Source organism: Streptomyces sp. NPDC107538 (genome assembly GCF_055657445.1).
In genome coordinates this window covers 114,730-170,240 of sequence record NZ_JBVKAY010000016.1, presented here as the reverse complement: position 1 = coordinate 170,240, position 55,511 = coordinate 114,730, and the positions used below count along the sequence as shown (strand labels likewise).

Sequence of the window (55,511 nt, the reverse complement as noted above, 5' to 3'; positions counted from 1 at the left end):
CCCAGTCGCTGCCGCACTCCGCGACCATGTCCCTGACCGCGGCTGCCTGGTTCCCCGTCTCGATCCAGTCGTCGACCAACAGCACCCTGTCGCCCGGCTTCAGCGCAGACCGCTGAAGCCGAAGGCGATGCCGTTGCTGCCGATAATCCGGCTCCGCCCGACGCTCGACCTTCTCGCCGGGAAACAGCCCGTTCCCCTTACGGACCGGCACGAAGCCAACCCCCATTTCCACCGCAGCGGCGGCGCCGAGAAGGAAACCCCGTGACTCGACGCCGCAGACCACGGTGACGCCGACATTCCGGAAGGGCTCCACAAGCGCCTTGACGACCGCCTTCAGTGCCTCGGCGTCTCGGAAGATCGCCCACACGTCAGCATGGCCGTCCGTCCATACGAAGTGCTGCAGGGCGAGGTCGCGCGCGGCTTTGGTCACGGACCGGAGTCTCCCCAGGAGCTCGTCGGACATCAACCGAGTATCGGCGCCTGCCTCCTGCGCAGTGCCTCAAGCCAGCTGCCCCCGAACGCAGGCGGCATGCACGTGCTCCCACAGATCGCGAAGGCCCACCCGCGCCGAAGCCATGATCCGCCTCGCGACAATCGACCTGCTCTCGACGAAAGGGCGTCAGTCCTCGTCAAAGCCGCGGAAGGTCCCTGATTCATCAGCGGCGTCGGCGAACTCCGCGAAGTTCATGTTGGCGATGCTGAGGTTGGCGGAGATGTCAGGAAACCACCTGGCGGGGACCCTGAACACCCGCCCGGGCTCGTCCGAGAGGTCCACGGCCAGGAGGGGGTGCCCCGGATCCCTCATCGTGGCCGCGTCCGCCAGAAACATGTGGACAACCTGGTCGCCTTCGTCCGCAGCCGTCTCTTCAGCCATCAAGGCCTGAACCTCCACGCCGGCGAAGCGGAACTCGCTGACAAACGTGGCATGGGGGTACTCGCCAGCCGCGTCGAGGGCGGCGCGAACCGCGTCCCAGGCTCTCTCGTCACCGAAGTCGGTACGCAGGACCAGCGAGGTCAGATCATCGGGCTGAGGCAGAGGCATCTCGCGATCCTCTCACCCGACGCTGACATCGACTGCCCGGACCAGGCACCCGCCGCACCGGACGGAGTTCCCCGCGCTTTTCAGGGGCGCGGGGAACTGCGCGATCAACCCCCACCGGGCCCGCAGACGAACGCCGTCCGCCAGTCCCGGTGGTCGCTCAGCCCAGCGGGTTCAGCAGCTCAGGGTCGTTCTCGAAGGCGAAGAGGAGCAGGTCCGTCATGGTGAACCGGCCCTTCTTGTGGGACGGGAGGCTCGGGCGCCAGCCCGGGTGCTTCACGATCGACCTGCGGCTGCCCTCGATCGCCCGGTGGAACACCTCGGCGACGAGCGTGCCGCCGACGCCCGTGAGGCTGCCGGGGCGGGCCTCGTTCACCTCGGCCTCGCGCAGGACGTAGAACCACAGTGGTGTGTGCTCCACGAGCCGCGCGCGCTCGGTGTCGGTGAGGCCCTCCAGGACGGCGCCGCCGTTGCCCCGCAGGATCTGGTCCTCCGTGAGCGGCTTGAAGCCCATCTGCGCGGCCAGCTGCGGCCCGGTGGCCAGCTCGACCATCGAGGCCCGCACGAGGTTGCGGAACGCCAGGTTGCGCTGGATCGCCGGCGGGGCCGGGCGGCCACGGCCGTCGAAGGTGCCGGTGGGCAGCGTGGACAGCGGGTCGACGAGAAGCGTGTCGAGACGCTTGGCCACGTTGAACTCGCCCTCGGGCACCACCAGGTCGTCCCGGCCGATCTCGCCGAAGTCGAACAGCCGGCGGAAGTCGACGATCCAGTTGCTCGGCAGCCGCAGGTTCTCCCCCGAGTTGGGGTCGTCGAGGTCGCTCAGGTCGTCCGGGCCCGGTGTGAGGTTGCCCGCCGTGCCGCTGAACCGGAACAGCAGCCCGAGCGAGGCGATCGGCCCGGGTCCGCCCGCGCGGAACACGCTGTTCCACTGGTAGGCCCCGCGCACCATGCTGTGCCCGAGCCGGTAGGCCGCCACCGAGAACTCGATGGGCATCGTCGGGAAGTCGCCGGGCCGGGTGTACCCGGGCCGCTCGAAGTGCTTGCGCCCTCGGGTGAAGACCCGTTCGACGATGTCCGGGTCGACGATGCGCGGCAGGAAGTCGGTGCGCAGCACCCACTGGTAGTGCTTGACGACGATGTCCCGGGCCGCCTGGAACAGCCGGTGCTCAGGCACCCCGCGCTCGGCGAGGAGGTCGATCACCCGGTTGTGGAAGCGGATGAACGCCAGGTGGAGCTGGCCGACGGCCAGGTTCTCGTCGTTGCGCGCGTCCGGGATGAGCGGGGCGCGCTTGTCGGCCCGGGTGCCACCGGCGGCCTCGCCGGCCCTCGGCAGGTCGAAGCCCGCGTGGTCGACGTTGGACGTGGACTCGGGCGGGAAGCCGACGCCGAGCGTGGTACCCATCCGCAGACGGCCGCCCGACTCGTAGAAGCGGGCGCTGCCCGCGTGGTGCGGGCCCATGCCGTAGAGCGAGTCGAGGTCGAGGGCGGGGCTGCGCCCCTGCACCAGGTCCTCGACCGGGACCGGTTCACCCAGCCCCACCTGGGTGCGGTCCAGGGTCAGGTCGTGGTCGACGAACTGACCGAGATACGTGAACCCCGCCGGGATCGACGCGCCGGGCTCCCCCGAGTCCGGGTCGGCGCCGCCCGTGCCCGTGGTCATGGCCACGGCCAGTTTGCCGAGCAGTGCCTCGTCGAGCTGGACTCCCTTCTCGCCGAACCGGGAGAAGCGGAAGGCCATCTGCTGCTCGGTCGCGCTCGGTACGCGCGCGATCGCCTCCCCCTTCTCGAACTCCAGGATCCGGCCCTCGTTGACGACGTAGTAGGTCTCGCGATGGTGTCGATGCACCATGTGTGTCCCCGTTCTGTCCCCCGGCTCCGCGAACGGTCACAACCGGACTTTCCGGTTCTCCCCGTCGGTACCGGCCCCCACCGGACGCGAAGCGATCATTCGGATAAATCCCTTTTACCGACAACGTGTCGTCCGGCACAAGGGGTTCCCGAAGGGGGAAAACTACTCATATTGACGTACCGTCAGGTTGGCGTTCCGCGTCATACGACGCACGCGACTCGGCGATATCGCCGAAGGCCCCCCGATGGTCCTCCGCCCACACCCGGTAGGTCCGGGCCCGTCGGCCCAGGATGCGTGGCACGTCCTCGGTGATCTCGGCGCCACCGCCGTCGCGTACGTAGGTGGCGCCGGCCACGACCCCTTCCACGTAGGTGTCGCCCATCCCCGCCGCGACCAGGTGGGCCCGGGTCTCGTCCGGTGCGAGGTCGGTGGTCGCGACCGGGCGGCCGAGCACCGAGGCGAGGACGGCGGCCTGGTCCGCGGTGCAGAGCGCCTCCGGACCGGTCAGGGTGTACGTCCGCCCCGCGTGCGCCGAGGTGAGCAGCGCCTCCACCGCGGCCTCCGACACATCGCGCGGGTCGACCACGCCCTGTCTGCCCGAGCCCGTCATGTTGGGTACGGGGGTGCCGGAGCGGGGACGGCGACCGTACGGCCATGGTGGTCGGTCCCCGGACCCGCGCCTCGTACCACTTGAGCGAACGGCCTGCCTCGTGTGTGCGGCTGCCTCTCGAACCGGGCACCGCCGGGCCGCTGTTGGGCGTCGCGGCGGCCCACCTCGTGGGCAGGGTGATCCGGCTCGACGACTTCCCCGCCCCCCGGGCCCGCCGTCTCGCCGATGAACTCCGTGATGTGGAGCCGGAGTTCGTCGTGGCCCGGCTCGCGGCCGTCCTGCGGGCGACGCGCCCGGCCGCCCTCACCGACGCCCGTACCGCGTTGGTGCGTTCGGCGGTCCGCTCCGTCTCGGCAGGGGGTGGCCGGCTCCCGGAGGGGGTGGGCGGACTGGCTCGGCGGTTCGCCGTCAGCGAGCGGCAGTTGCGCAATCTCTTCGCGGAGGGGGTCGGGGTGTCCCCGAAGCACTTCGCCCGCATCGCCCGTCTGCGGCACGTCCTCAGCCACAGGTCACCCACCGTCCCGTGGGCGCGACTCGCCGCCGCCACCGGGTACTACGACCAGTCGCATCTCGCGGCCGACTTCCGCGCCCTGATGGGCGTGCCTCCCACGTCGTTCTTCACCGGCCGACTGCCGGGGCCCCAGCCCTGCCAGGCGTTCGCCCGGCCCTGAAATCCGGATGCGTCGCCCACCGGTCGGGCGTCATGATCGTCGTATGTCAGAACGCAGGATCAAGCCCAGTCTCTACATCTCCGTCGATGTCGAGGCGGACGGGCCGATCCCGGGGCCCTATTCGATGGTGAGCTTCGGGGCGGCCGTCGCGGGGCGGCATGACGCGAACGGGTTCACGGCGACCGATCCCCGACGGCGCACGTTCTACCGTGAACTGCGGCCGATCAGTGAGGAGTTCGTGCCGGAGGCGCTGGCGGTGAGCGGGCTGGACCGGGAGCTGCTGGCGGACCAGGGGCATGATCCGAGGGTCGCGTTGCGGGAGTTCGGCTCCTGGGTGCGCGAGGTGAGCGGCGAGGCGCAACCCGTGATGTGCGGCTACCCCGCCTCGTACGACTGGACGTTCCTGTACTGGTATCTGATCCGCTTCACCGGGGAGAGCCCCTTCGGGCACTCGGGGTGCCTGGACATGAAGACGCTGTACGCGACGAAGGCCGGGGTCCCCCTGCGGACGGTCTCCAAGCGGTCGATGCCCCCGCATCTGCTCTCCCGGCGCCCCCACACCCACCACGCCCTGGACGACGCGATCGAGCAGGCGGAGCTGCTGGCGAACCTGATGGCCTGGGACGGCGCTCGGCAGTAGGGTCCGACGCGGCGGAAGGAGCCGTTCATGGCAGGTTCTCCCCCGTGTGGCCCTGTGTCTGTGCACAAGTGTGGTTTCGGCGGGTATTCCTCCCACTCCGTACCCCCACCGCACCCCGGAGACACGATGCCGCTCCCCCGCCGTGCCCTGCTCGCCGCGTTCGCCGCGGGTCCCGCCGTCGCCGCCTGTACGTCGGCCCGCGCGATCCCCTCGGACGACGCGCCCCGCACCGACAAGGCACGGCGCACGGCCTCGGTCACGGCCCGGCGGCTGCTGCCGGACCACTGGCGGCAGATCACCTTCACGGAGGGCGGGGACCGGGACACCTTCCGGGTCTCGGGGACCACCGGGCGCATCACCGTCGTCGGGGACACGCCCGCCACCCAACTCACCGGACTCAACTGGTACTTGAGGAATATCGCGCACGCCGAGATCAACTGGGCCGGCGAACAGACGAACCTCCTGCCGCGTGAGCTGCCCGGCCTCGACGGGACCGTAAGCCGCGAGGCCAACGTCACCCACCGCTTCGCCCTCAACGACACCAACGACGGCTACACGGGCGCGTACCTCGACTGGACGTACTGGGAGCGCGAGCTGGACGTGCTGGCGCTGCACGGCTACAACGAGGTTCTTGTCTACGCGGGCGCGGACGCGCTGTACCACCGGGTGTTCCAGGAGTTCGGGTACGGCGAGGAGGAGCTGCGGGAGTGGGTGCCGGGCCCGGCGCACCAGCCGTGGTGGCTGCTGCAGAACCTGTCCGCCTTCCCCTCCCCCGTCTCCCGGCAGCTCCTGGACGCGCGGGCCGTCCTCGGCCGCCGGATCGCCGACCGGGCCCGTGAGCTGGGGATGACGCCGGTGTTCCCCGGCTACTTCGGGACGGTCCCGGCCGGGTTCGCCGAGAAGGTGCCGGGGGCCCGGACCGTGCCGCAGGGCGACTGGATGGGCTTCGCACGCCCCGACTGGCTGGACCCGCGCACGGACGAGTTCGCCCGGGTGGCGGCGGCCTTCTACCGGGTGCAGGACGAGATGTTCGGCCCGTCGACCCTGTACAAGATGGACCTGCTGCACGAGGGCGGCGACCCGGGTGACGTGCCGGTCGCCGACGCGGCGAAGGGTGTCGAGCGGGCGCTCCAGCGGTCCCACCCGGGGGCCACCTGGGTGATCCTCGGCTGGCAGCACAACCCGCCGCGCGCGATCGTCGACGCCGTCGACAAGGAGCGGATGCTCGTCGTGGACGGCCTCTCCGACCGCTTCCCCACGGTCGTCGACCGCGAGGCCGACTGGGGCGACACCCCCTACGCCTTCGGTTCGATCTGGAACTTCGGCGGCCACACCGCGCTCGGCGCCAACACCCCCGACTGGGCCGCGCTGTACGAGAAGTGGCGCACCAAGGCCGGCAGCAAACTGCACGGGATCGCCCTCATGCCGGAGGCGGCGGACAACAACCCGGCCGCCTTCGCACTCTTCTCCGAACTCGCCTGGCGAGAAGGCGAGTTGGACCTCAAGACCTGGTTCGCGGAGTGGGCGCACGCCCGCTACGGCGCCCTCGACCCGCACGCCGAGGCCGCCTGGGACATCCTGCGCCGGACCGCGTACGGCACCACCCGCGCCGACTCGTGGAGCGAGGGCGCCGACGGCCTCTTCGCCGCCCGTCCGGCACTGAACGTCGTACGGGCCGGCCGCTGGTCCCCGAAGCAACTCCGCTACAGCGCGGTCGACTTCGAGCCCGCGCTCGGCGAACTGCTGAAGGTGCGGGCCGAGTTGCGGGCGTCCTCGGCATACCGTCGCGATCTCCTCGACGTGGCCCGCCAGGCCCTGTCCAACCGCAGCCGGGTCATGCTGCCGCAACTCAAGGCCGCGTACGACGCCGGTGACAGGGCCCGCTTCGACCGGCTGAGCGGTGACTGGCTCTCGCTCATGGATCTGCTGGACCGGCTGGTGGCCACCGACTCCCGTCATCTGCTGGGGCGTTGGGTCGCCGATGCCCGTTCCTGGGGTGCGAGCGCCGCCGAGCGGACGGAGCTGGCGTACGACAATCTGTCGCTGCTCACCGTGTGGGGCACCCGCGAAGGTGCCGACGCGGGGCTGCGGGACTACGCCAACCGGGAGTGGGCGGGGCTGGTCGGCGGGCTGTACCGGCTGCGCTGGTCGACGTACTTCGAGGAGCTGAGGGCCGCGCTGGCGGCGGGCCGGGCGCCGAAGAAGATCGACTGGTTCGCCCTGGAGGACCGCTGGGCGCGGAACCCGGGGACACTCGCGACCGAGCCGACCGGGGACACGTACGCGGTCGCCACACAGGTCCGGGACCGGCTCACAGCGCTCTCCTGACGGATCACAGCCCACTGCCACGGCACCCTCACGGGTTTCCCAGTCGCGCGCGCGACCCTCGACTACCGCCAACTCCCTTGACAGCGCGCTTACTTGGAGATCACCCGTGTCGTTGCCGCCCACCAGAGCCGCATCCCGCCGTCTGCTGCTGACCGCCCTCGGCGCCACCCTCCTCGCCCTCCCCGCCCTGGCACACCAGGCGGCGGACGCGGCCACCACCACGGACACCGGGCTCGACGATCCGGCGAAGAAGGACCTCGCCATGCGGCTGGTGTCCAGTGCGGAGAACTCCTCGCTGGACTGGGAGGAGCAGTACGACTACATCGAGGACATCGCCGACGGCCGGGGCTACACGGGCGGCATCATCGGTTTCTGCTCCGGTACGAGCGACATGCTCGCCCTGGTCGAGCTGTACACCGAGCGGGTCGCGGACAATCCGCTGGCCGCCTATCTGCCGGCGCTGCGCGCGGTGGACGGCACCGACTCCCACGAGGGCCTGGACCCGGGCTTCCCGGACGCCTGGCGCGAGGCCGCGGCGACCACCGCGTTCCGCACGGCGCAGCGCGACGAGCGCGACCGCGTCTACTTCGACCCGGCGGTGGCGCGGGCCGAGGAGGACGGTCTCGGCACCCTGGGGCAGTTCGTCTACTACGACGCCATGGTCATGCACGGTCCCGGCACCGACGCCGTCAGCTTCGGCGGCATCCGCGACCGGGCCCTCCGCCAGGCGGCCGCCCCGGCCGAGGGCGGCGACGAGACGGCGTATCTGCACGCCTTCCTCGACGCCCGGGTGTGGGCGATGGAACAGGAGGAGGCCCACAGCGACGTCAGCCGGGTCGAGACCGCCCAGCGGGTCTTCCTGACGGCGGGCAACCTCGGTCTGGCGCTGCCGCTCAACTGGCAGGTGTACGGGGACAGTTACTCACTGAGCTGACCCGGCCGGACACCTGGCCCGGACACCGTTCCGGGGCGCGCACGCTCATGCGCGCCCCGGAGACGGCTGCCGCGGACCCGCTTCCGGGTCCACGGCTCTGGCCGAGGGCCGTCCCCCTCGACCAGAGTTCAACGAGTCACGCCTCGGCGGCGATCCGGGCGAGCCGCCGGGCCTCGTCCCTGGTGGAGCGGGCGATCGCGTCCTCGTCGGCGTGCAGCAGACGGCCGTTCTCGACGATCTGCCGGCCGTTCACGAACGACGCCGTCACCGGGGCCGCCGCGCCGAAGACCAGGGCGGTCACCGGGTCGGCGATCGACGCGTGGGCGAGGGTGTCGAGCTTCCAGAGGACCAGGTCGGCGAGCTTGCCGGGCTCCAGGGAGCCGATCTCCCCTGCCCTGCCCAGGACTTGGGCGCCGCCGAAGGTGCCGAGCCGCAGCGCCTGGCGGGCGTTGAGCGCGGCCTCGCGGTGGGTGCCGAGGCGGTTGATGAGGAGCGCGTTGCGCAGTTCGGTGTGGAGTTCGCCGGACTCGTTGGAGGCGGTGCCGTCGACGCCGAGGCCGACCGGGACACCGGCGGCCAGCATGTCCGGGACGCGGGCGATCCCCGCCGCCAGCCGGGCGTTGGACGAGGGGCAGTGGGCGACCCCCGTCCTCGTACGGGCGAAGGCGTCGATGTCGGAGTCGTTCATATGGACGCAGTGGGCCATCCACACGTCCTCGCCGAGCCAGCCCGTGGACTCGAAGTAGTCGGTGGGGCCCATGCCGAAGAGTTCGTGGCAGAACTTCTCCTCCTCGACCGTCTCCGAGCCGTGGGTGTGCAGCCGCACCCCGAGGCGGCGGGCCAACTCGGCGCCCTCGCGGAGGAGTTCGGTGGAGACGGAGAAGGGGGAGCAGGGGGCGACGGCGACCTGGGTCATGGCGCCGAAGGACGCGTCGTGGTGCCGTTTGACCGTCTCCTCGGTGGCGGCGAGCGCGCCGTCCAGGGTCTCGACGGCGAAGTCCGGCGGCAGACCGCCGTCCTTCTCGCTGCGGTCCATCGAGCCACGGGCGAGGGTGAAGCGGACGCCCATCTCGCGGGCCGCCCGGATGATCGAGCCGGACAGGTCGCCGGAGCCCTTGGGGAAGACGTAGTGATGGTCCATGGCCGTGGTCACCCCACCGCGGGCCATCATCGCGAGCGAGCCCTGGGCCGCCGCGTACACCATCGGCTCGTCGATGCGCGCCCACGTCGGGTACAGGGCGACGAGCCAGTTGAAGAGGTTGTGGTCGGTGGCCAGGCCCCGGGTGATCCACTGGTAGTAGTGGTGATGGGTGTTGACCAGGCCGGGGGTGACGAGATGACCGGTCGCGTCGATACGGCGTACGACGTCCGGCAGTCCCTCGGGAGCCTTGCCCGGGCCGAGCGACTCGATGCGGTTGCCGGCGATGACGAGGTGTCCGGTGGGGTGTTCGGTGTCGTGGGCGTCGACCGTCGCGAGGGAACAGTTCTCGATGACGATGCGCTGTACGGCTGCCATGGTGGGTGCGTCCTTCGGAGGATCGATCCTTCAGAGGTTGGTGAGGTCGGCCGGGATCTTCGCCTCGCACCCGTCCCGCAGGACGGTGGCCTCGATCAGGCCGTAGGGGCGGTCGGCGGCGAAGTACACCTCGTTGTCGTTCTTCAGGCCGAACGGGGCCAGGTCCACCAGGAAGTGGTGCTTGTTCGGGAGGGAGAAGCGGACCTCGTCGATCTCGTCGCGGTGCTCGATGATCCGTACGCCCATCTGGTACAGGGTCTGCTGGAGCGAGAGCGAGTACGTCTCGGCGAAGGCGCGGAGCAGGTGCCGCTTCACCTGCCCGTAGGACGCCTCCCAGTCGGGCATCTCCTGGGTGTCGTCGGTCCAGTTGAAGCGCCAGCGGGCGGAGACCTCGGTGGCGAGGATGCGGTCGTGGGCCTCGGGCAGGGTCGTGTACTTGTCCTTGACGTAGCCCCAGAACTCGGAGTCGGTCGAGTTCATGACGGTGAGGTCCTTGAGGCCGGAGACGACCTCCCACGCCGAGCCGTCGTACGTGACCTGCGTCAGCCGGGTCTCCTGGCCCGTGCGGACGAAGGAGTGCGCGCCCTCGTTGCCGTGCTCGACGCGCTCCCAGGAGTACTCCTCGATACGTATGCGGGCCCGGTGGATGGCCGGCTGGGAGGTCACGAAGTGGCGGGCGAGATGGATGCCGAACTGCTCGGCGGACTCGATGCCGTGCTCCTTGGCGAAGGCGTACACCGTGTTCTTGGTGGTGTCCGTCGGCAGGACGTTCGCGTTCGAGCCGGAGAGGTGGACCTCGTCCATGTCGCCGGAGAGCGCCACGGAGACGTTCAGGTCCTTGATGTGGTGGGTGGCGCCGTCCCGCGTGATCCTGACGACTCGGTTCTCGGCCTTGCCGTACTGGTTCTGTCCCAGGATGGGCATAGCTAGCTCCCTCGGTATACGGAGTAGCCGAACGGGTTGAGCAGCAGCGGTACGTGGTAGTGCTCGCCCGGCGTCACCGCGAAGGTGATGACGACCTCGGGGAAGAACACGGCACCGCTGTCCCGGTTCGCGGGGGCGTCCTGCTGCGCATCGGCTTGCGTGATCGCGGACTTCTCGAGGTACGGCTCGACCTCGAAGTCGAGCCGTACATGGGTGGTGCCCTCCGGCGGTGCCGGGAGGTCCTTGCAGCGGCCGTCGGCGTCGGTCGCCGAGCCGCCGAGCGCCCGCCACTCGGCGTCGCGCCCGGAGCGGGCGGCGAGGCGGACGGCGACGCCCTCGGCGGGGCGGCCGAAGGAGGTGTCCAGGATGTGCGTGGACACCGAGGCGGTCGTGCTCGTGCTCATGGGCGGGCTTCCTCTTCGGCTTCGGCTTCGGCATCGACTGCGGCGGCGGCTGCGGCTGCGGTGGCGGCTGCGGCCGGCCCCGCGACATCGATTTCGACTTCGGCTTCGGCTTCGGCTTCGACGAGTCGGGCCAGGCGGATGCGGTTGATCTTGCCCAGTTCGGTGCGGACGATCTCGCGCTCCCGCTCCGGCGCGTTGCCGATCCGCTCTCTGACCGCGTCGCGCATCTGCTCCCCGGTACGGCCGGTGGCGCAGATCAGGAAGACGTGGCCGAACTTCTCCTGGTAGGCCAGGTTCAGTTCGAGCATCTCCGCCTTGAGCGTGTCGGAGGCGCCGGCCATCCCGCGCTGTTCACGGGCCGAGGTCGGGTCGCCCGGCTTCGGGCGGCCGATCGGGGGGTGTCCGGCCATCGCCTCCGCGAGGTCCCCCTCGGTCAGCTCGGCCATGGCGGCGTCGCTGGCGGTGAAGAGGTCCTCGGGGGTGGCGTAGGGGCGGCCGGCGAGCAGCCTGCGCCCCCATTCCGCCGAGGCGCACGCCTCATGGAGCGCGGCGGCTGCCGCGTGCTGCTCCAGGGCGTTGAAGCGGGCGAGGCCCGGTGTCGAGGAACGCGAAGAACGCGAAGTCACGGGTGCCTCCGTCGCCGTGGTGCTGGACTGACTGGCTACGGCAAGCTAACGCCTCACGACACCCTCACGTCAACAGTTTGTTGAAAAACGCGGCGGCGGGGGCGCGGAGGTACGGGCCGGGACGACGGCGAGACCCCGGCTCTCAGGCCTCTTTCTCGCGGTTGAGGTAGTTGTAGACGGTGAAGCGGCTGACGCCGAGCGCGCTCGCGACGGTCTCCACGCCGTGGCGCACGGAGAAGGCGCCGCGCGCCTCCAGTATCCGTACGACCTCCTGCTTGGCCCTGCGGTCGAGGTCGGCGAGCGGCTTGCCCCGCTGCCGTTCCATCGCGGCCAGGATGTGGTCCAGCGACTCGGCGAGCTGCGGCAGCCGTACGGCGACGACGTCGGCGCCCTGCCAGGAGAGGACGACGTCGTCGGGGCCGGCCTCGCCGGGCGGCAGCATGACCCCGCCCATGGCGTCGACCAGCGGCTTGACGGCCGCGACGAAGGGCTCGTCACCGGGGGCGGTCACGCGCCGCCCTCCCCGATCACATTGACCTGGAGCGAGATCCGGGTGGCACCGGAGGCCAGGGTCCGGCGCAGCAGCGTGTCCACGGCGGTGAGCACGGCGTCGGCACCGCCCTCCGCCGTGTTCCCGAACGGGCCGACGTCGACCGCGTCCAGCTCTGCCGCCTCCACGACCTCACGGGCCACGAGCGCGTGCGCCGGGGCCTCGTCCAGATCGAAGGGCTCGGTCGTGAACTCCACTCTCAATCGCACTGCGCCCCCAAGGCATCCACTCTGACCTGCACGTCCCCGCAACCCTCCGTTGGAGAGGGCACATCGGGGGCACATTCTCCCGCCACCGCACGGAGAGCTCTGTCCACCGCCGCCCGTGTCCGCTCCTCCGACGCAGGGAGGAGGTGACTGGAGACGTTCAAGGTCATCGCGGTGTTGGTGTGCCCCAGCCACTCCGACACGACCTTAACGGACTCCGCAATGGCCAACCGCGGTTAAACGATCGCGGTGCTCCTTGAGGATTTAGTGACGCAGCGCGCCTAACAGCAGTTGTCGCAGGCTCTGTCCCAGAGCAGCCCCTCGGTCCGGGTGTTGCCGACCCAGCCGCGCTCGGACTCGAATCGCGGCCGACACGTCATGCCGGGCATGAGGCCCGTCCGTCGCGCGCACGTCGAACAGCCCGGCATAGCCGTCGCCGGGTTCGCGGCCGCCGGCGAAGGCGGCCCGCCTTCGCTCTCTTCTGGTCAGGGCCCGGACTCGGCGGTCAGCGCAGAGACCGCATCCAGCTGTTCCCGGGTGAGTGCGACATCAGCGGCCGAGGCGTTGGCACGGAGTTCCTCGACCGTTTCCGCTCCGATGATCACCGACGTCACGGCAGGGCGGGACAGCAGCCAGGCCAGTGAAACCTGCTGCATCCCCAGCCCCCACTCACGGGCCAGGCGGTCGAGCTCGCGGGCGATCGTGATCTCGGACTCCGAGAATCCGGAACCGCCGAAGCGCTTGTTCCCGGAGATCGGGCGGTCCAGCACGGACAGGCCGGCCAACAGGCCGCCGTGCAATGGCGCGTAGGGGATGATCGACAGTCCGAACCTCACGCACGCGGCGGCCAGCTCCCGCTCGGCGCTTCGGTCCAGCAGGCTGTACTGCACCTGCGCGGCCACCGGAGCGGACACCAACCGTCGGTCGTCGGCGATCCACAGAGCCTCGGTCATCTGCCAGGCCGGGTGATTGGACAGGGCGACGTACCGCAGCTTCCCCTGCCGGATCAGGTCGTCGTACACCGCGAGAGTCTGCTCCAGCGGCGTGTCCGGATCCGGGAAGTGCGCGTAGTAGAGGTCGATGCGGTCGGTGCGCATCCGGCGCAGGCTCTGCTCGACCCGCTGGATGACGTACCGGCGCGACAGACCCGCATCCGGGTCGAACCGGCGCTCCCCCGACTTCGTCGCCAGCACCACCTCATCCCGGCGCCCGGCGAGGGCACGGCCGAGGATCTCCTCAGCGGACTCGCGCTCCGAGGCCGGAGGAACACCGGGACGGTCGAACGTCGAGGTCGAGCCGTAGACGTCGGCGGTGTCGAAGAAGTTGATCCCCAGATCCAGCGCCGCCCCCACGACACCATCGGCGTCCTGGGAACTCGGTGCCACCCCGAAAGTCGCCGTGCCCACACAGATGCGGGATACGCGCACACCGGCCGGACCAAGGATCGAGTACTCCATCTGGTGGGTTTCCCTTCCGGGGGCTTCAGCGCGGGTTGAAACGTGCACGCGATCAGAGGAGCCCCGCCCCAGGCGGCCGCACACCGTATCGGCCTCAACGCTAACCGACCGGTTATATTTCGGCAACGGCCGTGAGAGATTGGCGGCATGCCAGACAGTGCTCAGACCAGAACACGGGGCCCCTACCGCACAGGGATCCGCCGACGCGAGCAGCTCATCGGCATCGCCATGGACGTCTTCGGCGAACACGGCTTCGCCGGCGGGTCCCTCCGTACGATCGCCGAGCAGGCCGGCGTCACCCACGCCACCCTGATCCAGCACTTCGGGAGCAAGGAAGGCCTGCTCACGGCCGTGCTGGAGGAGTGGGACCGACGGACCGTGGCCAACAGCCTCACCGACGTCAGCGGCCTGGACTACTTCCGGCGGCTGCCCGAGGTCATGGTCGCCCACCAGGACAACCGAGGGCTGCTCGAGTTGTTCACCACCATCGCAGCCGAGGCCTCGAGTCCGACCCATCCGGCCCACGCGTTCATCACCCGGCGCTACACCACCAACCTGGCCACCCTCGCCGCGCACCTGCGCGAAGCCGCCGAAGCCGGCGAGATCGCCCCCCTCTCCCCCGCGCAGATCGAGATCGAGGTGCGGTTGGTCACCGCCGTGCTGGACGGCATCGGTCTGCAATGGCTCCTCGACCCCGAAACCGACATGCACGCCGGCGTCTCGTCCTACGTCGAACGAGCCATCACCGCCTGGGGAGGCCGGTGATATCCGGATTCAGTCGCTGACCAGTCGAGTTCGCCGAGGCGGCGGAGGGATCCGGGTTCGCATCGCTGACCGAGAATCCTGAGGATTTCCCGGTCAGTCGTTCCCGTGTGTGTCCGTGTGGGTTGTGGGCTCGGGCAGGGGTTCGGTGTTGCGGCTGCTGAGGCCGTCGAGGGAGATGCGCAGAAGGCGGCGCCACTGACCCGGGTGGCTGTCACCGGTCGTCAGGACGGCCTGGCTCAGGGAGCCGCTGAGCAGGACCAGGTCGTCGGTGGTGACGTCGGGGCGCAGCAGGCCGACGTTCATGCAGCGGGTGCGGAGCTCGTCGATGAACGTGTAGCACCGCTGGGCGCATGAGCTGCTGGGGCCGCCGTTGGTGGTGTAGCTCTCCACGACGGCGCGGTTGCGGGCCTGCGTGGTGAGCATCTGCTCGAAGAACCCGGTCAGGGCCTGCCAGGGGTCCTCGGTGGCGGTGGCCTGCTCGTGGGCGTCGGTGAGCCAGGCGGTGAACTGCTGTTCCAGGACGGTGGTGAGCAGGTCGTCCTTGGTCGGGAAGTGGCGGTACAGGGTGCCCATGCCGACGCCACTGCGCCGGGCGATCTCCCGGACGTCTACCGCGCCGCCCTGCTCCGCGAAGACGGCGCCGGCCGCCTCCATGATCGCGGCACGGTTGCGCTCGGCGTCGGCGCGGCGGCCGCGCTTGGCGGGCTGCCCGGGTGCGGGGGTGGGCGCGGGGGTGGGCTGGTCGGCGAGGGTCACGGCCTCAGGGTACAGGGCACCGGAACATTGCGGAGCAAGTGCTCCGGTTGTGCTACGTTCAAGGGGAGCAGTTGCTCCGGTTCAGCGGTGCGAGCGGCCCCCGGCCTTCGCCTGCGCGTTTTCCGCCTGAGCCCTGCTCGCCCACAACACACCGACGGACCGCACGGTCTGCACGATCGGCACGGACCACACGGCCCGCACGGTCGGGACGGCCCGCACGGTCGGCACAGACCGCACGGTCGGCACGGACCGCACGGTCCGCGAGACGAGGAGATCCCTTCCATGGCAACACTCGGCATCATCGGCAGCGGCAAAATCGGCACGAAGGTCGCCCGGCTCGCGATCGCGGCGGGCATCGACGTCGTCCTGTCCAACTCCCGCGGCCCCGAGAGCCTGGCCGAGACAGTGGCAGAGCTCGGCGAGCGGGCCCGCGCCGCGACCCCCGAGGAGGCGGCCCGAGCGGGCGACTGGGTGGTGGTGAGCATTCCGCTGGCCGCCTACCAGAAGCTTCCCGTCTCCGAGCTGGCGGGCAAGGTCGTGCTCGACACGATCAACTACTACCCGTTCCGCGACGGAGGCATCGAGGCCCTCGACTCGGGCAGGACCACCACCAGCGAACTCGTCCAGGAACACCTGGCCGGCGCGAAGCTCGTCAAGGCGTTCAACAACATCAGCGACCACCACATCCCCGAACTGGCCCGCCCCGCAGGCGCCGCCGACCGCACCGCCCTGCCCATCGCCGGCGACGACCCCCAGGCCAAGACCAGTGCCGCCGACCTGATCAGCCGACTGGGCTTCGACACCGTCGACGCCGGCCCCCTGACCGAGAGCTGGCGCTTCGAGCCGGAGACCGACCCGTACGCGGCGCCGTACTTCGTCGACCCCGACGTCCTGAGGGCATTCATGGCACAGGTGGGCGAGGACCTCCGCTCCGGCACTCTCCCGCAGACGCCGTACCCGCTCGACCCGGGCGTCCCGCTGCCCGCGGCACGGCTGCGCACCCTCCTCGCCGAGACCCCCCGCAAGCTCACCGCCGACCGCGTGGTCGCCTGACCCCCGGACGAGCCCTCGCCGGTCCGGCGCACCCACTCTGCCCGGGAGAGATCCCGGACGAGCACGGACCCGGACGGGAGGGACTCGGACTCGATATTCATCCCTGTGCCACGAGGAGATCCCACCATGCCGTTCACCGTCACTGACGTGCCGCACCTGCCCGCCGGGTTCGCCGACACGTTCACCAGCCACACCGTCCAGACAAGTGATCTGACCCTGCACGCCGTGGTCGGCGGCGACGGGCCGCCGCTGCTGCTCCTGCCCGCCTGGCCCCAGTTCTGGTACCACTGGCGCCTGGTCATGCCCGCCCTCGCCGAGCACTTCACCGTCGTCGCCGCCGACGTCCGCGGCCTGGGCGGCAGCGACAAGCCCGCCACCGGCTACACCCCAGTCACGTTGGCCGCCGACATGGCCGACCTGATGACCGCTCTGGGCCACGAACGCTTCGCCGTCGCCGGCTACGACCTGGGCATGAACATCGCTCATGGCCTCGCCGCCAGCCACCGCGACCGTGTCACCCGCCTCGTCGTCGGCGAGTCCGTCCTCCCCGGCCTCTCCCCGTCCCCGCCGCTGATCTCGGACGCGGCCACCAACGCGTTCCTGTGGCACTTCGCCTTCAACCGCCTGCAGGACATCAACGAACGCATGGTCGCCGGACGCGAGGAGATCTACTTCGGCCACCAGTTCACCTCCAAGGCCGCCCGGCCCGACGCCATCCCACAGCACGCCGTGGACGTCTACGTCGACCTGCTGCGCGACCCGGCCGCCCTGCACGCCGTGTTCGAGTACTACCGCACCCTCGACGAATGGCCCGAGCAGGTCCAGCGCTGGCGCGACGAGGGCCCGCTGAGCATCCCGGTCCTGGCCATCGGCGGCGAGTACGCCACCGGCACCGGCCCGGAGGCAGACATGCGCCGGCTCGCCACGGACGTCACCGGACTGGTGATTCCCGGAATCGGTCACTTCCTGGCCGAAGAGGCCCCGGAAGCCCTGACGAAGGCACTGCTGGACTTCCTGCTCTGACCGGGCAGGGCACCGACCCAACCGAGCCGGCACGGGTGGTGGCCGCAGCCACGACCGGTCCCACCGGCCGTCACGTCGTCGACCGGGGCCTCGCGGCCGGCGACACGGTCACCGTCCTGGCCCGCCGCCACCTCACGCGAGGACGTCGCGAAGGCCATGATCGGCCAGGACGCCGTCATCTCGGCCCTCGGCAGAAGCACCTCCGTGCGCGCCGACGACCTCTTCACCCGCGCCGCTACGGCCGTGATCGCCGCGGCCGAGGAACAGGGCGTGTCGCGTCTGGTGTGGATGTCCTCGTTCGGCGTGGGCGACACCTACAAGTCGGCGACCGCCGTGCAGAAGCAGCCCCGAGTGGATCCGCCGCGACACCGTGATCACGGACTGCGCGGTGCCGTTTTCCGCCGAGCCCTCTTGACAAGGCCTGACCATCGACGGCAATCTTCCATTAGGCAGAAACAAACTTCCGCAATATGGAATTACTGAGCCGGTATCGAAGGGAGCGTCTGGGACCCCATGGGATTCGCGGAGCAGCGCTTCAACGTCAACCTGTCGATCCTCTTCACGGAACTCCCGCTCCTGGAGCGCCCCGCGGCCGCCGCCGCGGCGGGCTTCACCGCGGTCGAGCTGTGGTGGCCCTGGGTCGACTCCCCCACCCCCGCGCGGTCCGAACTGGACGCCCTGCGGGGCGCGTTGGAGGACGCGGGCGTCCAGCTGACCGGGCTGAACTTCTACTCCGGAGTGCTTCCGGGACCCGACCGGGGCGCCCTGTCGATCCCGGGTGAGGAGGCGGAGCGGTTCCGCGCCAACATCGACGTGGCCGCGGAGTTCGCCGGGTCCGTCGGCTGTACGGCGCTCAACGCCCTGTACGGCAACCGCGTCGACAGCGTGGACCCTGCCGAGCAGGACGCGCTGGCCCTGGACAACCTGGTCCTGGCGGCCCGCGCCGCCGACCGGATCGGCGCGATCCTGCTGATCGAGGCCCTCAACAAGGTGGAGTCACCGCTGTATCCGCTGGTGTCGGCCCCGGCCGCCGTCGGCGTCGTGGACCGGGTCAACGAGGCGTCGGGCCTCGGCAACGCGCGCTTCCTGATGGACCTCTACCACCTGTCCATGAACGGCGAGGACCTGCCGAAGGTGATCGCCGAGCACACCGCGAAGACCGGCCATGTGCAGATCGCCGACAACCCCGGCCGCGGTGCCCCCGGCACCGGGAGCGTCCCGCTGGAGGACCTCCTCGACCAGTTGGGCAAGGCCGGGTACGAGGGGCTGGTCGGCCTGGAGTACAAGCCGGGCGACCGGCCGAGCGCCGAGGCCTTCGCGTGGCTCCCCCGCGAGGCCCGCGCGGCGCGCTGAGCGCCACCCCGGCACCGAGCGCCACGCCGACGCCGAGCGCGACCTCACCGCCGCGCCGACGCGGAGCGCGACCTCACCGCCGTGCGCCCACCCCACCGCCGTAGCAGAGCAGTCAGAGAGGCACCCTCACCATGAGCAAGCTCCCCAAGATCGCGTGGATAGGCCTCGGCATCATGGGCTCCCCCATGTCCGAGAACCTGATCAAGGCGGGTTACGACGTCACGGGCTTCACACTGGAGCAGGACAAGCTCGACCGGCTGACCGCCGCCGGCGGGACCGCGGCGGCCTCCGTCGCCGAGGCCGTCCGCGGTGCCGACGTGGTCGTCACGATGGTGCCCGCCTCCCCGCAGGTCGAGGCCGTCGCGTACGGCCCCGACGGCATCCTGGAGAACGCGAGGCCGGGCACCCTGCTGATCGACATGTCGTCCATCACCCCGCGGACCTCGATCGACCTCGCGCACGCCGCGAGGGAGAGGGGGGTCCGGGTGCTCGACGCCCCGGTGTCCGGCGGTGAGGCGGGCGCGATCGAGGCCGTGCTCTCCATCATGGTCGGCGGCGAACAGGCCGACTTCGACGAGGCGTCCCCCGTCTTCGAGGCGCTCGGAAAGACCATCGTGCTGTGCGGGCCGCACGGCGCCGGGCAGACCGTGAAGGCCGCCAACCAGCTGATCGTCGCCGTGAACATCCAGGCGTGCGCGGAGGCCGTGGTCTTCCTGGAGAAGTCGGGCGTGGACCTGACGGCCGCGCTCGACGTGCTGAACGGCGGGCTCGCGGGCTCGACCGTGCTGACCCGCAAGAAGGACAACTTCCTGAACCGGGACTTCAAACCGGGCTTCCGCATCGACCTGCACCACAAGGACATGGGCATCGTCACCGACGCCGCCCGCACCGTGGGCGCGGCCCTGCCCGTCGGCGCCGTGGTGGCCCAGCTGGTCGCCTCGCTGCGCGCCCAGGGCGACGGCGGTCTCGACCACTCGGCGCTGCTGCGGGCCGTGGAGCGTCTCTCCGGCGCGCAGGGCTGAGGCGGCACCACCCCGAACTTCCGGTCCGTGGCGGCGCCGACATCTGTCCTGTCGCGCCCAGGTGCCGCCGCGGACCGGAACCGCCGTTCACCGTTCCGGGTACGCCGACTTCCTGAGGTGTGTCGGCGGGCGCCTCGCGATGTTCGTACGACTCCCGACGGTGCGTGAGGGTCTGGCCGATGCCGCCGGGTGTGCGGACGGCCCGCCCCCGCGATCAACTTCGTCCATCGACTTCCATCCTCTTCCATCCCCCGATCGGCGTCCGGCCCCTGGTGGACACCCATCAGCCACCGGACGCACCGCCCGCGACCGTTTCCGACCGACCCGGATGAGGGGTGCGGGTCGGACACCCGCGGGCAGGGCACGGACCGCGGCGGCCCCGCGCGCCAGTGCGGTGGTGAAGGCTCCGGCCCGCGTCTCGACGTGAGGGACGCGGAACCGGCGCCGCGCGACCGCCGCGGTCCGAGCCGCCCTGACCCACCGAGACCCAGCCGGACCCGGGAGCCCTGAGGCTCCCGGGTCCAGCGGTTTCTCGTACGCCGGCACCTCCACGCGGCCATGGCCTCCTGCCTACGCAACGGTGCGTAGACCGTCTACGGAACCCTCAAATCAACCTCTGAACCCGGGTGTAAGGGCTTCAACTCCCCCTGCTTCAGGGCACATTCTCGAAGCACGAGGCCCGCCGGCACGGGGGCGGCGGGCCTCGACGGGGGAAAGGCCCCACGGGGGAAAACGGGGGGCACGGGGGAAAACGGGGGAAAGCCCCACGGGGGATCGGGGGAAACGGGGGCCCGGGGATCGGGGGTGAACCGGGAAACGGGGGAGGCCGAGTGCGGCGGCGCGACAGAGCGGCTCGCGTCGAGCGAGGTCGCGCTGCCGCGAGGCTTCCCCTCCACCCCCGTCAAGAACGGCGCGCGTACACCTCCGAGCACGCCCGTGGGAGCGGATCACGGGCGCGGGACGGGGCGGCCCACCCCCCGGATGAGCCGCCCCTGACGTCCGTACTCAGTACTCCGCACTCCGTACTCCACACTCCGCCTCCGGCCGTCGCCGAAGGCGTCCGCCTCAGACCCGCAGCGCCTTGATCGACGTGGGCGCATGCCCCGGTTCCGTCGCGGTCTCCTCGAACTCGACGACGTTGCCGATGTCGTTCGTCGTGGACATCGCGATGTTGGTGACGCGCTCCAGGATCGCCTCGACGACGACCGGCACCCGGTACTCCGCCGCGAGCTTCTTCGCCTGTTCGAAGGCGGCGCCCAGTTCGGCCGGGTCGGTCACCCGGATCGCCTTGCAGCCGAGGCCCTCGGCGACCTTGACGTGGTCGACGCCGTAGACGCCCAGCTCGGGCGAGTTGACGTTCTCGAACTCCAGGTTGACCTGGAAGTCGATGTCGAAGGCGCGCTGGGCCTGCCGGATGAGGCCCAGGTAGGAGTTGTTGACGAGGACGTGGACGTACGGGATGCGGTGCTGCGCCCCGACCGCCAGCTCCTCGATCATGAACTGGAAGTCGTAGTCGCCGGACAGGGCGACGACGGACGCCTCCGGGTCGGCCTTGGCGACGCCGAGCGCGGCCGGGACCGTCCAGCCGAGGGGGCCCGCCTGGCCGCAGTTGATCCAGTGGCGCGGGTGGTAGACGTGCAGCATCTGGGCGCCTGCGATCTGCGAGAGGCCGATGGTGGAGACGTACCGGGTCTCGGGGCCGAAGGCCTTGTTCATCTCCTCGTAGACGCGCTGCGGCTTGATGGGGATGTCGTCGAAGTGCGTACGGCGCTGGAGGCGGGCCCTGCGGTCCTGCGCGTCGGCCGCCCAGGCCGAGCGGTCCGGCAGTCGGCCCTCGGCCTTCAACTCCCGTGCCACGGCGACGAACAGCTCCAGCGCGGCCTTGGCGTCGGAGGCGATGCCGTAGTCGGGGGCGAAGATCCGGCCGATCTGGGTGGGCTCGATGTCGACGTGGACGAACTTCCGTCCGGCCGTGTAGACATCCAGCTTTCCGGTGTGCCGGTTGGCCCAGCGGTTGCCGATGCCGAGGACGAAGTCGGACTCCAGGAAGGTCGCGTTGCCGTAGCGGTGCGAGGTCTGCAGGCCGACCATGCCGGCGTTCAGGTCGTGGTCGTCGGGCAGGACGCCCCAGCCCATGAGGGTGGGGACGACCGGGACACCGGTCAACTCGGCGAATTCCCTCAGCAGTTCGCTCGCGTCCGCGTTGATGATCCCGCCGCCCGCGACGATCAGCGGGCGCTCCGAGGCGTTCAGCAGCCCGAGCGCCTTCTCGATCTGGGCGCGGGTGGCGGCCGGTTTGTAGACCGGGAGCGGTTCGTAGGTGTCCGGGTCGAACTCGATCTCGGTGAGCTGGACGTCGATGGGCAGGTCGACGAGGACGGGCCCGGGGCGGCCGGAGCGCATCAGATGGAAGGCCTGCTGGAAGACGCCGGGGACCTGCGCGGCCTCCAGCACGGTGACGGCCATCTTGGTGACCGGCCCGGCGATGGAGGCGATGTCGACCGCCTGGAAGTCCTCCTTGTGGATCACGGCCGTGGGTGCCTGGCCGGTGACGCAGAGGATCGGGATGGAGTCACCGATGGCCGAGTACAGGCCGGTGATCATGTCGGTGCCGGCGGGCCCGGAGGTGCCGATACACACGCCGATGTTGCCGGGGTGGGTGCGGGTGTAGCCCTCGGCCATGTGCGAGGCGCCCTCCACATGCCGGGCGAGGGTGTGCTGGATGCCGCCGGAGGCCTTCAGGGCCGCGTAGAAGGGGTTGATCGCGGCGCCGGGGACACCGAACGCGTCGCGGACACCCTCGCGCTTGAGGATCTCGACTGCCGCGCGGGCAGCGGTCATACGAGCCATTGCGTACTCCTGTTTCGGCTGCCGGACTCGCGCTCCCGTCGCGCCCCGCCGCGAGCACTTCCGTAATGTGGAAATTGTTTTCTGCTATCTGGAAGCAATGTAGGGGGCGGGGTAAGGGGCGTCAAGGGCGCGGGCAGCGGAATCCACCTGGGCGTCTCAGGGTGTTTCCCTGCCGGGGCAGCACGTGCTGGAGGACGATGAGGGGGCGTTTTCGATGTGACTCGGCGGTGGGGTGGGGAGCATGAGCGAGAGCATGGCGGTGCGGTGCCCGGACTGCGGGCGCGAACATCAGTACGCCGCACCGGCCTATCCCTGCGCGTGCGGCGCCCCGGTCGCCCCGACCCTGAACCACCGCGCCGCCGCCACCTCCGTCACCCACCACACCTGGGACGAGGACTGGGTCACCGTGCGCTGCGGGAGCTGTGGCCGCGCCGACCAGTGGCCCCATCCGGAGCTGGGCTGCTCCTGCGGGACGGTGCTGCGGGTGCCGGTGGCCGGGGCGCTCCGTCCGCTGAGCACCGACGGCGCTCTGGAGCCGGCCGGGGTGCCCGGCGGTCCCCGGGCGACCTTCCGGCCCGTCACCATCCGCACGGCCCGCGACGCGGTCACCGCCGTCGCGCTCTATCTGCGCTGGCTGGGCTACCGGGACATCCGCCGCGCCGACCAGCGCCAGCCGTCCGGGATCGGGCTGGCCGCGCGGGGCGTCCTGGCCCAGGTGGACCCCTCGATCGGTCCGGCCTCGCTGCGCGACGTCGAGTGCCTATGGCTGACCGCCATGACCGAGTCCACCGACTGCGTCTACTTCTCCCTCGCCGGATACAGCAACGACGCCCGCGACCGCGCCGACGGCCTGGGCGTCTCCCTCTTCGTCCTGGACCTCACGGGCACCCCACAGCCGGTGAACGGCGCGGCGACGGAGCTGGTGGCGACGGGCGTGAAGAGCTGAGGGACGTGCGCACGCGCGCGGCTAGCCCGCCGCGTACCGCTCCCGCAGTTCGATCTTCCGTACCTTCCCCGAGACCGTCATCGGGAAGGCGTCCAGCAGGCGCAGCGCGCTCGGGATCTTGTAGTGGGCCAACCGCCCGTCGCAGTAGGCCCGCAGCTCCTGAAGCGTGAGCGGTTCGGCGGCCTCGTGCGGGATGACGCAGGCGAGGACCTCCTCGCCGTACCGCTCGTGCGGCACGCCGACCACCTGGACGTCGGCGATCTTCGGGTGGCCGTACAGGAACTCCTCGATCTCGCGCGGGTAGATGTTCTCCCCACCCCGGATGATCATGTCCTTGATGCGGCCGACGATCTCGACGTACCCGTCCTCACGCATGACCGCCAGATCCCCGGTGTGCATCCACCGTCCGGCGTCCACGGCCTCGGCGGTCTTCTCGGGCTCCTCCCAGTAGCCGAGCATCACGCTGTAGCCACGGGTGCACAACTCCCCTGCGGTGCCGCGTGGTTGGGTCACCCCGGTCGCCGGGTCGACGACCTTCACCTCGATGTGGGGGAGCACACGGCCGACGGTGCCGGTGCGGTGTTCCAGGTCGTCGTCGCGCCGGGTCTGGGTGGAGACGGGCGAGGTCTCCGTCATGCCGTAGCAGATCGAGACCTCGGTCATGTGCATCTCGGCGACCACCCGTTTCATCACCTCCACCGGGCAGGGCGAACCCGCCATGATGCCGGTGCGCAGGGAGGAGAGGTCGTACGCGGCGAAGCCGGGGAGGTTCAACTCCGCGATGAACATCGTCGGTACGCCGTACAGCGAGGTGCAGCGCTCCTGCTGGACGGCGTCCAGGGTGGCCTTCGGGTCGAAGGACGGGGCCGGGATGACGACGCAGGCGCCGTGCGAGGTGGCGGCCAGGTTGCCCATCACCATGCCGAAGCAGTGGTAGAAGGGGACCGGTACGCAGATCCGGTCCTTCTCCGTGTACGCGATCAACTCCCCCACGAAGTAACCGTTGTTGAGGATGTTGTGATGGGAGAGCGTGGCCCCCTTGGGGAAGCCGGTGGTGCCCGAGGTGTACTGGATGTTGATCGGGTCGTCGCAGGACAGCTCCGGAAACGGCACCGGGGTGCCGCGCGCGACCAGCGTGTCCCAGCTCGGGTCGCCGATGTAGACGGCCTCGCGCAACCGCGGGCAGCGGGGCCGGACTTCCTCGACCATCGCCCGGTAGTCGCTGGTCTTGTGGCCGAGCGAGGCGAAGAGCAGCGAGACGCCGGCCTGGTTGAGGACGTACTCGACCTCGTGGGTGCGGTAGGCCGGGTTGATGTTCACCATGACCGCGCCGATGCGGGCGGTGGCGTACTGGACGAGCACCCACTCCGGGCAGTTGACCGCCCAGATGCCGACCCGGTCGCCCTTGACGACACCGCTCGCGAGCAGCGCGTACGCCAACTGGTCGACGTCGGCGGTGAATTGCGCATACGTCCAGCGCCGCCCGGACGGGACGTCGACGAGGGCCTCGCGGTCGGGCCAGGCCGTGACCGCCCGGTCGAGGTCGGCGCCGATGGTGTCGCCGAGGAGCGGGGTCGCGCCGGTGCCGTGGGTGTAGGAGAGGAGGCTCATCGGTGGTCCTCCTCGCGGTACTCGGCGTCCGAGCCGGCGGCGGTGGCCTCGCGCAGCTCGATACGGCGGATCTTGCCCGACACGGTCTTCGGCAGGTCCCCGAACTCCAGTCGGCGCAGGCGTTTGTAGGGCGCGAGGACGGTCCGGGAGTGCTCGAAGAGCACCTTCGCGGTGTCCGGGCCGGGCTCCCAGCCCGCCGCCAGCACGATGTACGCCTTGGGCACGGCGAGCCGCAGCTCGTCCGGGGCGGGCACCACGGCCGCCTCGGCGACCGCCTCGTGCTCCAGCAGGGCGCTCTCCAGCTCGAACGGGCTGATCTTGTAGTCGCTGGCCTTGAACACGTCGTCCGCGCGGCCCACATAGGTGAGGTAGCCGTCCGCGTCGCGGGAGCCGATGTCGCCGGTGCGGTAGTAGCCGCCCGCCATGGCCTCGGCCGTACGGTCCGGGTCGCCGTGGTAGCCGGTCATCAGGCCCACGGGGCGGTTGGAGAGGTCGAGGGCGATCTCTCCCTCGTCGGCGTCGGGGGCGCCCGAGACGGGGTCGAGGAGGACGACCTTGAAGCCGGGGCCGGGCCGTCCCATCGAGCCGGTCTTCAGCTTCTGGCCGGGACTGTTGGAGACCTGGACGGCGGTCTCGGTCTGGCCGAAGCCGTCCCGGATGTCGACGCCCCAGGCCCGGCGCACCTGCTCGATGACCTCGGGGTTGAGGGGCTCACCGGCGGCGACCACCTCACGGGGCGGGGTGCGCAGCTGGGTCAGATCGGCCTGGATGAGCATCCGCCACACGGTGGGCGGGGCGCAGAAGGTGGTGACGCCCGCGCGTTCCATCTCCGCGAGCAGCCGGCCCGCGTCGAAGCGGGCGTAGTTGTGGATGAAGACGGTCGCCTCCGCGTTCCACGGGGCGAAGAGGTTGGACCAGGCGTGCTTGGCCCAGCCGGGCGAGGAGATGTTGAGATGGACGTCGCCGGGTTGCAGACCGATCCAGTACATGGTCGCCAAGTGGCCGACGGGGTACGACACATGGGTGTGCTCGACCAGTTTCGGCTGGGCCGTGGTGCCCGAGGTGAAGTACAGCATCAGCGGGTCGCCGGCGTTGGTCGGGCCGTTCGGCTCGAAGCGGGCGGGGGCCGCGTAGGCCTCCTCGTACGGCCGCCAGCCGTCCACCGTGCCGCCGACCGTGGTGCGGGTGTAACGGCCGGGCACGTCCGCGAACTTGGGCGCGTCCTCGGCCCGGACGATCACATGCCTGACCCGGCCGCGCTCCACCCGGTCGCGCAGATCGGCGGGGCCGAGCAGCGGGGTCGCGGGGATGACGACGGCGCGCAGCTTCATCGCGGCGAGCGCGGTCTCCCACAACTCCGCCTGGTTGCCCAGCATGACGAGGATCCGGTCGTCGGCGCGGACACCCCGGTCCCGCAGCCGGTTGGCGACCCGGGACGAACGCTCGGACATCTCGGCGAAGGAGATCCGGGTCTCGGTGCCGTTCTCCTCGACGATGTGCAGCGCGGTGCGGTCGTTCCCACGTGCGATCACGTCGAACCAGTCGAGCGCCCAGTTGAAGTACTCCGGGCGCGGCCAGGTGAAACCCTCGTAGGCCGTGACGTAGTCCTCACGATGGGCCAGCAGGAAGTCCCGGGCGGCCCGGAACTCGTCCGTGGCGCTCGTCCTCGCCGACATGTGTCCTCCTCATTGCCGGACCGTTGCCTGACATCGTGTAATGCGTGATACACGTCTCACCACCCCCGAACGGGGGTGCGCCGCGCGGAAGGGGCGAGTTCATGGGTGGGGATCCCTCGGATTCCGTCGGACCGGCCGGCTCCGGCCGGGCGGACATGCGGGGCGCGCTGCACCGGCTGCGCCGGGTCACCGGGCTGCCGCTCGCCTTCGCGGGGCTGGTCGAGCCCGGCCCCGGGCAACTGCGCATCAGCGAACTCCAGGGCAACCGGACCACCGCGCTCCAGGGCCTCGCCGTGCACTCCGGGAACGGCCTCGGTGGCAAGACGGTGGCCCTGGCCCGCCCCTGCTGGGTGACCGACTACTCCGTCTCCCGCCAGATCAGCCACGAGTACGACGCCGCGGTCGCCGCCGAGGGCATCCGCTCCGTCCTCGCGGTCCCCGTCGTCGTACGGCGTCAGGTGCGCGGGGTGCTGTACGGCGCCCTCCGCGCGGCCCGGCCGCTGGGGGACCGCACGGTCGGGGCGGCGCTGGAGGCGGCGCGGGACATGGAGCAGGCGCTGGTGGTGCGGGACGAGGCGCGGAGTCTGCTGGCCGCGACACGGGCGCCCGAGGGGGGCTCGGCCGGGGCGTGGGAGGAGGTCCGGGAGGCGCATGGCGCGCTGCGCGCGCTCGCGCCGCGGATCGGTGATCCGGAGCTGCGGGCGGAGCTGTTGCGGGTGTGCGGGCGCCTTGCCGGTGTGGCGGGCGGGGAGGGCTCCGACGGGACGGGCGGTGCCTCGCGGGTGGCGCTCACGCCGCGTGAGACGGATGTGCTGGCGTGTATCGCGACGGGGGCGACCAACGCGGTGGCCGGGGAGCGGTTGGGGCTGCGGCCGGAGACGGTGAAGGCGTATCTTCGGTCGGCCATGCGGAAGCTGGGGGCGCACACGCGGTGGGAGGCGGTGGTGGCTGCCCGCCGGGCCGGGGCGTTGCCGTAGCGCTCCGCTGGGCTTGGCCGGGTCGCGCCGTAGGGGTGCCTGTCCGGTTCGGCCTGCGGGTCCGTCGTGGCTGATCGCGCAGTTCCCCGCGCCCCTTACGGGCGCGATGCCCTCGGGGCCATTCATGTAACCGGCATGTGAATTTTCCTATGCCGTACCCTTCCTGTTATTTCCCACACTGGGCCTACGTTCCGAAATTCAAAGACTGGACGCCTAATATTGGCCCGGACACGACACTTGAGGGGAGCGGTGGCCCGTGCGACGGGAGTTCAAGGAGCCTGGGAGACCCCGCCCCGACCTGGTCATAGGCAGGGAGGAGCTGTTCGCGGGGGCCCGTGAGCAGCTGTCTCGGGGCGGCAGCGTGCTGGTGCACGGGTCCGCGGGAATCGGGAAATCGACCGTCCTGCGCGCCCTGGCCGCCGAATACGACGAATCGGCACGGACGGTGCTGCGCTGCTCGGCCACCGAGTCCGAGTCGCATCTGCCGTTCCTCGCGCTGACCGATCTGCTCGGCCTGGTCATGGACGAGGTGTCCGAGCAGCTGCCCGCGCCGCAGCGCACCGCGCTGGAGTCCGCGCTCACCGGCCGTGGCGAGTCCACGCTCCAGCGTGACGGGCTCGCGCTCCGGCTGGCCGTGCTGTCGACGCTGCGCGCGCTGGCCGCCAAGGGCCCGGTGCTGATCGTCGCGGACGACCTCCAGTGGCTGGATCCGGCCAGTGTCGAGCTGCTCGGGTTCGCCGCGCGGCGGCTCGGCGAGATGCCGGTGCGCATGCTGTGCGCCGTACGTACGTCGACGGACCCCCACGGTCACGAGCAGGACAGGTATCTACGCGCGTCCCCGCCGGACACCCTCGCCCTGCGGGTCGCCCCGCTGTCCCGGACGCATGTCGCGGAGCTGCTGGAGAACCGCGGCTACACCGGTCTGCCGCGCTCGACCGTGCGGGACATCCACCGCACCAGCGGCGGCAACCCGCTGTTCGCGCTGGAGCTGGGCCGCGCCCTCGCCGACAGTCCGACGCCGCCGCGTCCGGGCGAGGCGCTGCCCGTGCCGACCTCACTGCGGACCCTGGTGCTGAACCGGCTGGACATGCTCTCGGCCGAGGCCCGCCGCACCCTGCTGGTGGCCAGCGCCGGTGCCCGGCCCACGGTGGCGCTGCTGCGCGCCGCCGGGCGGGAGAACGCCGAGGCGGAGACCGCGCAGGCCGTAGAGCTGGGGCTGCTCGCGCCGGAGCGGGAGGGGCCCGGCGTGCGGTTCGCGCACCCGTTGGTGTCGGCCGCGCTGTACGCCGAGGCGACCGCCCAGGAGCGGCGGGCCGCCCACGCGGCGCTGTCCACGGCGGCCGTCGACCCCATCGAGCGGGCCCGGCATCTGGCGCTGGCCACCCATGGCACCGATCCGCAGGTCGCCGGGCAGCTGGGCGAGGCCGCGGCCGTGGCCCGGGACCGGGGCGCGCCCTCGGTCGCCGCCGAGCTGGGGCTGCTGTCGGCCCGGCACACCCCGGCCGACGCGGTGCCGGGTCCGGACGAGCGGCGGTTGCAGGCCGCCGAGGACGCGCTGACCGCCGGGGAGAACGACCTCGGCCGGGACATCGCCCGTGAGGTGCTGAGCCGGGCCACCGAACCGGCCGAGCGGGTCCGGGCCTGGATGGTGGTGATCGACGCGGCCGGGCAGTCGCTCGCCGAGGTCGACGCCGTCTATCCGCAGGTCCTCGCCGACGCGGGCGACGATCCGCGGCTGCTCGGCCTGGTCCGCTACCAGCTGGCCTGGCGGGCGCTCGTCCTGGAGGGCGACTTCGCCCAGAGCCGCGAGGAGGCCGCGCGGGCGGCGGAACTCGCCGGGCGGGCCGAGGACCGGCGCACCGAGCTGCTCGCGCTCGCCTTCCAGGCGCAGGCCGAGATACTCATGGGCCACCCGGACGCGCCCATGACGATCAAACGGGCGCTGAAGGAGCCGCAGGATCCGCAGCTCGCCTGCCATCACAACGGGGCGGGCGCGACCCGCTTCCGCTGGCTGATGATGAGCGACCAGCTCGGCGAGGCCCGCGCCACGATCACCTCGCTGCTGCGTGAGGTGCGCCGGCGCGGCATGGTCGAGAGCGAGGTGCACTATGTGCGCTTCCTCGCCGAGACCGAGCTGCGCTCCGGGCACTGCGGCCGGGCCCTGGACCTGGCCCGCGAGGGCTATGTGCTGGCCCGGGACTCCGGTATCGGCGAGGGCGCGTCCGCGATGCTCACCTCGCTCGCGGAGGCCGCCGGCGGTGACGTCGAGCGGGCCCAGGCGCTCGCCCGCGAGGCCGCCGAGCGCGCCGAGCAGGACGGCGACCTGATGTACCTCTCCCGCGCCCTGGGCGCCCTCGGGCATGCCCGGCTGGTGGCGGGGGACGCGCCGGGGACGGTTCAATCCCTGCGGCGCGTCAGGGAGTTGGAGGACGGGCTGGGGGTCAACGACCCGGCGCGCGGGCGCTGGCACGGGGATCTCGCCGAAGCGCTGGTGCGGGTGGGCGAGTTGGCCGAGGCGCAGGACGTCATCGACGTCACCCGGCAGCAGGCGCTGCGGCTCGGACGGGAGAGCGTGCTCGCCGTACTGGACCGGGCCGAGGCGCTGGTGCGCGCGGCGCGGGGTGAACAGGACGCCGCCGTACGGCAGTTGACGTCGGCTCAGGACCGGCTCGCCAAGTTGGGCTACGGCCTGGAGGAGGCGCGGGCCGCCTTCGCCCTGGCGGGGCTGCGTACCCTGCCGGGGGCCCTCGGTCACGCTCGACCAGGGGGGACGCCCGTGTCCGGGCCCGGCTCGTACGACGAGGCGTCCCGGCTGTTCCGGCGCTGCCGCGCCCTGCCGTGGCTGCGGCAGGTGGAGGAGGCCACCGTCGCCCCGGCGCCTGTGCAGCAGCCCGCGATCGCCCCGTCGGCACTGGACGCCCTCGCCGTGCTCGCGGCGACGGAACGCCAGGTCGCGGAGCTGGTCATGGAGGGCGCGACCAACCGGGAGATCGCCGGCCGGCTGTACATCAGCGTGAAGACGGTCGAGGCGACACTCACGCGGGTCTACCGGAAGCTGGGCATCCGGTCGCGTGTGGACATCGTGCGACTGGCGGCGGGACACCGTACGAACTGACCTCCCCGGACCGGCTGACGAGCCCCTCCAGGGGACAGGTGCGCGCAGCGAGCTTGGGGGGACGGGTGCGCGCAGCCACCTTGCGGCTCCAGCCTAGGCTCAAACCCCGGCCGGGGTCATCGAGGGTTTTCCCTCCCCAACTCCCCTAGGGGGATCCCCCCTTGGGAGGAGATCACTGCGGCTCCTATTTTTTGTGACGTGCCGCACGCCAGGGCACACAGACCGGCCCACCGCCCCCGCTCGGCTCCCCCGAGCGGGGGCGGTACCGCAGGCTCTGTGCACTCCCCCCCCCACCCGCGCGTCCCCCACCGGCAACCCCCCATGAGGAGAACCATGTTCGGGTTCAACCGCGCCAAGAAGACGATGATCGCCGCCGCGGCCACGGCAGCCGCCGGCGCCGCCGCCGCGCTGCTCACCGCTCCCGGCGCCGTCGCCGCTCCCCAGCCCATCGTCGGCGGTACGACCACCACCGCCAGCGCGTACCCGTACGTCATGCAGATCACGGACTCCTCGCAGAACCAGTTCTGCGGCGGCACCCTGGTCTCGGCCACCAAGGTCGTCACGGCCGCGCACTGTCTGGTCGACGAGACCGCCAGCAGCATCCGCGTCGTCGGTGGCCGCACCTACCGCAACGGCACGAACGGCACGGTGGCCCGCGCCAGCAAGATCTGGATCCACCCGAGCTACAACAGCTCCACCATGACCAGCGATGTCGCCGTGATCACCCTGGCGACGTCGATGCCGTACACCAGCACCTCGTACGTCTCCGCCTCGCAGACCGGCGTCTACGCGGCCGGCACCACCGCCCGCATCATCGGCTGGGGCACCACGTCGTCCGGTGGCTCCTCCTCCAACCAGCTGCGCACCGCGACCGTGCCGATCGTGGCCAACTCGGTCTGCGGCAGCTCCAGCTCCTACGGCTCGGAGTTCGTCGCCAGCTCCATGGTCTGCGCCGGATACTCCTCCGGCGGCGTCGACACCTGCCAGGGCGACAGCGGCGGTCCCCTGATGATCGGGGGCGTCCTGGCAGGCATAGTTTCCTGGGGTTACGGCTGCGCCGACGCGCAGTACCCCGGTATCTACACCCGGCTGACCACCTTCTCCAACACGGTGGCCGCGCAGATCGCCTCGTGATCGAGGCCTCGCGCCGGGCCATGGACTCCTGAGGTACTGCCTCAGGACCCAGCAGGGGGCGCCGCGAACCTGCCACGAGCGGTTCGCGGCGCCCCCTCTCCAATGTCCGGGCGGGCTACGGGTGTTACGCGGCGCGGGCCCCGGACCGACGCGGGCCGGTATTACGGGCTTACGCGGCCGGGGCCACGGTGCCGAAGCGGATGTCGTACGGGCCGGCGTCGTCCGCGTCGCCGTGCAGGGTGGTGAGTGTGCGCTCCGCCTCCGTGACGAGTCCGGACCGCTGTTCCTTGGTGAGGCGACCGAAGGGTTCGAGGGTGAGGACGCCGGCGTCGAGCTTCCAGATACCGGCGAGGAACCCGTCGACGAGGAAGGTCCGGTGGGCCTGGTTCCCTTGCCAGGTACGGCCCTTGAGGTCCTGCGGGACCACGCGGGAGCGGTCCGCGTGGGACAGGAGCAGGTTGTCGAACTCGGGGAGCAGCCGGGGCGGGGCCGGGGTCTCCGGGTCGGGGCGGGGCGCGTCCGGCAGATCGAAGAGTTCGGTGCCGCGGTCGTCCCGGAAGGTGACCAGCTCGGGGCGCAGCCGCTCGAACGCCTCGCGCAGCCGGGTCAGTCCGGCCCAGGTCTGCATGTCCTTCACGGAGGCGGGCCCGAAGGCGGCGAGATAGCGCCGGACGACGGTCTCCGGCGCCGGGGCCTCCCCGGCGGGCCGGCCGAGCCAGTGCTCGGCGGTGGTCAGCGCGACCTGGCCGCTCCTCCCCCACAGACCGCGCGGGGTGACCTGGACCAGCGGCAGCCGGCACCGCGCGGCGACACCGAGGGCCTGCGGGTCGGCGTCGGGCCACTCCACGAGCAGGGCCTCGCGCAACTGCTTCAGGGTGCGCGGCTCCTCCTCGACGAGTTCCCGCGCGATCACCGCGAGCCGGTCGAGATCGACCCCGGCCAGCCCCTTCCGGAACAGCTGCAGCTCCCGCTCCCGGGCCGGCTGCACCAAGGGCCGCAGGGTCAGGCAGTCCTCGGCGGTGTGCGTGTGGATCGTGGACCGCATGGTGACGATACGGACGACCTCGCGGTCGGCCATGAGCGTCGACAGCCGCTCGGGCGCGAAGCCGTCCAGGCGGGCGGCGAGCGCGTAGTAGGGCGGCCGGACGTTCTGCGCCTGCAGCCCGAGCAGGTGTGTGATGGCGTCCTGGGCCGACAGGGGCGCCCGGTGCAGCAGCAACTGCCGGGCCAGGGTCGCGCGGTTGAGCGCGTCGGTGCCGAGCCGGGGAGCGGGGGCGGTCTGGGGCGCCTTGTTCGTCATGCTGTGCACGGTAGCGAGCGTTGCGGACAGTTTCTGTCCTCGACGTCCGCGACGGTCCTGTTCCCGTCCGCGTCTCCGCAGCCCGGTGGTCGAAGACCCCTCCTCTCCCCTCTCTCCTCCTCTCCCCCTCTCTCCCTCTCTCCCCCCTCCCCCACCGCTCTCGCGCCGTTTGCCCCGTATATCCTGCTCGGTGATCACACAGTCGTACGTGTACGCGCTATTCGGGAGGCATCCGCGATGGCCGATCGACGCGCCCGCCCGGCCGCGAAGAGCACCGGCCCGGCTCCGAGGGGCGGCCGGAAGTCCGGCTGGCGCCGCGCCCTGCCCCCTCCGTCGGCACCACCGGCCGACCCTCCGGCACCCCGTAAGGACGCGACGTCGGCGGCCACGGCCGAGCGGGCGGACAGCGTCGTCGAGGCGGCGCTGTACCAGGACGGCGTACGCGTCTCCTCCCCCGCCACGCTCGCGGACACGTACCGGGAGCTGCGGGAGGAACCGGCGGGCATGGCGTGGATCGGGCTGGCCCGCCCGACCGAGGGTGAACTCCTCTCCCTGGCCGCCGAGTTCGACCTGCACCCGCTCGCCGTCGAGGACGCGATGGAGGCGCATCAACGCCCCAAGCTGGAGCGGTACGGCGACACCCTCTTCGTCGTGCTGCGCGCCGCCCGCTACCTCGACGCGCCCGAGGAGGTCGACTTCGGCGAGCTGCACGTGTTCGTGGGGCCGGACTTCGTCATCACGGTCCGGCACGGCGCGGCACCCGACCTGTCGGCGGTGCGCCGCCGGATGGAGGAGACGCCGGAGCTGCTGAAGCTCGGCCCCGAGGCGGTGCTCTACGCGATCCTGGACGCGGTGGTCGACGGCTACGCGCCCGTGGTGGCCGGGGTCCAGAACGACGTCGACGAGATCGAGACGGAGGTCTTCCGCGGCGACCCGGAGGTCTCCCGCCGTATCTACGAACTCTCCCGCGAGATGGTCGAGTTCCAGCGCGCCACGCGTCCCCTCGTCGGCATGCTCCACGGCCTGATGGCCGGCTTCATCAAGTACGAGACGGACGACGAACTCCAGCGCTACCTCCGCGACGTCGCCGACCACGTCACCCACACCAGCGAACGCGTCGACGGCTTCCGCCAGGCCCTCACCGAGATCCTCACAGTCAACGCCACCCTCGTCACCCAGCAACAGAACGCGGAGATGCGGGCCTTGGCCGAGGCCGGCTTCGAACAGAACGAGGAGATCAAGAAAATCTCGTCGTGGGCGGCGATTCTCTTCGCTCCCACACTCGTAGGAACCATCTACGGCATGAACTTTGACCACATGCCCGAGTTGGGCTGGAGCTTCGGATACCCCTTCGCGATCGGCTTGATGGGGGTAGTTTGCGTAAGCCTGTACCTGATTTTCAAGCGGCGGGACTGGCTCTAAGCTCAGGCGATCGCGCCTCCAGCCGCTGCCCCTACCTGACCAGGGGTTTTGGCATCCATCGCGGCAGCGCACCGGGCCGCCATAGTGCGCGGTGGGGAATTGCCGGTGGTCCTGCGCTACTCCTCGACGACCGCGACCGGCGCCGTGGCCGTGGAGGCGTCGAGCATGGCGGGCATCGGGTGGCCGGGATGTTCGGCACGGATCAGCGCAACGCCTTCCGTTGGTATCGCAGGCGACGCCGTCACCGTCTGGGTCAAGGGTGCAGATCCTCGGGGCCGACCCACACGGGACCGGGAAAGTCCGAGCAATCCACATCTGGGGACGCCGGCAGGAGGCCCATCGGGCAGATCGGGACGTGCGGACGTGTCCGGTGCGGGGGCTCGATTGTCTCCGGGCAGGCCGCCCACAGGCTGGCGACGGATGGGCGGGCGGCGTCCCCGACTCGGGAGATCACCGGCCAGCCCGCCTCAGCGGAAGGTGCCCCGCCGAACCAGTAGACGTACGTGGCGCGCCGGACCAACGGGGCACTGAGCTCTTTCCAACCTGCGGAGGGAGCCGATCGGTAAATGTGTCGCACGTCGTTGCAAGGCGCCGGGATACTTCCTCGGTGACTCTCACCGCACTGCCCCGGCCCTCCCAACTGCTGCGGCCTCGGGCCCTCGTGCCCGGAGACCTTGTCGTCGTCGCGGCGCTGTCCGGGCCGCTCGATGCCAGATACGCGCCCGATCTCGCACGGGCCGTGGCCGAGATCGAACGGATGGGATTCCGTGTGCGGCTCGCGCCGCTTCTCGAAGCTGCACGGCACCACTGGTGGAGCGCGGCGCGGCCGGACGAGATCGCCAAGGAGTTCAACAGTCTGCTGCGTGACCCCGAGGTGCGCGCGATCGTCGCGCACGACGGTGGCCAGACAGTATTCGGGTACCTCGACCTGATCGACTTCGACGCGATCAGGGCCGACCCCAAACCGATCCTCGGCTACAGCGACATCTCCCTGCTTCACTTGGTGCTCTACGCGCGCACGGGCCTGGTCGGTGTCCATGCCGACGTGGCCACGTCCGGTCTCGGCGGGCACTGGCAAAGAGCGTCCGCGGCCCGCCGGACGGAGCTGGGGAAGCTGTACGCGACGCTGCTGACGGACACGGAGCCGATCGGTGCGCTGCCTGCCAGTCCGTCGTGGGAATGCTGGCGTGCCGGGCGTGCCGAAGGTCCGCTGATCGGCGGCGTCATCAACCGCCTGGTGCTGGCGCAGGCGACGCCCTTCGCGCTGCCGCTCGAATGCTTCGACGGCGCGGTCCTGTTCTGGGAGGAGGCGGGCGGCCAGGCATCGTACGTGTGGAACTACCTCCAGGTATTGCGCCACAGCGGCATCCTCGATCGGATAGCCGGCATGGTCGTGGGAGTTCCGGAGGCGATCGACGGGCTCGACTCACCAGACGGCTCCCCGAGCCTGGCTGAGATCGTCCTCGACGTCCTCGGGGACCGCGACATCCCCATCCTGGGCAACTTCGATGTCGGCCACGCGGGCCCGAATCTGCCGATGCCGGTCGGCGTCCGCGTCGCCCTCGACGCGGAGGAAAGGACGTTGTCGCTGCTCGAACCGGTAGTACGTGCTCGTGGCGACGCGACCGGTCGGTTGAGCAACGCGGATCAGTGAGGATGGAACCGCCAGGTCTTGAGGGTCGCCATGGCTTGCTCGCCGAGCGCGCGGATCTTTGCGTGAGCGCGATTGACGGCCTTCTGGCCTGCGGAGAGCTTGTCCCAGCGGCGGCGGAGAGATGGCGCCTTCGATCTCATCGAGAGCATCGCGTGCTTCGGAGCGTCGCTCCAGAAGGAGGCGCCTCAACTCTGAGCCTGCGGTCTTGGTCTGCTGCCCCTCCGTGACAAGGTGGCGCTGCAGATGTCTCGGTACAGCTTCGAGCAGCTCAGACAACAGCACCGGAACTTGCAGAGGGCGGACATACGTGACTCGCAACTGCTTCACCGAGTCTGCCGCCTTGCGGCCGCGCACGCACTTGCCTACGTACTTGACCTCGTAGCGTCCATACCTGTCTTGCGCTGCGATCAGGACCAAGTGGCGTCCCTTGAAGAGCTCTTCCTTGCGTATGAGTGTCCACTCGTACTCGAGACGGCGGGACCGATAGATCTCCTCGAGGGCCCTGACGTCTTCGTACTCGAAGCCCTCGCACTTGATGATCGCAACCATGGCTGCATTCTGACCCAAGCCGCCTATCGACGGGCCGGCTTCAGCACCGGCCTGCCGCTCTCTGAGGCCCCCCTGCATGAGTCCTCCCGCGGTTGCCAGGCGTGCTGCCCGAGACACAATGCCCGCGCAGGACCAAGACACGCACCGCTCGCGATCGGTCTCATGGGGGGCCGGGACTGGCTGTGCGTCACCGCTGGTGATCGGCGGCTTCGTGGGCGATCTGGGCGAACTGGGCGGCCATGGCCTCGGACAGGGCCTGGGCGGCGGAGAGGGGGCGGACCATCACCGTGAACTCGTCGATCTTGCCGCTCTCGTCGAAGTGGAGGAAGTCGCAGCCCTGGAGCTGCTTGCCGGCGACGGTGGCGGTGAAGACGAGAGCGTGGTCGCGGCCGTCCGGGTTGGCGATCTCGCGGATGTAGGTGAAGTCCTCGAAGACGCGGGACACGGCACGCAGGATCGCCGCGGTGATCGCCTTGCCCGGGTACGGCTTGAAGGCGACCGGGCTGGTGAAGACGACGTCGTCGGACAGCAGTGCGGCCACGGCGTCCATGTCGCCGCCCTCGACAGCCTTGCGGAACGGATGCATGAGCCACCTCCATAGGTAAAAAATTGAGTAGGTGAAGGGGAGAGTAGAAGGGAACGCGCGCCTTGTCCATGGGCGGTGCTAGCGTGCCGCTCATGGCTTTGCGGAACGCGGTGATGGCCGCACTGCTGGAGGGCGAGGCGTCCGGGTACGACCTCGCGAAGGGGTTCGACGCGACGGTCGCCAACTTCTGGATGTCGACGCCCCAGCAGCTCTACCGCGAGCTGGAGCGCATGGAGGCCGAAGGACTGGTCACGGCCCGCGTCGTCGAGCAGGAGCGCCGCCCCAACAAGCGGCTGTTCTCCCTGACGGCGGCCGGGCGGGAGGCCGTCCACGCGTACACCGCCGAGCCGTTGGGCAAACCGGCCGTGATCCGGGACGAGTTGCTGGTCAAGGTGCAGTGCGTGGACGCGGGCGACATCGACGCGGTCCGCAGGTCCGTCTCCGAGCGCATGGAGTGGGCGACCGCCAAGCTCGCCCGTTACGAGCGGCTCCGGCAGCGTCTGCTCGACGGGCGCTCCGAGGAGGCGTACTTCGCCGAGGCCGAGCGCGTCGGCCCGTATCTCACCCTTCTGCGCGGGATGTCGTTCGAGCGGGAGAACCTTCAGTGGGGGGACATCGCGCTTCGCAGGCTCGCGCAGCGTTCGGCTGCCACCGAAGCCGACGGCCGGGTCGGCGGCCGGGTCGGCGGCACATCCGGCTGACCGTCCCCATAGTCAACTACGCACCTATCCGCATCGAGCCAAAGTGATCCGAGCCTCGTCGGGCGCCTTCCGGGATCAGGGAGGTGCTCATATCCTCGTGCGCCTACTGTTACCGATGGTAAGGGGTAGGGGATGGGCGGCACCACGCGCAGAGGGTTCCTGGGTACGGCCGCGGTCGCCGGGGGTGGGGCGGCGCTCGGGGTTCCGCAGCGGGCCGCGGCCCGCGGTGGCGCCGCCGCGCAGAGCGTGGCCGTGCTGGGCGGGGGTGTCGCCGGGCTCACGGCCGCGCACGAACTCGCCGAGCGCGGCTTCCGGGTGACGGTCTACGAACGCAAGGCGCTCGGCGGCAAGGCCCGCAGCATGGACGTACCGGACAGCGCCACGGGCGGCCGGGCCCCCCTGCCCGGGGAGCACGGCTTCCGCTTCATCCCCGGCATCTATCACAACCTGCCCGACACCATGCGGCGCATCCCCTTCCCCGGCAACCCGGGCGGTGTCCACGACAACCTCGTCGCGCCCAAGGAGATGCTCTTCGCCCGGGCGGGTGGCCGCGAGGACATCCGGATCCCGCTGCCCTGGCCCGGTGCCACCCCGGCCGAACTCACCCCCGACGAGATCCGCCGCGCCCTCACCTCCGTCCTGGACACCGCCTTCAACCTCCCGCTCCACGAAGCCCTCTACTTCGCCAACCGCTTCCTGGTCTTCCTCACCAGCTGCGACGAACGCCGCGACGAGGTGTGGGAGCGGACACCGTGGTGGGAGTTCGTACGGGCCGGGCGGATGTCGTACGACTACCAGCGCATCCTGGCCGTCGGCATCACCCGCAACATCGTGGCCACCAAGGCCGAGGAGGCCAGCACCCGTACGGTGGCGACCCTGTTGGAGGCCTTCGCCTTCAACCTCCTCGGCCGGGGTGCGGACGGGCCGCTCGACCGGATCCTCGACGGGCCCACCAACGAGGCCTGGATCGACCCCTGGGTGGCCCATCTGCGGTCGCTCGGGGTCGAGTTCCGGGTCGGCTGGACCGTACGGGATCTGGCGCTGGACGCGGGCCGGATCGCCGGGGCCGTCCTGGAGGACCCGGAGGGCGCCCGCCGGACCGTCACCGCCGACCACTACATCTCCGCCATGCCGGTCGAGCACGCCCGCCGCACCTGGAACTCCGCCGTGCGGGCCGCCGACCCCCAACTGGCCGCGTGCGACCGGCTGGAGACGGACTGGATGACCGGCATCCAGTTCTATCTGACCGAACGGACGCCGATCCTGCACGGCCATCTCGACCTCATCGACTCCCCCTGGTCACTGACCGCGATCGCCCAGGCCCAGCACTGGCCGCGCCACGACTTCCCGGCGGACTTCGGTGACGGCACGGTCGCGGACTGCCTGTCCGTGGACGTCTCCGAGTGGGACAGGCCGGGCATCCTGTACGGGAAGACGGCCAAGCAGTGCACCCGCACCGAGGTCGCCCGCGAGGTGTGGGCGCAGTTGAAGGCGTCGCTCAACGACAGCGGCCGTACGGTCCTGAAGGACTCCGTGCTGCACTCCTGGTTCCTCGACCCGGCCGTGGACGGACTCGGCACCCCGAACCCGGTCAACGACGAGCAGTTGCTCATCCATCCGACGGGCACCTTCCACCACCGTCCGCGGTCGGCGACCCGGATCCCCAACCTCTTCCTCTCCGGCGACTACGTGGCCGTCCCCATCGACCTGGCCACCATGGAGGGCGCCAACACCTCGGCGCGGCAGGCCGTCAACGCCCTGCTGGACGAGGTCGGTTCGGCCGCCGAGCGCTGCACCGTCACCCCGCTGTACCGGGCCCCCGAGTTCGAACCGCTCAAACGCCACGACCGCACCCGATACCTCCTCGGGCTGCCGAATCTCTTCGACATCGGCTGACCGCGTCGCCCTCGCCCTGAGACCGGCAGGGCGCGTAGCCGGCGGTGAGGGGGGAACCCGGCGTGCCATGCGTCCGAATCATGACGAGGCGCCCGTCCTCGATGCGCTGGCCCGGTACCGGAACACCGACGAGCTGGGGTTCACTCCCCCTGGTCACAAGCAGGCGCGGGGCGCGGATCCACGCGCCCGTGCGGTCCTGGGTGATGCCGTCTTCCACGGTGACGTACTCGCGGGCGGCGGCCTCGACGACCGGCTCACCCGGGGCGGGGTCCTGGCGCGGGCCGAGGAACTCATGGCCGACGCCGTGCACGCGGACCACACGTACTTCTCGACGTGCGGGAGTTCCCTGTCGGTGAAGGCGGCGATGCTGGCGGTGACCCGCCCGGAGCACCGGCTCCTCGTCGGGCGCGACGCGCACAAGTCGGTGATCGCCGGGCTCATCCTGTCGGGCGTCGAGCCGGTCTGGGTGGAGCCGCAGTGGGACGCCACCCGGCACCTGGCCCACCCGCCGTCCGCCGCCGCGTACGAGAAGGCGTTCGGTGAACATCCCGACGCCGACGGCGCGTTGGTCACCAGCCCCACGCCGTACGGCGCCGCCGCCGATCTCGGCGGGATCGCCGAGGTCTGCCACCGCCGGGGGAAGCCTCTCGTCGTGGACGAGGCGTGGGGAGCGCATCTGCCGTTCCACGAGGACCTGCCGTCCTGGGCCATGGACGCGGGCGCCGACATCTGTGTGACCAGCATCCACAAGATGGGCAGCGGTCTGGAGCAGGGCTCGGTGTTCCACCTCCGGGGCGACCTCGTCGATCCCGCCGAACTGGCCTCGCGGGCCGACCTCCTCGGCACGACCAGCCCCAACGTCCTGCTGTACGCGGGTATCGACGCCTGGCGCCGGCAGATGGTCGAGCACGGTCACGAACTCATGGGCCGGGCCCTGAAGCTGGCCGCACGCACCCGCACGGCCATCGAGGCGATCGACGGTTTCCACGTCAACGACGCGCACGACTTCTGCGGCCCCGGCCTGGCCCATGACTTCGATCCCCTGCCGGTCGTCATGGACATCGGCGACCTGGGCACCAGCGGCTACCGCGCCGCCGACTGGCTGCGCGCGCACCATCACCTCGACACCCATCTCTTCGACCACCGGCGGGTCAGCGCGCAGTTCACCCACGCCGACGACGAGGAGACCGCCGAGCGGCTCCTCACCGCCCTGGGCGATCTGGCCGACCACGCCGACGAGCTGCGGGACGCCCCTCAGGTCGCCGTCCCGTCCCCGGCCGAGCTGCGCATGGACCAGGCCCGGCTGCCCCGGGACGCCTATTTCGCGCGGCACGCGAAGGTTCCCGTCGCCGAGGCCGCCGGCCGCGTCGCCGCCGAGATGATCACGCCGTATCCGCCGGGCATCCCCGTCGTCCTGCCCGGCGAGCGGCTGACCGAGCCCGTGCTGCGGTACCTGGTGACCGGGGTCGAGGCGGGGATGTTCCTGCCGGACGCGGCCGACCGGCGCCTGGAGACCGTACGGGTCGTCGCCGAGGACCGTTAGGCCCCGGACCACGGGGTACTCGACGGCACGATCCCGGAACCACCGCCCCACGCTCCACCTGGAGAGACGATGCCCGCGTTCGGATACTTCCTGTCGTGCGAGGAGCACACCCCCGCAGAACTCGTCGAGCAGGCCAGGATGGCCGAGCAGGCCGGCTTCGACTCGCTCTGGATCTCCGACCACTACCACCCGTGGAACGACCACCAGGGTCAGAGTCCGTTCGTGTGGACGGTGATCGGCGCCCTGTCGCAGGCCGTCTCGCTGCCCGTCGAGACGGCGGTGACCTGCCCCCTCGTACGCACGCATCCGGCCGTGATCGCCCAGGCGGCGGCGACCAGCGCCGCGCTGCTGGGCGGGCGCTTCCGGCTCGGGGTGGGCACCGGCGAGGCCCTCAACGAGCACATCCTCGGTACCCCCTGGCCCGAGGCGTCCGTACGGCTGGAGATGCTGGAGGAGTCGCTGCAGATCATCCGGAAGCTGTTCACCGGGGAGCAGACGAGCCATCGCGGCAAGCACTACACGGTGGAGAACGCCCGTCTGTACACGCTGCCCGACGAGCCGGTGCCCATCGACGTCTCCGCCTTCGGGCCGCAGGCCGCCGAGGTCGCCGCCCGCGTCGGCGACGGGCTGATCACGATGACGCCCGACGCCGCCCTGGTCGAACGCTTCCGCCGCGGCGGCGGGGGCGCCGACCCGGTGCAGGGCGGGCTCAAGGTGTGCTGGGGCCCGGACCGGGAGGAGGCGCTCCGCACCGCGCACCGGCTGTGGCCCAACGAGCGGCTGCCCGGGGAGCTCCCGCAGATCCTGCCGACCCCACGCCACTTCGAGCAGGCGTCCGAGCTGGTCACCGAGGACCAGGTGGCCGCCGCCGTACCGTGCGGCGACGACCCGGACGCGCATGTCGAGGCGCTGGCCGCGTTCGTCGACGCGGGCTTCGACACCGTGTACGTCAATCAGATCGGCAAGGACCAGCAGGGCTTCTTCGACTTCTACCGCACGAAGATCCTGCCGCGGCTGCGGGCCTGAGCGCGATCGGCGGATGGACGGGAAGGACCGGGCGGCTGTGCACAGCCGCCCGGTCCTTCCCGTCGGTGGTTCGGATCAGATGGGCGAGCCGGGGTTCTCGGGGCGGATCCGGCCGCGCCAGGCGCCCGTCTCTCCCCCGCGGCCCTCGATGTAGTCCTTGAAGCGGTGCAGGTCTCCCTTCACCCGGCGGTCGATCATGCCGAGCATGTCCGCGCCCTTCTCGGCCATACCGGTGGGCTCGACGTCCATGGTCAGCTCCACCCGGGTGTGGGTGTCGTCCAGGCGTTCGAACCGGACCGATCCCCGCTGCCGGGTGTCGCCGTCGACGACCCGCCAGGTGATCCGGTCGTCCGGCATCTGGTCGACGATCTCGGTGTCGAACTCGCGCCGGACCCCGCCGATGCTGGTCGTCCAGTGGTTGTGCCGTTCGTCGAGCTGCCGCACCTCCTCGACGCCCTCCATGAAGTGCGGGAACTCCTCGAACTGCGTCCACTGGTTGTAGGCGGTGTGGACGGGGACCTCGACGTCCACCGCTTCCTTCACCGTGCTCATCGTTCCTCCTCACTGTCGGTCGTACCGCCGGCGGCGGGTACCGCGGTCGTTCCGCATGACGCCGGGTACCCGGACCGCACGGAATGAAGACCCGCATATCGGGGCGTATCGCGAATCAGCGGGGGCACTCGGGCCCCATGGACACCGAGACCGGGCTTCAGGGCTCGTACTGGCTGCAGACCGCACCGCCCGGCGAACCCGCTCCCCCGCCCACCGGTGACCTCGAGGTCGAGGTCGCGGTGATCGGTGGTGGTGTCGCCGGACTCAGTACGGCCTGGGAGCTGGTCCGGCAGGGGCGGGAGGTGGCGGTGCTGGAGGCCGACCGGATCGCCGCCGGGGTCACCGGCCACACGACCGCCAAGCTGACCGCGCTGCACACGCTGGTCTACGACCGGCTGCGCCGCACCCGCGGCCCCGAGGGCGCACGGCTGTACGCGGCCTCGCAGAGCGCGGCGATCCGGCACGCCCACGAGATCGTCGGCGAACTCGGCATCGACTGCGACTGGGAGGAGGCCGCGGCCTGCACCTACGCGGAGGACCCACGGCAGGTGGGCGCCCTGCGGGCGGAGGCCGCCGCCGCGCGGGAGGCGGGGCTGCCGGCCGAGTTCGTGACCGGGACGGAGCTGCCGTTCGCGGTCGCCGGGGCGGTCCGGGTGAGCGGGCAGGCCCAGTTCCATCCCCGTAAGTACCTGCTGGCGCTCGCCGACGATCTGCGCCGCCGCGGCGGCACGGTGTACGAGGGAACACGTGTCGTCGGCCTCACCGAGGGCGAGCCGTGCACCCTGCGGACGGATTCCGGTGTCGCGATCCGCGCCGCCGACGTCGTGATCGCCACCCACTACCCCGTCTTCGACCGGGCCCTGCTGTTCACCCGTCTCAGCTCACGCCGGGAACTCGTGGTGGCCGCGCCCGTCGCCGAGGACCGCGCCCCGCGCGACATGTACATCACGCCGGAACTGTCCACCCGCTCCGTGCGCAGCGCCCCGTACCGCGACGGCGAACGGCTGCTGATCGTCACCGGGGAGCACTTCACCCCCGGCACCGCCGATGTCGAGGAGCGGTTCGCCCGGCTGTCCGGCTGGGCCGAGGACCGCTTCGGCGGGCTCACCTTCACCCACCGCTGGGCCACCCAGGACAACGACTCCACCGACTCCGTACCGCTGGTCGGCCCGCTGCGTCCCGGCAGCCGGCACGCCTATGTGGCCACCGGCTTCGGCGGCTGGGGCCTGAGCGGCGGCATCATGGCGGGCGGTCTGCTCAGCGATCTGATCAACGGCAGCCCGCCCGCCTGGCACCGTCTCTACGACCCGCGCCGTCTGGCGTCCGTGGTCCGTGAGGGGACGTCGTTCCTGAAGCACCAGGCCCAGGTGGCCCGGCACTTCGTCGGCGACCGGCTGCCGTCCGTGACGGCACCCGCGCCGGACGACATCCCGCCGGGCCACGGCGCGGTGGTGCGCCGGGGCGGACGGCACTACGCCCTCCACCGGGACGAGAACGGAACGCTCCGCGCGCTCTCGGCACGCTGCACCCACCTCGGCTGCCTCGTGGCCTTCAACGACGCGGAGCAGGCCTGGGAGTGCCCGTGCCACGGCTCCCGCTTCGCCCCGGACGGACGGATCCTCCAGGGCCCCGCCGCACACCCCCTGGAGGAACACGACATCCCCGACTAGCAACGAACCACCCCACGGCGACGCGCACGCGCCGCCCTCGCCGAAAGCAGGTCGCCCCATGACGAAGAAGCCGCACACGTCCGAACCGTCGCACGGTCGGGGCCCCAGCCGTCACCAGGGCACCGAACAGCACGGCTGGTCTCCCGACGTGGACGAGACCCGACAGCAGGACAACCCGAGCGCCCGCAGGTCCTTCCACACCGCCGAGCACGGCGGCGGGAAGGGACCGGGCCGGACCAAGTCCAAGGAGGAGTCGAGGTCCGTACCGGGTGACACGGTGAAGAGCACCAGTACCCGGGGCGAGGAGTACGCCGACGAGGAGGAGAAGGGCCGGCGCGACACCGGGCCCAAGGGCCGCTCCCGGCGCCCCAGCGGCACCAGGGACGCCTCCTCCGGGACCGGCGTCGACCCCCAGGACCCGCCGCCCGGGCGGCACTCGGGCTGACGAGCCCGTGCGTGACCGGCCGGACGGGCCGGCGGCGCGGGGCGAGGACATGGACCGGTCCACGGACCCGGCGGGGCTCGCGCTCGTCGTGATCGACATGATCAACACCTATGACCACGAGGACGCCGAGCTGCTGGTGCCGTCCGTCCGGGAGGTCGTTCCCGTGCTCGCGGAGCTGATCGGCCGGGCCCGCCGGGCGGACGTACCGGTGATCTACGCGAACGACAACTTCGGATCGTGGCGCTCCCACCACGGCGAACTCGTGAACCTCGCGCTGTCCCGCCCGCACGCGGACCTGATCGAGCCGATACGGCCCGACGACGAGTCGCTCTTCGTGGTCAAGGCCCGCCACTCCGCGTTCTACGAGACGCCCCTGGCCTACCTCCTGTGGCGGTGGGGCGTCGGACACGTGGTGCTCACCGGACAGGTCACCGAGCAGTGTGTCCTCTACTCCGCCCTGGACGCGCACATCCGCCATCTGGAGGTCACGGTGCCCCGGGACGCCGTCGCCTCCATCCACCCTCGTCTGGAGTCCGCCGCCCTGGAGATGATGGAACGCAACATGAACGCCCGGATCGTCACGGCGAAGGAGATCGACTTCGCTACGGACCACTGACCCGCTCCGGCACGAGCTGGTCCGCGAGGCGGTGCGCCTGGGCCAGCAGCGTGCCGTAGACCACCAGCGCGTCGGGGTCGTCGGCCACGGCTCCCGGCAGCGGGCGGCGGAACGCGTCCAGCGTGCGGTGGAGCCCCTCGACCGCCTCGCGGAGTTCCCGCGCGGCGGCGTCGTCGTGGCCGCTCGGGGCGAACCGGGTGCGGCTGTACAGCCCGATGGCGTCCGCCGTGTCGCGCAGGAAGTCCGCGTAGGCGTGGGTGATCGCCCCGGCGGGGCGGGCCGCCTTCGTGCCGGTCGTCGCGTTCTCCCACACCGTCCGGGTCACGCCCGAGGTGTGGACGGCCACGTGGTCGAGCACGACCAGCGCGTCGGCGTAGCCGTCGCCGGGCGGGGACAGGGTCCGCCCCCGGCGGCCCCGCGGATTGACGCGCATGCTCTCGTGGCTCCAGCCGATCGCCGAACGGGCCTGGTCGACCAGGCGGTCCAGATGCAGGGCGCGCTCGTGCCAGTGTCCGGCGGCCTGGCCGTCCCAGTCCTCGCCGGCCAGTCCGTCGGCCACCGCGTCGAGGATCTCCCGCGCCTCGCGGGCCGCGTCCTGAAGCGCGGAGCGGGCGTCGCGCAGATACACCGGGGGCCTGATCAGCGCGTTGACCGCGACGCCCACCACCGCTCCGAAGACCGCCTCCGCGATCCGCGCGGCCGACCCGGTGACGGTGACCTGACCGCCGGTCAGCACGAAGAGGGCGCCGGTGGCGGCGTAGACGCCCTGGCTGCCCAGCCGCTGCCACTGCCCCAGCAGCAGTACCGTCGGCAGGACCAGGGCCATCGTGACCATCGTGCTGTCCAGCGCCAGCGCCACCCCGGTCGCCACCACCGTGCCCACCGCGATCGCGCCGAGCTGCTGCAGCCCGTGCGCGACGGACCGGTACACCGTCGACTCCACCAGGACGACCGCGACCCAGGGCGCCACGAACGCCATCGGGGCCGCGAGCCACCAGCCCGCGACCGCCCACGCCACCCAGGCGGCGAGGGCCGCCTTGCCGGCCTGTGCCACCAGATCCCGCTCCCGGCCCGGCGCCGCCCACGCCCGCCGCACCGTCGTCACGGCCGTCCCGGCACCGCCCCGGGCGGCCCGGACCGCCCTCCGCGTCCACTCCATGGCACAGCAGGTGCCACGTCAGGAGCGAGTTGCACTCACCGACCACGATTTCCTCCACACCTTTCACCCCTTTTATTGGAGTTAGTCGGATTAGTTGGATTAGTCGGATTCAAGGAATGGGTGGTGCGGGGGCGGATACCCGGGGCGCATGGTTCGGACAGTGAAAAGGCATGGACAGCACGGCGGGCGCACCGCGGCCGACCGTGAGGACGGGAACGGGAGCGGACAGGGGCCGGTGACCGCCGGGCCGGACGAGCGGGTCGAACGGCAGGCGCCGGACAGCCCCACCGACCTGTCCAGGCGCTCCTGGGGAGCGGTGCTGAAGCGCACCTTGAAGGAGTTCAAGAAGGACGAGCTGACCGACCGGGCGGCGGCCCTGACCTACTACGGGATCCTGGCCCTGTTCCCCGCTCTGCTGGCGCTCGTGTCCCTGCTCGGGATCGTCGGACGGTCGGCGACCCAGCAGGTGCTGGACAACATCCAGCAACTCGCCCCGGGCGCCGCGCGGGACGTCCTGACCAACGCCGTCCAGCAGATGCAGGGCAAGGCCGGGCTCGGCTCGGTCATGGCCGTCGTGGGCCTGGTGCTCGCGGTGTGGTCGGCGTCCGGCTATGTCGCCGCGTTCATCCGCAGCGCGAACGCGGTGTACGACATCCCCGAGGGCCGCCCGGTGTGGAAGGTGCTGCCGGTCCGGGTCGGCGTGACGGTGGTGCTGATGGTGATGGCCGTGATCAGTGCCCTGATCGTGGTGTTCACCGGCGCGCTCGCCAAGGAGGTGGGCGCCACGCTCGGCGTCGGCGACACGGCGCTCACGGTGTGGTCGATCGCGAAGTGGCCGGTGCTGGTGCTCCTGGTCACGATGATGATCGCGCTCCTCTACTGGGCCACCCCGAACGCGAAGGTCCGCGGCTTCCGCTGGATCACCCCGGGCAGCTTCCTAGCCCTGGTGATCTGGATGGTCGCCTCGGCCGGCTTCGCCTTCTACGTGGCCAACTTCGGCTCGTACAACCGGACCTACGGCACCCTCGCCGGCGTGATCATCTTCCTGGTCTGGCTGTGGATCACCAACCTGGCGATTCTGCTCGGCCTGGAGTTCGACGCGGAACTGGCACGTCAGCGTGCCCTCGCGGGTGGCCATCCGCCCGAGGAGGAGCCGTACGTCGAACCGCGCGACACGCGTGCGTGGGACGAGGAGGACCGCCGCCGTCTCGGGTCCTGAGGGGTGTCCCGTCCGGCGGCCCGAGGGCTCACCTCCGGCGGCCGGCGGGATCGCCGCCGGGCGGGTCGGCCAGGGCGAGGCGGGCCGTGACGCGCTTGCCGACCGGCTCCTGTTCGATGAAGAGCTTCTGCGCGACCGCCTTGACGATCTCCAGCCCGTGCTGGCCCACCCGGTCGGGGTCGGCGGCCCGCGCCGCGGGCACCGTGGGGTCACTGTCCCAGACGACGATGTCCACGCTGTCGGCGGTGATGCGCAGTTCCAGCAGCACGGGGCCGGGGGCGTACTTGCGGGCGTTGGTGACCAGTTCGCTGACCACGAGCTGGGTGAGGTCCCTGGCCCGCACGGGAACGGGCACGCGATGCCCGGTGCGCGCCCGGTCGAGAAACGCGCCGGCGTGCCGGCGCGCGTCCGCGATGCAACCGCTGTCCCCGTCCAGGGCGTACCCGGCGCGCATCACGTACTCGTCCTGCGCGGTACGGCCGTCACCTTCGGCATCCGATCCCACGTGTCCCGTCCTCATTCCCCCGGCATCTGCGCGCGTACCCGCGATGAGGTCGCGCATGCCCACGGTCCCGGGAGGTGCGTGAGCGGTGCATGAGCGGGTCTGGGCCGCGCACCGCCCGTCCCCTATCCTCGAACGGACCGCAAGGTGCTGGAATCCCCCGTCGGAGGTCGCCTGTGGACCCGCTCGCACCGGAGCTTTTGATGGCCCTCGCCGGCGGTACCGCGGGAGCGGCCGGTCAGCAGATCTGGGCCTCGCTGCGCGACCTGGTCTCCCGTCGGCCCCAAGGACAGGAACCCCGTGGGGAAGGCGAGTTGAACGCGCTGGCGCGGACGGGGGACGACCCCGCCCGCGCCGGACAGCTCGCCGACGTACTGGCGCTGCGCGCCGCCCGGGACACCGCCTTCGCCGCGGCGCTCGACGCCTGGCGCGCCCAGGCCGAAGCCCTCACCCTGCCCTCGGCCACCGGCACGGGGGACGTGCACAACGAGGTCGGCGGCACGGTCCACGGCCCCCTGATCCAGGCGCGGGACATCCATGGGTCCATCAATCTGGGGTCGGGGTCCCCGGGACCGTCCTGAACCGTCAGCTCGTGAGGCGGAAGGTGGCGTCGCTGCGCCCGGTCGCGTTGGTGATCGTCTCCAGCTTCAGCTGGTAGGCGTAGTGGCGGATGTAGCGGTCGGGGTGGTTGTACGACTGGAAGGAGGACCAGGTCGAGTCGGCGAGGCCGGCGACCTGGCGGAAGGAGGCGTCCGCGGCGAACTGGGCGGTGCCGTCGTCGTACACGAGCTGGAAGTCGGCGCCGTCGTGCCGCAGATAGTGGCCGGGGAAGTTCACCGACTCGAAGGAGACGGTGCCGGTGCCGGCCAGACCGGGCCGCGTACGGAACCGGGCGTCGTCGTTGGTGACGTTCTGGTCGATCCGTACGTCGAAGTTGGCGTGGCGGACATAGCGGTCCTGGAAGTTGAAGGACTGCAGGCGCCTGCCCGGGACATTGGCCCAGCGCGCCTGGATCCGGGCGTCCTCGGCGGCCGTCAGGGTCAGGATCGAACCGTGGCGCTTCTTCGTTCCGCCCAGGTTGTAGGTGCCGGCGGCGGGGATGCGGTAGGAGCCGGAGGTGGCGGGGGTGGACGGGCTGGTCGTCAGGACCGGCATGTATCCCTTGCCGGCCGCGTACTGGTCGAGGTACAGAGCCCACTCGCCACGGTCCCTGAACTTCAGCCACATCGGGCCCTCCACCTGCGCGCCGGTGAGGCCGATGCCGGAGAGGTTGCCGAGGGTGGTCCAGGTGCCGAGGATCGAGTTGCTGCCCTCGATGGTGATCTGGCCGTCACCGGAGGCGCGGACATAGCGGTAGGCGCCGTTGCCGGCCGGGACCTCGACGATCTGGGTGTCGATGATCTCCTGGTTGCCGGCGCGCTCGATGTAGGTCTGCGGAGTGGTGATCGTGCGGAAGTCGGTGGTGCGTGCGTAGTAGATGCGGTGCTTCGTCACGCCGTTGAGGGGCTTGTTGGTCGCCCAGTACAGGACGTAGCTGTTGGTGGCCGTGTCCCAGATCGCCTCCGGCGCCCACGCGTTGCGCCCGTCGGGGATGGCGCCGGCCACGTTCAGCAGCCACGGCCTGGACCAGGTGACCAGGTCCGTCGACTCCCACACCACGAGGCTGCGGCTGCCGTTGTTGATGGCGTCGCTCCAGGACTGGCCGCAGTCGATGCACAGGTCGGTGGCGATGATCCAGTACTTGCTGCCGTCGGGTGAGCGCACGAGCGCGGGGTCGCGTACGCCGCGGGTGCCCACGGTGGAGCGCAGGGTCATTCCGCCGCCGTTGAGATCCGTCCAGTTCAGACCGTCCGCGCTGTACGAGAAGTACATCTGCTGGCCGGTCGCCCCCTCCCCGATGAAGTGGGTCATCAGATAGCCCGGATCGGCCGCGGCGGCGCGGTCCGGGGTGGTCAGGGCCTGGCCGGTGAGGAGCAGACAGGCGGCGATCAGGACCGCCGTGAGTCTGGAGAGAACCGCGGACATGCGCATCTCCTGTCGCCGTCACGTTGTTCGATTTTTCGGACAACGTTCGGAAAGTCGGGCAGACGCTAGACCTGGGCAATCTGGCGCGTCAAGGGCCCTGACACGCACGGCCAGAGGCCAGGATTTCGAACACGCGACGCTGTTCCGGTTGAGGTACTGGTGAGGCTTATTTATCTTTTTGTCGGGAACTCGGGCGGCGCAGGGTCCCCGCGGGTCCTCGGACCGGCGGGGGATCTCGGGTAACGGATGAGGGAGAGGCCGTGACCGTTCGTGTGGGCGTAGAGGAAGAGTTCCATGTTCTGGACGCGGAGAGCGGGCGGCTGGTACCGGGAGCCGGGACGGTCCTCGGCCGACTGCCCGGGGCCGAGTTCAAGCCGGAACTGCAGCGCTCGGCGGTGGAGTGGAACAGCCTGGTGCACGACTCCCTGGAGTCCCTGCACACCGATCTCGCCGGGGCACGGCGGCGGCTGGACGGCGCGGCCTCCGGGCTCGGACTGGCCGTCGTCGCGGCCGGGACCGTCCCCTTCGCCCGGCTGACACCCGGTGACGCCACCCCCGACTTCCGCTACCGGCAGATGGTCGACGAGTACCGCCGCGTCGCCGACGAGCATCTCGTGTGCAGCGCGCAGGTCCATGTCGACGTCCCCGACCGGGACACGGCCGTGCGGCTCATGTGCGCGGCCTCGCCGTGGCTGCCGCCGCTGCTGGCCCTGTCGGCCAGCTCGCCGTTCTGGCTCGGCACGGACACGGGGTACGCGAGCTGGCGGACGATGCTGTGGCAGCGCTGGCCCACCGCCGGGCCCGTCGGCTGCTTCGCCGGGGCCGCCGACTACGACGCCGCAATCGAGGGCCTGATCCGCTCCGGCGTGATCAAGGACCCGGGAATGGTCTACTACGACCTCCGCCCGAGCGATCACCAGAGGACCCTGGAGCTTCGCGTCTGCGACGCCAGCCCGCGCATCGAGACCGTGGTGCTCATCGCCGGGCTGTACCGCGCGCTGGTCGAGGACGCGCGGGTCCGGCTGGAGGGGCCGGGGCCGGTCTGCGACGGCCGGCACGAATGGCTTCGTGCCGCGGTCTGGCGTGCGGCCCAGTCGGGGCTGGAGGGTGAGCTGGTCGACCCGGTGACCCGGCTCGCCGCGCCCGCCCCGACCGTTCTGCGCGACATGCTCCGCCGGTTGCGTCCGGCCCTGGAGGCCCTGGGCGACTGGGACACCGTACGCGTCCTCCTGGACGAGGCCCTCGCGCGCGGCAGCGCGGCCCACCGGCTGCGCGGGGTCGCCGAGGAGGAGGGTCTGTCCGCCTGTGTCGGAACGCTGGCCGCCGAGACCCGGGGGGAGCGCGGGCGGAGCGGCGGTACCGCGGCACCCGTACGCCGGCGGCCCGTCGCGGCGGCCGGGGCGGGGCCTGCGGAGGCGTCGGCGGCGTACTCGGTGGAGTCCGTCGGCGGGTGATGTCCGCGCGGCGGTGTGCAGTGGAGAGACCGGCACCGGCCGTCGTCCACGACACGCCACGGCGTGGAGCACCTGACGGAGAAACCCGTCGTCCGCCCGTGGTGCCCGGTGCCCCGGTGATCAAGGAGTGGCTCGCATGCCCAGCAGCAAGAGCGCCAGCAACGACAACAGCGATACGCGCGCACGTCGGGCCTCGCGAGGGGGTGTGGGCTGATGTGTGGGCTGTGTGGTGAGGTCCGGTTCGACGGTGGGCGGCCCGACCTCGCGGCCGTCGAGCGCATGACCGACCGCCTGGCGCCCCGGGGACCGGACGGCCGTGGTGTGTGGTCGCAGGGCGCCGTCGCCCTGGGGCACCGCCGGCTGAAGATCATCGACCTGTCCGAGTGCGGGGCCCAGCCGATGACCGACCCCGCCGGGCGGATCGCCGGTGTCTTCAACGGCTGCGTCTACAACTACAAGGAACTCCGCGCGGAGCTGCGCGCCCTCGGGCACCGCTTCTTCTCCGGCTCCGACACCGAGGTGGTGCTCAAGGCGTACCAGCAGTGGGGCACCGCCTGCGTCGAACGCTTCTACGGCATGTTCGCGTTCGCGATCGCCGAGCAGACCACCGGTCGGGTGGTACTGGCCCGTGACCGGCTGGGCATCAAGCCGATGTATCTGGCGCACGCGCCGGGGCGGTTGCGGTTCGCGTCCTCGCTGCCGGCCCTGCTGGCGGGCGGCGGTGTCGACACCTCGCTCGACCCGGTCGCGTTGCACCAGTACATGAGCTGGCACGCCACCGTGGCCGCCCCGCGCACGGTCCTCGCCGGGGTGCGCAAGCTGCCCGCGGCCACCGTGCGCGTCGTGGAGCCGGACGGCCGCCATCACGACACCCGCTACTGGCAGCCGTCGTACTCCCGGCGCCCCGAGGACGCGGGGCTGAGCGCGGACGACTGGCGGGACGCGGTGCTCGACGCGCTGCGCACCGCCGTACGCCGGCGCATGGTGGCCGACGTCCCCGTGGGTGTGCTGCTGTCGGGCGGCCTCGACTCCAGTCTGATCGTGGCGCTGCTGGCCGACGAGGGGCAGCGGGATCTCGCGACGTTCAGCGTGGGGTTCGAGTCCGAGGGCGGTGAGGAGGGCGACGAGTTCCGCTGGTCCGATCTGGTCGCCCGGCACTTCGGTACGGAGCACCACCAGCTGATGGTGCCCTCGGACCGGGTGTCGACGGCGCTGGACGCGGCGATCGAGGCGATGAGCGAGCCGATGATCAGCCATGACGTGGTGGCCTTCCATCTGCTGGCCGAGCAGGTGGCGAAGGAGGTGAAGGTCGTCCAGAGCGGGCAGGGCGCGGACGAGGTCTTCGCCGGGTACCACTGGTATCCGGACATGGCCGCCGTACCAAGGGAGCGTGCGCACGAGGCGTACGCCGCGACGTACTTCGACCGGGCGCACGCCGACCTCGCGGGGGTTCTACGGCCGTCCGTGCTGGCCGATCACGATGTGTCCGGCCGTTTTGTACGGGAGCACATGGCGCGGCCGGGGGCCGAGAGCGCGCTCGACGCGGCGCTGCGGCTCGACGCGGAGGTGATGCTCGTCGACGATCCGGTCAAGCGGGTGGACAACATGACGATGGACTGGGGCCTGGAGGCGCGGGTGCCGTTCCTCGACCACGAGCTGGTGGAGCTGGCCGCCGTCTGTCCGCCGGAGCTGAAGCTCGCCGACGGGGGGAAGGGGGTCCTGAAGGCCGCCGGGCGGCGGGTCCTCCCGGCCGCGGTCGTCGACCGGCCCAAGGGCTACTTCCCGGTCCCCGCCGTCAAACACATGGCCGGCCCCGTGCTGGGGCGCGTCCGCGAGGCCCTGTCCGCGCCCGAGGCCCGGTCGCGCGGTGTCTTCCAGGACGCGTACGTCGCCGAGCTGCTCTCCGCACCGGACGAGCACCGGACCCGGCGCGGGGCGAACGCGCTGTGGCAGATCGCCTTGCTGGAGATATGGCTGCAAACCCACGGGATCAGGTGACCGGGGAAGAGGGGGCGCGTGCGCCCGGGGCCCATGAGCGGGACGCTCTTGGGCGGGCGGCTCATGGGCAGGGGGTACGTGGGCAGGGGGCTCATGAGCAGGCGGCTCACGGGCGGGGGGTACGTGGGAGGGGGGTACGTGGGCAAGAGGACCCCATGCACGAGGACCATGGGCCGGGGCCGCGCGGACGGCACGACCCGTACGAGCGGCAGGACCGTCAGGAGCGGCAGGACCGTCAGGACCGGGAGGAGCAGGTGGGCGGGCAGGGGGCCCCCGCGCCGGAGGGACGCGGCCCGCGCACGGAGACCGGGAGCGGGACTGGGACCACAACCAAAACTGGGGCTGGGACGGGGTCTGGGGCTGGGACCGGGTCTGGGGCTGGGACCGGGTCTGGGGCTGCGGCCGGGACTGGGGCTGCGGCCGGGACTGGGGCCTCGTCGGCCTCGTGGGCTCCGTCGGCCCCGGGCGCCTCCGCGCCTTCGCCTGCGGGGCCCGGTGGGCGGACCGCCGCCGGTGAGGACGTCGTGGACGGGATGCCGTGGCGGTACGCGGACCACGACCACCACCACGCCCCCGCTCACGCCTCTCCCTCCTCCGCCTCCGCCTCCGCCTCCGTGGGGACGCCCGGTACGGCCACCACGCTGACGTCGGCCTCCACCGCTCCCGTGCCGGTGCCGCTGCCGGAGACCGCCGGGCCGCTGGACACGCCGCAGCCGCTGCGGTCCCACGGCTGCTGGTACCCGTCGGTGGACCCGAGCGGCCGGTACGTCGCGTTCATCTGCGACCGGGGTGGGGTGCCCCAGCTGTGGACCGGGCCGGTCGACGGACACGAGGTCCATCTGCTGGACTCCGATCCGCACCCGGTGAAGGAGGTGGCCTGGTCGCCCGACGGCCGCTGGATCGCCTACACGACCGCCCCCGGTGGCGGTGAACACACCCGGGTGCTGTGCGTCCGCCCCGACGGCACCGGCCGCCGCGTCCTCGCCGGTGCCGAGCCCGGCAGCTCCGCGTACCTCGGCTGCTGGCAGCACGACGGCTCGGCGGTGGCCGTCACCGTCGCCGAGCCGGTCCTCGCGCAGGGCGGGACCGAGACGGAGGAGGGCCCCGTCCCCGCGGAACCGGGTCTCGCCGACCCGTACACCTACACCGCCCCCCGGCC

Annotated in this window: 49 protein-coding genes and 2 pseudogenes (2 of these 51 only partly in view); 28 read left to right on the top strand and 23 right to left on the bottom strand. The window is 71.2% G+C overall.

Going from position 1 to position 55,511, the window contains the following annotated elements:
- The 4 genes from ACZ7MG_RS37190 to ACZ7MG_RS37175 all read right to left on the bottom strand — a co-directional run.
- On the bottom strand, positions 1-430 hold the 5' portion of the coding sequence (locus ACZ7MG_RS37190; protein ID WP_471383608.1) for a phosphoribosyltransferase family protein. 125 nt of this gene lie to the left of the window's left edge; 430 of the gene's 555 nt are visible here — the first part of the coding sequence; the start codon lies at positions 428-430; its stop codon lies off the left edge, out of view.
- Between the two features lie 189 nt (positions 431-619).
- Positions 620-1,042 (bottom strand): DUF6924 domain-containing protein, encoded by a 423-nt coding sequence (locus ACZ7MG_RS37185; protein WP_471383611.1) that lies wholly within the window; start codon positions 1,040-1,042, stop codon positions 620-622.
- A 157-nt stretch (positions 1,043-1,199) separates the two neighbouring features.
- Complete coding sequence (locus ACZ7MG_RS37180; protein ID WP_471383613.1) at positions 1,200-2,888, bottom strand: peroxidase family protein; 1,689 nt, start codon at positions 2,886-2,888, stop codon at positions 1,200-1,202.
- Between the two features lie 166 nt (positions 2,889-3,054).
- On the bottom strand, positions 3,055-3,498 hold the full coding sequence (locus ACZ7MG_RS37175; protein ID WP_471383616.1) for a Rossmann-fold NAD(P)-binding domain-containing protein: 444 nt from the start codon (positions 3,496-3,498) through the stop codon (positions 3,055-3,057).
- A gap of 44 nt (positions 3,499-3,542) precedes the next feature.
- Between ACZ7MG_RS37175 and ACZ7MG_RS37170 the strand changes: the two genes are divergently transcribed.
- The 4 genes from ACZ7MG_RS37170 to ACZ7MG_RS37155 all read left to right on the top strand — a co-directional run bounded on the left by ACZ7MG_RS37170 (position 3,543) and on the right by ACZ7MG_RS37155 (position 8,071).
- A complete protein-coding gene (locus ACZ7MG_RS37170) occupies positions 3,543-4,169 on the top strand; it encodes an AraC family transcriptional regulator (protein WP_471383618.1) in 627 nt (208 codons plus the stop codon).
- Between the two features lie 43 nt (positions 4,170-4,212).
- Complete coding sequence (locus ACZ7MG_RS37165) at positions 4,213-4,809, top strand: 3'-5' exonuclease (protein ID WP_471383621.1); 597 nt, start codon at positions 4,213-4,215, stop codon at positions 4,807-4,809.
- 126 nt (positions 4,810-4,935) lie between these two features.
- Complete coding sequence (locus ACZ7MG_RS37160; protein WP_471383622.1) at positions 4,936-7,137, top strand: alpha-N-acetylglucosaminidase; 2,202 nt, start codon at positions 4,936-4,938, stop codon at positions 7,135-7,137.
- A gap of 106 nt (positions 7,138-7,243) precedes the next feature.
- On the top strand, positions 7,244-8,071 hold the full coding sequence (locus tag ACZ7MG_RS37155; protein WP_471383625.1) for a chitosanase: 828 nt from the start codon (positions 7,244-7,246) through the stop codon (positions 8,069-8,071).
- A 136-nt stretch (positions 8,072-8,207) separates the two neighbouring features.
- Here the strand turns inward: ACZ7MG_RS37155 and ACZ7MG_RS37150 are convergent, their stop codons facing one another.
- From ACZ7MG_RS37150 to ACZ7MG_RS37120, 7 genes and pseudogenes are all read right to left on the bottom strand, one after another.
- Entirely contained in the window at positions 8,208-9,587 is a 1,380-nt protein-coding gene (locus ACZ7MG_RS37150; protein WP_471383627.1) for an 8-oxoguanine deaminase, read from the bottom strand.
- A 30-nt stretch (positions 9,588-9,617) separates the two neighbouring features.
- Entirely contained in the window at positions 9,618-10,511 is an 894-nt protein-coding gene (gene pucL / locus ACZ7MG_RS37145; protein ID WP_471383630.1) for a factor-independent urate hydroxylase, read from the bottom strand.
- A 2-nt stretch (positions 10,512-10,513) separates the two neighbouring features.
- Positions 10,514-10,915, bottom strand: a complete 402-nt coding sequence (gene uraH, locus ACZ7MG_RS37140) for a hydroxyisourate hydrolase (RefSeq protein WP_471383633.1) — start codon at positions 10,913-10,915, stop codon at positions 10,514-10,516.
- Between the two features lie 110 nt (positions 10,916-11,025).
- Positions 11,026-11,541 (bottom strand): annotated as a pseudogene (uraD, locus tag ACZ7MG_RS37135) (2-oxo-4-hydroxy-4-carboxy-5-ureidoimidazoline decarboxylase); the annotation flags it as partial.
- 142 nt (positions 11,542-11,683) lie between these two features.
- On the bottom strand, positions 11,684-12,052 hold the full coding sequence (locus ACZ7MG_RS37130) for a helix-turn-helix domain-containing protein (RefSeq protein ID WP_471383635.1): 369 nt from the start codon (positions 12,050-12,052) through the stop codon (positions 11,684-11,686).
- Entirely contained in the window at positions 12,049-12,300 is a 252-nt protein-coding gene (locus tag ACZ7MG_RS37125) for a hypothetical protein (protein WP_471383637.1), read from the bottom strand. Before ACZ7MG_RS37125 ends, ACZ7MG_RS37130 begins: the two co-directional genes overlap by 4 nt.
- A 482-nt stretch (positions 12,301-12,782) precedes the next feature.
- Positions 12,783-13,754, bottom strand: a complete 972-nt coding sequence (locus ACZ7MG_RS37120) for an aldo/keto reductase (protein WP_471383639.1) — start codon at positions 13,752-13,754, stop codon at positions 12,783-12,785.
- A gap of 147 nt (positions 13,755-13,901) precedes the next feature.
- Between ACZ7MG_RS37120 and ACZ7MG_RS37115 the strand changes: the two genes are divergently transcribed.
- On the top strand, positions 13,902-14,519 hold the full coding sequence (locus ACZ7MG_RS37115) for a TetR/AcrR family transcriptional regulator (RefSeq protein ID WP_471383642.1): 618 nt from the start codon (positions 13,902-13,904) through the stop codon (positions 14,517-14,519).
- Between the two features lie 93 nt (positions 14,520-14,612).
- Here the strand turns inward: ACZ7MG_RS37115 and ACZ7MG_RS37110 are convergent, their stop codons facing one another.
- Entirely contained in the window at positions 14,613-15,275 is a 663-nt protein-coding gene (locus ACZ7MG_RS37110; protein ID WP_471383645.1) for a TetR/AcrR family transcriptional regulator, read from the bottom strand.
- Between the two features lie 282 nt (positions 15,276-15,557).
- On the opposite strand from ACZ7MG_RS37110, the gene ACZ7MG_RS37105 reads away from it, so the two are divergent.
- The 5 genes from ACZ7MG_RS37105 (at position 15,558) to ACZ7MG_RS37085 (ending at position 19,726) form a co-directional block, all read left to right on the top strand.
- Positions 15,558-16,328 (top strand): NADPH-dependent F420 reductase, encoded by a 771-nt coding sequence (locus ACZ7MG_RS37105; protein ID WP_471383649.1) that lies wholly within the window; start codon positions 15,558-15,560, stop codon positions 16,326-16,328.
- A 126-nt stretch (positions 16,329-16,454) separates the two neighbouring features.
- Positions 16,455-17,351 carry an alpha/beta fold hydrolase gene (locus tag ACZ7MG_RS37100; RefSeq protein ID WP_471383652.1) on the top strand — a complete coding sequence of 299 codons (897 nt, stop codon included), beginning with the start codon at positions 16,455-16,457 and terminating at the stop codon, positions 17,349-17,351.
- A gap of 156 nt (positions 17,352-17,507) precedes the next feature.
- On the top strand, positions 17,508-17,834 hold the full coding sequence (locus ACZ7MG_RS37095) for an NAD(P)H-binding protein (RefSeq protein ID WP_471383654.1): 327 nt from the start codon (positions 17,508-17,510) through the stop codon (positions 17,832-17,834).
- A gap of 30 nt (positions 17,835-17,864) precedes the next feature.
- Positions 17,865-18,704, top strand: a complete 840-nt coding sequence (locus ACZ7MG_RS37090) for a TIM barrel protein (protein WP_471383657.1) — start codon at positions 17,865-17,867, stop codon at positions 18,702-18,704.
- Between the two features lie 131 nt (positions 18,705-18,835).
- On the top strand, positions 18,836-19,726 hold the full coding sequence (locus ACZ7MG_RS37085; protein ID WP_471383659.1) for a 2-hydroxy-3-oxopropionate reductase: 891 nt from the start codon (positions 18,836-18,838) through the stop codon (positions 19,724-19,726).
- A gap of 1,065 nt (positions 19,727-20,791) precedes the next feature.
- Here the strand turns inward: ACZ7MG_RS37085 and gcl are convergent.
- On the bottom strand, positions 20,792-22,576 hold the full coding sequence (gene gcl / locus ACZ7MG_RS37080; protein ID WP_471383661.1) for a glyoxylate carboligase: 1,785 nt from the start codon (positions 22,574-22,576) through the stop codon (positions 20,792-20,794).
- 241 nt (positions 22,577-22,817) lie between these two features.
- Between gcl and ACZ7MG_RS37075 the strand changes: the two genes are divergently transcribed.
- A complete protein-coding gene (locus tag ACZ7MG_RS37075; RefSeq protein WP_471383664.1) occupies positions 22,818-23,522 on the top strand; it encodes a hypothetical protein in 705 nt (234 codons plus the stop codon).
- 21 nt (positions 23,523-23,543) lie between these two features.
- On the opposite strand, the gene ACZ7MG_RS37070 is transcribed toward ACZ7MG_RS37075, so the two are convergent.
- Positions 23,544-25,133 carry an AMP-binding protein gene (locus tag ACZ7MG_RS37070; protein WP_471383667.1) on the bottom strand — a complete coding sequence of 530 codons (1,590 nt, stop codon included), beginning with the start codon at positions 25,131-25,133 and terminating at the stop codon, positions 23,544-23,546.
- Complete coding sequence (locus ACZ7MG_RS37065) at positions 25,130-26,809, bottom strand: AMP-binding protein (protein WP_471383670.1); 1,680 nt, start codon at positions 26,807-26,809, stop codon at positions 25,130-25,132. The genes ACZ7MG_RS37070 and ACZ7MG_RS37065 overlap by 4 nt, the downstream gene beginning before the upstream one ends.
- A gap of 101 nt (positions 26,810-26,910) precedes the next feature.
- On the opposite strand from ACZ7MG_RS37065, the gene ACZ7MG_RS37060 reads away from it, so the two are divergent.
- From ACZ7MG_RS37060 to ACZ7MG_RS37050, 3 genes are all read left to right on the top strand, one after another.
- Positions 26,911-27,786 carry a helix-turn-helix transcriptional regulator gene (locus ACZ7MG_RS37060; protein ID WP_471383673.1) on the top strand — a complete coding sequence of 292 codons (876 nt, stop codon included), beginning with the start codon at positions 26,911-26,913 and terminating at the stop codon, positions 27,784-27,786.
- A 256-nt stretch (positions 27,787-28,042) separates the two neighbouring features.
- Positions 28,043-30,901: a helix-turn-helix transcriptional regulator gene (locus tag ACZ7MG_RS37055; protein WP_471383676.1), complete on the top strand. Its 2,859-nt coding sequence runs from the start codon at positions 28,043-28,045 to the stop codon at positions 30,899-30,901.
- Between the two features lie 333 nt (positions 30,902-31,234).
- Positions 31,235-32,035 carry a S1 family serine peptidase gene (locus ACZ7MG_RS37050; RefSeq protein ID WP_471383679.1) on the top strand — a complete coding sequence of 267 codons (801 nt, stop codon included), beginning with the start codon at positions 31,235-31,237 and terminating at the stop codon, positions 32,033-32,035.
- Positions 32,036-32,204: 169 nt separating this feature from the next.
- Here ACZ7MG_RS37050 and ACZ7MG_RS37045 read toward each other — a convergent pair whose 3' ends face one another.
- Positions 32,205-33,335 (bottom strand): winged helix DNA-binding domain-containing protein, encoded by a 1,131-nt coding sequence (locus ACZ7MG_RS37045; protein ID WP_471383682.1) that lies wholly within the window; start codon positions 33,333-33,335, stop codon positions 32,205-32,207.
- A gap of 237 nt (positions 33,336-33,572) precedes the next feature.
- On the opposite strand from ACZ7MG_RS37045, the gene ACZ7MG_RS37040 reads away from it, so the two are divergent.
- Positions 33,573-34,757: a magnesium and cobalt transport protein CorA gene (locus tag ACZ7MG_RS37040; RefSeq protein WP_471383685.1), complete on the top strand. Its 1,185-nt coding sequence runs from the start codon at positions 33,573-33,575 to the stop codon at positions 34,755-34,757.
- 116 nt (positions 34,758-34,873) lie between these two features.
- Here ACZ7MG_RS37040 and ACZ7MG_RS37035 read toward each other — a convergent pair whose 3' ends face one another.
- Positions 34,874-35,014: a hypothetical protein gene (locus tag ACZ7MG_RS37035; protein ID WP_471383688.1), complete on the bottom strand. Its 141-nt coding sequence runs from the start codon at positions 35,012-35,014 to the stop codon at positions 34,874-34,876.
- A 311-nt stretch (positions 35,015-35,325) separates the two neighbouring features.
- On the opposite strand from ACZ7MG_RS37035, the gene ACZ7MG_RS37030 reads away from it, so the two are divergent.
- Positions 35,326-36,411 (top strand): S66 peptidase family protein, encoded by a 1,086-nt coding sequence (locus ACZ7MG_RS37030; RefSeq protein WP_471946547.1) that lies wholly within the window; start codon positions 35,326-35,328, stop codon positions 36,409-36,411.
- An 8-nt stretch (positions 36,412-36,419) separates the two neighbouring features.
- Here ACZ7MG_RS37030 and ACZ7MG_RS37025 read toward each other — a convergent pair.
- Positions 36,420-36,521: pseudogene (locus tag ACZ7MG_RS37025) on the bottom strand (IS5/IS1182 family transposase); the annotation flags it as partial.
- 626 nt (positions 36,522-37,147) lie between these two features.
- Positions 37,148-37,546 carry a nuclear transport factor 2 family protein gene (locus tag ACZ7MG_RS37020; RefSeq protein ID WP_471383694.1) on the bottom strand — a complete coding sequence of 133 codons (399 nt, stop codon included), beginning with the start codon at positions 37,544-37,546 and terminating at the stop codon, positions 37,148-37,150.
- Between the two features lie 92 nt (positions 37,547-37,638).
- Between ACZ7MG_RS37020 and ACZ7MG_RS37015 the strand changes: the two genes are divergently transcribed.
- From ACZ7MG_RS37015 to ACZ7MG_RS37000, 4 genes are all read left to right on the top strand, one after another.
- A complete protein-coding gene (locus ACZ7MG_RS37015; protein ID WP_471383697.1) occupies positions 37,639-38,247 on the top strand; it encodes a PadR family transcriptional regulator in 609 nt (202 codons plus the stop codon).
- A 132-nt stretch (positions 38,248-38,379) separates the two neighbouring features.
- Positions 38,380-40,143: a hydroxysqualene dehydroxylase gene (locus tag ACZ7MG_RS37010; protein WP_471383699.1), complete on the top strand. Its 1,764-nt coding sequence runs from the start codon at positions 38,380-38,382 to the stop codon at positions 40,141-40,143.
- A gap of 67 nt (positions 40,144-40,210) precedes the next feature.
- The gene (locus ACZ7MG_RS37005) at positions 40,211-41,686 is read left to right on the top strand and encodes an aminotransferase class I/II-fold pyridoxal phosphate-dependent enzyme (RefSeq protein WP_471383702.1); all 1,476 of its coding nucleotides are present in this window, start codon (positions 40,211-40,213) and stop codon (positions 41,684-41,686) included.
- A gap of 69 nt (positions 41,687-41,755) precedes the next feature.
- A complete protein-coding gene (locus ACZ7MG_RS37000) occupies positions 41,756-42,712 on the top strand; it encodes an LLM class F420-dependent oxidoreductase (protein WP_471383705.1) in 957 nt (318 codons plus the stop codon).
- 75 nt (positions 42,713-42,787) lie between these two features.
- Here ACZ7MG_RS37000 and ACZ7MG_RS36995 read toward each other — a convergent pair whose 3' ends face one another.
- Positions 42,788-43,264, bottom strand: a complete 477-nt coding sequence (locus tag ACZ7MG_RS36995) for an SRPBCC family protein (RefSeq protein WP_471383708.1) — start codon at positions 43,262-43,264, stop codon at positions 42,788-42,790.
- A gap of 137 nt (positions 43,265-43,401) precedes the next feature.
- Here ACZ7MG_RS36995 and ACZ7MG_RS36990 point away from each other — a divergent pair, with 137 nt between their 5' ends.
- Genes ACZ7MG_RS36990 through ACZ7MG_RS36980 form a run of 3 tightly spaced genes read left to right on the top strand, consistent with a single transcriptional unit; the run spans position 43,402 to position 45,995 of the window.
- Positions 43,402-44,934: an FAD-dependent oxidoreductase gene (locus tag ACZ7MG_RS36990; protein WP_471383710.1), complete on the top strand. Its 1,533-nt coding sequence runs from the start codon at positions 43,402-43,404 to the stop codon at positions 44,932-44,934.
- Between the two features lie 58 nt (positions 44,935-44,992).
- Positions 44,993-45,379, top strand: a complete 387-nt coding sequence (locus tag ACZ7MG_RS36985; RefSeq protein WP_471383713.1) for a hypothetical protein — start codon at positions 44,993-44,995, stop codon at positions 45,377-45,379.
- A gap of 49 nt (positions 45,380-45,428) precedes the next feature.
- Entirely contained in the window at positions 45,429-45,995 is a 567-nt protein-coding gene (locus tag ACZ7MG_RS36980) for a cysteine hydrolase family protein (protein WP_471384027.1), read from the top strand.
- Here the strand turns inward: ACZ7MG_RS36980 and ACZ7MG_RS36975 are convergent.
- Positions 45,982-47,154: an FUSC family protein gene (locus tag ACZ7MG_RS36975; protein ID WP_471383716.1), complete on the bottom strand. Its 1,173-nt coding sequence runs from the start codon at positions 47,152-47,154 to the stop codon at positions 45,982-45,984. The two genes, ACZ7MG_RS36980 and ACZ7MG_RS36975, sit on opposite strands and share 14 nt — an antisense overlap.
- A 148-nt stretch (positions 47,155-47,302) precedes the next feature.
- Here ACZ7MG_RS36975 and ACZ7MG_RS36970 point away from each other — a divergent pair, with 148 nt between their 5' ends.
- Positions 47,303-48,373 carry a YihY/virulence factor BrkB family protein gene (locus ACZ7MG_RS36970; RefSeq protein ID WP_471383719.1) on the top strand — a complete coding sequence of 357 codons (1,071 nt, stop codon included), beginning with the start codon at positions 47,303-47,305 and terminating at the stop codon, positions 48,371-48,373.
- Between the two features lie 28 nt (positions 48,374-48,401).
- Here ACZ7MG_RS36970 and ACZ7MG_RS36965 read toward each other — a convergent pair whose 3' ends face one another.
- Positions 48,402-48,878, bottom strand: a complete 477-nt coding sequence (locus ACZ7MG_RS36965) for an ATP-binding protein (RefSeq protein ID WP_471383722.1) — start codon at positions 48,876-48,878, stop codon at positions 48,402-48,404.
- Positions 48,879-49,078: 200 nt separating this feature from the next.
- Here ACZ7MG_RS36965 and ACZ7MG_RS36960 point away from each other — a divergent pair, with 200 nt between their 5' ends.
- Positions 49,079-49,456, top strand: coding sequence for a hypothetical protein (locus ACZ7MG_RS36960; RefSeq protein WP_471383725.1), 378 nt, complete (start codon positions 49,079-49,081; stop codon positions 49,454-49,456).
- A 4-nt stretch (positions 49,457-49,460) separates the two neighbouring features.
- Here ACZ7MG_RS36960 and ACZ7MG_RS36955 read toward each other — a convergent pair whose 3' ends face one another.
- A complete protein-coding gene (locus tag ACZ7MG_RS36955) occupies positions 49,461-50,900 on the bottom strand; it encodes a glycoside hydrolase family 43 protein (protein ID WP_471383728.1) in 1,440 nt (479 codons plus the stop codon).
- A 260-nt stretch (positions 50,901-51,160) separates the two neighbouring features.
- Between ACZ7MG_RS36955 and ACZ7MG_RS36950 the strand changes: the two genes are divergently transcribed.
- The 3 genes from ACZ7MG_RS36950 to ACZ7MG_RS36940 all read left to right on the top strand — a co-directional run.
- Positions 51,161-52,354 carry a carboxylate-amine ligase gene (locus tag ACZ7MG_RS36950; RefSeq protein WP_471383730.1) on the top strand — a complete coding sequence of 398 codons (1,194 nt, stop codon included), beginning with the start codon at positions 51,161-51,163 and terminating at the stop codon, positions 52,352-52,354.
- A gap of 213 nt (positions 52,355-52,567) precedes the next feature.
- On the top strand, positions 52,568-54,352 hold the full coding sequence (locus ACZ7MG_RS36945; protein ID WP_471383733.1) for an N-acetylglutaminylglutamine amidotransferase: 1,785 nt from the start codon (positions 52,568-52,570) through the stop codon (positions 54,350-54,352).
- Positions 54,353-54,885: 533 nt separating this feature from the next.
- Positions 54,886-55,511, top strand: the 5' end (the start) of a protein-coding gene (locus ACZ7MG_RS36940) for a S9 family peptidase (protein WP_471384030.1). It continues 2,233 nt past the right edge of the window; only the first 626 of its 2,859 coding nucleotides appear in the window; the start codon lies at positions 54,886-54,888; its stop codon lies beyond the right edge, outside the window.

Excerpts from the sequence above, each read along its gene's own strand:
- ACZ7MG_RS36975 (WP_471383716.1), bottom strand. The coding sequence starts at position 47,154 with ATGGAGTGGACGCGGAGGGCGGTCCGGGCCGCCCGGGGCGGTGCCGGG.
- ACZ7MG_RS37005 (WP_471383702.1), top strand. The coding sequence starts at position 40,211 with ATGCGTCCGAATCATGACGAGGCGCCCGTCCTCGATGCGCTGGCCCGG.
- ACZ7MG_RS36955 (WP_471383728.1), bottom strand. The coding sequence starts at position 50,900 with ATGTCCGCGGTTCTCTCCAGACTCACGGCGGTCCTGATCGCCGCCTGT.
- ACZ7MG_RS37165 (WP_471383621.1), top strand. The coding sequence starts at position 4,213 with ATGTCAGAACGCAGGATCAAGCCCAGTCTCTACATCTCCGTCGATGTC.
- pucL (WP_471383630.1), bottom strand. The coding sequence starts at position 10,511 with ATGCCCATCCTGGGACAGAACCAGTACGGCAAGGCCGAGAACCGAGTC.
- ACZ7MG_RS37095 (WP_471383654.1), top strand. The coding sequence starts at position 17,508 with ATGATCGGCCAGGACGCCGTCATCTCGGCCCTCGGCAGAAGCACCTCC.
- ACZ7MG_RS36985 (WP_471383713.1), top strand. The coding sequence starts at position 44,993 with ATGACGAAGAAGCCGCACACGTCCGAACCGTCGCACGGTCGGGGCCCC.
- ACZ7MG_RS37085 (WP_471383659.1), top strand. The coding sequence starts at position 18,836 with ATGAGCAAGCTCCCCAAGATCGCGTGGATAGGCCTCGGCATCATGGGC.
- ACZ7MG_RS37070 (WP_471383667.1), bottom strand. The coding sequence starts at position 25,133 with ATGAGCCTCCTCTCCTACACCCACGGCACCGGCGCGACCCCGCTCCTC.
- ACZ7MG_RS37150 (WP_471383627.1), bottom strand. The coding sequence starts at position 9,587 with ATGGCAGCCGTACAGCGCATCGTCATCGAGAACTGTTCCCTCGCGACG.
- ACZ7MG_RS37050 (WP_471383679.1), top strand. The coding sequence starts at position 31,235 with ATGTTCGGGTTCAACCGCGCCAAGAAGACGATGATCGCCGCCGCGGCC.
- gcl (WP_471383661.1), bottom strand. The coding sequence starts at position 22,576 with ATGGCTCGTATGACCGCTGCCCGCGCGGCAGTCGAGATCCTCAAGCGC.
- ACZ7MG_RS37185 (WP_471383611.1), bottom strand. The coding sequence starts at position 1,042 with ATGCCTCTGCCTCAGCCCGATGATCTGACCTCGCTGGTCCTGCGTACC.
- ACZ7MG_RS37100 (WP_471383652.1), top strand. The coding sequence starts at position 16,455 with ATGCCGTTCACCGTCACTGACGTGCCGCACCTGCCCGCCGGGTTCGCC.
- ACZ7MG_RS36990 (WP_471383710.1), top strand. The coding sequence starts at position 43,402 with ATGGACACCGAGACCGGGCTTCAGGGCTCGTACTGGCTGCAGACCGCA.
- ACZ7MG_RS37090 (WP_471383657.1), top strand. The coding sequence starts at position 17,865 with ATGGGATTCGCGGAGCAGCGCTTCAACGTCAACCTGTCGATCCTCTTC.
- ACZ7MG_RS37105 (WP_471383649.1), top strand. The coding sequence starts at position 15,558 with ATGGCAACACTCGGCATCATCGGCAGCGGCAAAATCGGCACGAAGGTC.
- ACZ7MG_RS37160 (WP_471383622.1), top strand. The coding sequence starts at position 4,936 with ATGCCGCTCCCCCGCCGTGCCCTGCTCGCCGCGTTCGCCGCGGGTCCC.
- ACZ7MG_RS37175 (WP_471383616.1), bottom strand. The coding sequence starts at position 3,498 with ATGACGGGCTCGGGCAGACAGGGCGTGGTCGACCCGCGCGATGTGTCG.
- ACZ7MG_RS36980 (WP_471384027.1), top strand. The coding sequence starts at position 45,429 with ATGGACCGGTCCACGGACCCGGCGGGGCTCGCGCTCGTCGTGATCGAC.
- ACZ7MG_RS37010 (WP_471383699.1), top strand. The coding sequence starts at position 38,380 with ATGGGCGGCACCACGCGCAGAGGGTTCCTGGGTACGGCCGCGGTCGCC.
- ACZ7MG_RS36960 (WP_471383725.1), top strand. The coding sequence starts at position 49,079 with ATGGCCCTCGCCGGCGGTACCGCGGGAGCGGCCGGTCAGCAGATCTGG.
- ACZ7MG_RS36945 (WP_471383733.1), top strand. The coding sequence starts at position 52,568 with ATGTGTGGGCTGTGTGGTGAGGTCCGGTTCGACGGTGGGCGGCCCGAC.
- ACZ7MG_RS37020 (WP_471383694.1), bottom strand. The coding sequence starts at position 37,546 with ATGCATCCGTTCCGCAAGGCTGTCGAGGGCGGCGACATGGACGCCGTG.
- ACZ7MG_RS37000 (WP_471383705.1), top strand. The coding sequence starts at position 41,756 with ATGCCCGCGTTCGGATACTTCCTGTCGTGCGAGGAGCACACCCCCGCA.
- ACZ7MG_RS36995 (WP_471383708.1), bottom strand. The coding sequence starts at position 43,264 with ATGAGCACGGTGAAGGAAGCGGTGGACGTCGAGGTCCCCGTCCACACC.
- ACZ7MG_RS37065 (WP_471383670.1), bottom strand. The coding sequence starts at position 26,809 with ATGTCGGCGAGGACGAGCGCCACGGACGAGTTCCGGGCCGCCCGGGAC.
- ACZ7MG_RS37075 (WP_471383664.1), top strand. The coding sequence starts at position 22,818 with ATGAGCGAGAGCATGGCGGTGCGGTGCCCGGACTGCGGGCGCGAACAT.
- ACZ7MG_RS37015 (WP_471383697.1), top strand. The coding sequence starts at position 37,639 with ATGGCTTTGCGGAACGCGGTGATGGCCGCACTGCTGGAGGGCGAGGCG.
- ACZ7MG_RS37045 (WP_471383682.1), bottom strand. The coding sequence starts at position 33,335 with ATGACGAACAAGGCGCCCCAGACCGCCCCCGCTCCCCGGCTCGGCACC.
- ACZ7MG_RS37170 (WP_471383618.1), top strand. The coding sequence starts at position 3,543 with ATGGTGGTCGGTCCCCGGACCCGCGCCTCGTACCACTTGAGCGAACGG.
- ACZ7MG_RS37115 (WP_471383642.1), top strand. The coding sequence starts at position 13,902 with ATGCCAGACAGTGCTCAGACCAGAACACGGGGCCCCTACCGCACAGGG.
- ACZ7MG_RS37040 (WP_471383685.1), top strand. The coding sequence starts at position 33,573 with ATGGCCGATCGACGCGCCCGCCCGGCCGCGAAGAGCACCGGCCCGGCT.
- ACZ7MG_RS37180 (WP_471383613.1), bottom strand. The coding sequence starts at position 2,888 with ATGGTGCATCGACACCATCGCGAGACCTACTACGTCGTCAACGAGGGC.
- uraH (WP_471383633.1), bottom strand. The coding sequence starts at position 10,915 with ATGAGCACGAGCACGACCGCCTCGGTGTCCACGCACATCCTGGACACC.
- ACZ7MG_RS37060 (WP_471383673.1), top strand. The coding sequence starts at position 26,911 with ATGGGTGGGGATCCCTCGGATTCCGTCGGACCGGCCGGCTCCGGCCGG.
- ACZ7MG_RS36970 (WP_471383719.1), top strand. The coding sequence starts at position 47,303 with ATGGTTCGGACAGTGAAAAGGCATGGACAGCACGGCGGGCGCACCGCG.
- ACZ7MG_RS37120 (WP_471383639.1), bottom strand. The coding sequence starts at position 13,754 with ATGGAGTACTCGATCCTTGGTCCGGCCGGTGTGCGCGTATCCCGCATC.